Raw genomic sequence first — 57,671 nt, forward strand, 5'->3', positions numbered from 1 at the left:
CATTTTTATATCAAGCGGCTCGAAGTAATCCTCTTTGATGCTCTCCACCAAAAAGCCCCACATATTCTTCACCTTCTCCTTAATCTCCTGATTGCTTCCCTCAGCGATAAGAATCAGGCACTCCAACGTCGTGAGGACGACCGAGATATCCCGTTCTCCGTATATTCGAATCTGATAAAAACCCGTATATAATATTTCTTCAAAATTACGTTGTGGAATCGTCACTCTTTTTTCCTTATCTTCATCAAGGTAGGTGATGGCGTCTGCATCGACCTCTCCAAACTCCATCAACAACCTGCTCATGTACCGAATGCAGTTGTTGGCCGTATTGGGGTCATTGATACCAGGAGATATTGCACGCAGGGCCACTTCAGACATTTTCTGCAAGGCAAATTCGCCATCCTGAAGCGGCGTCCGCTCCTCCCCCACCTCGATAAATGCGGTCAGATCCATGTCTTCCGGTTTTTCTTTTGTAAAATAGACGAAGGCGATCACGCTGCGTTCTGTCACAAAGTCACCGATTCGTTTATTGAAAACTATATGAAAACCGTGCTCTTTCGCCTTGGCAGCCAACCCTTCCGTATCGATTACTTGGACATAGCCTGTCGCCTTGGGAGTGAGCTCCACTTTTTCCTGAGTGGACGCTTGAATATCCATTTTTTCAAAAATGATTTTTTCGGCTTTATAGAGTAATTTTTTCTTTTTCACCGTAGCAAGCCCTTCCTTCATGAGCCTCTCTATAAGCTTGCTGACCTGGATTGAGCGTGCGACATGGTGAATGAAAAAGACAAAGTAACCCACACAAATGACCGCGAGAATGACACCGACACCTGACGCCAACACCCGCTGCTCATCTAGCCAATCTTTCATGAACAGCAAGGACAACACCGTATAAATAAAGGAACCGACAAACACACCAAGTACACGCAAGGTGGTCTTTTCCGTCATGAAATCCTGAAGCGTCCGAGGAGAAAACTGACTAGAATAAGTGGTCAAGACGACCATGATCGTGGAAAAAGAAATGGTGGTCATCGTGAGAATGGCGGTGGCAATCGAGCTCAAAATGGTGGTGCTCAAATCTACATTCGTAAAAAACATCTTTGGAAGGTAATTCTGAACAGAATCGGCAAAAACGGTATCTATTGATATAACAATTGCTGTAAGAATGATGCTTGCCAACGCGTATAGGCTCGGCACAAACCATATTTCCTTTCTTGCTCGTAGCGTCCACTTTTCCATTGTATATTGCTCCTCTTTTTGTCGGCTTTTTATAGGTAGCATTCCCTTTTTTGGGGGAGGGTAAGCCTATTTTCCTGTCACGAAGTGTACCATTCAGGTTATTGTGACTTTTTGAGCTGTTATTGTAACTTTCTTGAGGGGGATTGTGACTTTTAAGATGATGATTGTAACTTTTTCAGAAGTTATTGTAACTTTTTCCATTTTTCCGTATAGAAAAAACCCAACAGGATCCAACCATCCTCTTGGGCTCTTCAAAATCTATTGTTTGATGCATTCGCGAAGGCTTTCGATATAGTCGTAAGCCTCGTTTACTTCTTCCTCTGTGTATCGCTGCTTGCTTTTCAGCGTAAAGACTTTTTCCTGGACCTCTTCTTTCGGCAGGTTCTCGAAGAAAAGCACGGTGGAAACAAGCTCTAAAAAGCGGGAGCTCTGTTCGTTCATCTTGGTCATGCACTCATTCAGGTGAGGCATTTCCAGGTCGTAGTGCGTCAAGAATTCCTCTCCGTTTTCCGTCAGCGCATAGCGATATTGCGAGTAGCCACCCTTGTTCTCTTTTAGCTCGCTCAAAAAGCCGAGATTGCAGAGCTCTTCTACTCTTAATGTCACCTCTTCAGAATATGGTCCGTAAAAATGGAAATTGTACTTTTCGTAAAATGGGTAGTTTAGCTTTTTGGCTATATACACCATTTTCTGCAGCTTCTTTCTCCCGATGACTTCACCTGCAGATGCAAACACCTTCATTAATTTTGCGTGATCTGTCAACAAACCCTTTCATCTCCTAACCTTAGCCGTTGCCTATATTCCTAGTATCTCTCTGATTTTTTTCTTTGCCGTTTTTTTCGTCGATAGATCTTCTAGCAAGTCCTGTGGAAAATAAAGCTTGTGGTCGGTTCTTCTTTTGCCGGAAATGGCATCCACGATTTCAGATTCCCTTGAAAGCTCACGCACATCCCCGTTTGGCATAAGCAGGTGAATCGGAAGGCGCTCCTCTTCTTCTCCCGGACGGTAAAAGTCGTACGGCAGGTCGGACGAGGAGTCCACCACTAGATAGTATGCAGGGTCGATGCCCGCTTTCTTAAAGAGACTTGTCAGTTCCATCAAGTCCATCATTTGCTTATTAGGATTAAATTCGACGTATTTAAACAAATTCCTGTTCATAAATCGTCGACATAAGTCACTTAATATCGAATCTTCTTCTTCCTGCCAGGATTGGAAATAATACATAACCACTGCTTCATCAAGCTTTATGTAATCCTCTACTGAAATTTCTTCCTCAAAAAGGGAGTAAAAATGAACAGGATGATATTTAAATGTGTAATATTCTTGGTGTAATTGTTTGGCGCGGTGCAAAATTTTTGTCAAAATTACTTCTGCACTTCGCGTTACAGGGTGAAAATAAACCTGCCAGTACATCTGGTAGCGGCTCATGATATAATCTTCCACCGCATGCATCCCGCTCGATTTAATGACCACCTGATCTTCTCTCGGGCGCATGACGCGAAGAATCCGCTCCATATCGAAATGCCCGTAACTAACTCCGGTAAAATATGCGTCACGCTGCAGGTAGTCCATTCGGTCAGCATCTATCTGACTAGAAATCATGCTAACCACTAATTTATTTTTATACGTTTTCGCGATGACCTCGGCCACATCTTTTGGAAAATCCTTATGGACTTTTTTAAGGACGACGTTTACTTCCGTATCCCCGAGAATGATGGCCTGGGTAAAATCTTCGTGATCTAAGTGGAACACCTTTTCAAAGGAATGAGAAAAAGGTCCGTGTCCCAGGTCATGCAGCAAGGCAGCACACAGACATAACAGGCGGTCATCCGGATTCCAGTCCTGTCTTCCCTCGAACCCATCATCAATGATGCGGCGGACAATCTCGTATACTCCCAATGAATGGTTAAGTCTGCTATGCTCTGCACCGTGGAACGTCAAATAGGTGGTGCCAAGCTGGCGGATCCGGCGCAAACGCTGAAATTCCCTAGTCCCGATTAAATCCCAAACAACCCTGTCGCGCACATGGACGTAACGGTGCACAGGATCCTTAAATACCTTTTCTTCACTCAGTTTTTCGGTTGCATAACTCATTTCGTTACCCTCTTTATTTTCGGCATAATATTTATCTATCTCTATTATATCGTAAATATTTTACAAGAAAAGGATGGATTGTTGGGGTAACTCCCTTTTTAGGTTTACCCTACCTTTTTACCTCTTAGTCTTGTTTTTTCTAGAAAAGGCGAATAAAAAATCACCTATGCAGGATACAGAGGCGATTTTTATTTCTTTAACTTTTTCTCTATTTTTTCGATTAGTTCATCTTCTGTTGGTGCGGAGACAGGACGGTTGTTTACGAATGCAAACGACTTCTTCCTTCCCGGCCCGCAATAGGATTGACAGCCCACTTCCACACGTGCACCCTCGTCCACTTTTTTCAGCTTCGGAATCAGGGTTTTCACGTTGGTTGCGTCGCAGTCATCACAAATGCGAAACTCATTTGCCATGGTTCTACACAGCCCTTTCTTATTAACAAGTGATGGGAGTCACTTTATCGTTCGTTAACTAAAAGGTATTTTACAGGGAATTCATGGACAATGCAAGTTCGTTTCTAGGAGATTTGAGGCGAAATACTGACAGATAACAATCTAGTAATTTTTTCTATGAATATGTATAAATATTTTTTTCTCCGTCAAAAATATAGACAGAACGATGATTAAATAAGGGAGTTGGATTATATATGAAAGATCGTCAAGATGCTTGGTCCGAAGAGAATGATTTATTGCTAGCAGAAACCGTTCTGCGCCATGTCCGTGAAGGAAGTACACAGTTGAATGCTTTTGAAGAGGTCGGCGACAAGCTGAACCGCACGTCCGCTGCATGTGGATTCCGCTGGAACGCGGTAGTCCGACATGACTATGAAAAGGCGCTGCAGCTTGCGAAAAAGCAGAGAAAGCAACGGCAGCGTGCGCTCGGGCAGCCTACGAAAAAACTATTGTACACGCCGCCTGAGACGGTGGTGAATGAGGAGTTGCCGTTTGTGTTGGAGCAGATGGAGGAAAGACCGCTTGATGCAGCAGATACACAGCAGTCTTTTGCCGCTCCTCAGACAAGAGTGGAGCGACGAGCTGCAGAGCTGAAAGCACAACCTTCTTTTGCAGGCTACGGCAGTGGCAAAATGGGATTGGGAACGGGTTCCTCTTTATCCATGGAGCAAGTGATAAGTTTCTTACAAACCATGAAACACTCAAACGTCCATACTAGCGCTCTACAACAAGAAAATGAGAGATTAGTAAAAGAAAATGCAGAACTTGCGCGTGCCAACAGCGAACTGGAAAAACGCGTCCAAAAACTACAAGACGAGCAAGTCACCGTCCAAGAAGACTACGAAACACTCATGAAAATCATGAACCGTGCCCGCAAACTAGTCCTCTTCGACGAAGAAGAACACGTCCCATCCAAATTCATGATGGACCGCAACGGCAACCTGGAGAAACTGGCGGAATAGAGATAAAAAGAAAAAAGGGGTCTGACCCCAATCGCTTTAAAGCATTGAAGATGGGTCTGACCCCACTTACGTTAATGCATTAAAGAGTGGGCAGGCCCTCTTTTTATTTTTCTCCGAGAACTTTTTCGTTTCGTTCTACGATTCTTGCGTAGTATTGTTCGTACAAGTCCAGTTCATGGCCTTGCAGGGTGTTGGCGAAGATGGTGCCGCTTATTTCTTTCAGTGAGGTCAAAAGGCGCAGCATCACATCTTGCACTGTTAGGTTCTGACCAGTGAGCTCTGTAAGGGACGCCATCACGTTTGGCACAATGGTCGGAAAAGCGAACTTGGTCGTTTCATCTCGAAGGGAGCGTTTGTAGAACTCTCCAATCATCTCTGCCCGCTCAGATCCACTTCCGTCGATGCATAAGTAAATTTGGACAGCCACTCCTCCGCGGATACGGCGCTGAGAGATGCCAGCAAACTTTTTATCTTCAATGCTGAGGTCATAACTGCCAGGGCAATAGGAACCGACAATTTCCTTCGCCTCCATGTGGTAAGGCATATCGCGGAACATATGCTTTGTGAGCTCCCACATTGCATCATACCCACGATTGATATCGATTGCCTTCTCCCCTTCCGGAAAAACAAGGGAAATGTTCAGGACACCTTGGTCCAGGACGACTGCAAGTCCACCCGAGTTCCTGACGATTACTTCATAACCTTGACTGTTCAAATAATCAATTCCTGCTTGTAAGTGCGGAAGACGGGTATCCTGAATGCCCAACACGACCGTGTTATGGTGCACCCACGTCCGACATGTCGCCCCGCTCTCTCCTTTGCCAATAGCGGTGCATAACGTATCATCCATCGCAAATGATTGCAACGCATGAAAATTCGGACCTAAAGAAGACTGATCTATAATACGCCAACTCGGCTGCTTCAACAACCGCAACGCAGACGTGTCAATTGATGTTGGTTCTGTTGGTTCTGCCATAATCATTAATGCTCCTCTTAACTACCGTACTTATAGGTTCCTTTGCATTATACTACATGGTTTTAGAGAAAAAAATACCCTTTGGGGGTCAGACCCCCAAAGGGTTTTCCCTCTCTCCGTCGAATACTTAAAAGAGGTATGTGCTTTTAATTTGCACATACCTCTTCTTATCTAACTTTTTATTTTTAGTTATCTGCTTGGCCTGCTGTGATGAGCGCTAGTTTGTAGACGTCTTCTACGCTGCAGCCGCGGGATAGGTCGTTTACTGGCTTGTTGAGGCCTTGTAGGATTGGGCCTACTGCTTCGAAGTTTCCTAGGCGTTGGGCAATTTTGTAGCCGATGTTTCCAGCTTCTAGGCTAGGGAATACAAATACGTTTGCGTCCCCTTGAATTTTTGAACCTGGTGCTTTCTTTTCCGCAACAGATGGTACGAATGCAGCATCAAATTGGAACTCTCCATCCACTACAAGATCTGGAGCACGTTCTGAAGCAATGCGCGCCGCTTCTACCACACGCTCTGTTTCTGGTGATTTTGCAGATCCTTTTGTAGAAAAGCTTAGCATTGCCACTTTCGGTTCGATTCCGAACATGTTCGCTGTTGCTGCACTTTCCACTGCGATTTCTGCAAGGTCGTTGCTGTCTGGTGAAATGTTGATTGCGCAGTCCGCGAACACATACTTCTCATCGTTACGTACCATGATGAAGACACCAGAAGTTTTACGTACACCTTCTTTGGTTTTAATGATTTGCAGTGCCGGACGCACAGTGTCAGCCGTGGAATGTGCCGCTCCACTTACAAGCCCTTGCGCACGGTCCACGTGTACAAGCATCGTGCCAAAGTAGTTCGGGTTCAACAAAATCTTGCGCGCATCCTCTTCTGTCGCTTTACCTTTACGACGTTCCACGAAAGAAGCGACAAGCTCGTCCATGTTTTCGTATGACTTCGGATCGTAAATTTCTACGCCGTCCAATGTTAATTTCAACTCGGAAGCAAGTCCGTTGATCTCGTCCAAATCTCCAACCACAATTGGCTTCACCATATTTTCTGCAGCCAAACGTGCAACGGCCGTTAACACACGCTCGTCATTGCCTTCTGGAAATACAATTTTAATATCTTTTCCTGCTACTTTGTCTTTTAATGTTTGAAATAAATCGCTCACAAAGGTCACTCCTTAATCCGCTTTATTTTCGCTTCTATTGTTTAGGATACTCCTTCAATATGGAAAAGCAACCGATACCTTTTATTGTTATCGCTTACAGAAAAAAGTCTTTATTTTCTAAAAAAAGCCCTCCATCTATGCCCTACTATTGTATCTGTGCTGCCCTTTCCTATTCATGAAGCTTTCACAATTTCACAGTTTTACTTACAGGAAGTCATGGCAAAACTGTGATATAGTTAGGAAGGATACATACTCAATCTTTTTAAGGAGTGATTGTAATGAGTGAAGCAGCTCAAACATTGGACGGCTGGTATTGCCTCCATGATTTTCGTACGGTAGATTGGGCCCTTTGGAAGACGCTTTCTAGCGAAGAACGCCAAACGGCTATTAATGAATTTCTTGGACTTGTGGAGAAATGGAACACGGTTCAGTTAGAAAAGAACGGAAGTCACGCATTGTACTCCATCGTGGGGCAAAAAGCGGACTTCATGATGATGCTTCTTCGTCCGACGTTAGAAGAATTAAATGAAATCGAAAACGAATTTAATAAAACAACACTGGCTCAATACACAGTCCCAGTACATTCTTACGTGTCGATTGTAGAGCTTAGCAACTACTTACCAGAAGGCGAAGATCCGTATCAAAATCCGCAAATCCTTGCTAGACTATACCCAGAATTGCCAAAAGCAAAGCATGTCTGCTTCTACCCGATGGACAAGCGCCGTAACGGGGAAGACAACTGGTACATGCTGCCGATGGAAGACCGTCGCCGCATGATGCGCAGCCACGGCATGATTGGCCGTCAGTATGCGGGAAAAGTAAAACAGGTCATCACTGGTTCTGTCGGTTTCGACGATTACGAGTGGGGCGTAACATTGTTTGCGGACGAAGCACTTCAGTTCAAGAAGCTTGTATATGAAATGCGCTTTGACGAAGTAAGTGCACGTTTTGGTGAGTTCGGTGCGTTCTATGTAGGAAACCTGTTAAAAGAAGATCGTGTTTATTCTTTCTTGCACGTGTAAAATAAAGATTGGGTTGTTGACGTCAAGTCGCCCGGCTGGTTTTCCAGTTTGGTGGCTTGGCGTTTTTTATTGTGTTTCGGATTTGAAACGACTTGCCCTCTTCTCTGTTACCGAACACCATTGTTTTTCGGGGCTTCGGGCCTTGAGACGCCTTCTCTGTTACCGAACACCATTGTTTTTCGGGGCTTCGGGCTTTGAGACGCCTTCTCTGTTACCGAACACCATTGTTTTTCGGGGCTTCGGGCCTTGAGACGCCTTCTCTGTTACCGAACGCCATTGTTTTCGGGGGTTCAGGCCTTAAGACGCCTTCTCTGTTACCGAACGCCATTGTTTTTCGGGGCTTCGGGCTTTGAGACGCCCTCTCTGTTACCGAACGCCATTGTTTTTCGGGGCTTCGGGCTTTGAGACGTTCTCTCTGTTACCGAACGCCATTGTTTTTCGGGGCTTCGGGCCTTGAGACGCCTTCTCTGTTACCGAACGCCATTGTTTTTCGGGGCTTCGGGCTTTGAGACGCCTTCCTTGTTACCTTCGAATGCAACTATTTCGGACTTTAACTTCCTTATCCAGTCTCCCCTTCCACCCTGTCATATTCCCTCTTCAATTTTCATACAATCAAGTAGTGCGACTTAATCATTTTAATCATTTGAACTTTAGCACCCCTTTTCAGCCTAAGCGAAGTGGGTTTGAGGCATGAAGATGGGAGTTATTTCTCACAACGAAGCAGATAAAAGTTTTTTGAGGAGGGAATGACAGATGAATCAACAGTTTTCTCAGGCAGCAGGTGCCCCTTTTTCTGCGGGGTATGGAGCAGATCCTTACTCATCCTATTACAGAAACTACGGGCAGCAGTGGTATGGCGGCGGTGGAGGTGGAGGTTTCCCGATGCAGCAAATGCAACAGCAACAACCTCAGCAACAGCAAGTTGCAGGGCAGCAATCAGGCATACCATCTTATCCAACTCAATTCCAATCTGGCGGCCAGCAAGGTGGGCAGGATGTTCCAGGCATGCTTCCGCTAGAGCAATCCTATATTGAAAATATTCTTCGCTTAAATCGCGGTAAACTGGCAACTGTGTACATGACATTTGAGAACAACCGGGAATGGAATGCTAAAATATTTAAAGGGATCATCGAAGCAGCAGGACGCGATCACATCATCCTGAGTGACCCGCAAACCGGCAAGCGCTATCTGCTCCTGATGGTTTACCTGGACTACATCACATTCGACGAAGAACTCGACTACGAATACCCATTCAACAGCGGCGGCCAAGGCCTCAGCCAATTCCAACCAAGATAAAAAGCACCATAAGGAAAAAGCTTTAGAACAAATAAAAAAGAGGGGCTGACGATGTTGTGTGTTAACGCATTAACGCACAGCGGGTCAGACCCCTCTTTATCTCTTTATAACTTCACCGCAACGACCTAGTTCTTCTTACCCTTTCACCGCCGCCACAATGATGAGCACCCAGCCGATAAGGAAGGCTACGCCGCCTAGTGGGGTGATGGCTCCGAGTACTTTGATGCCGGAGAGGGTCAGGATGTACAGGCTTCCGGAGAATAGGATGATTCCGATGAGGAAGGACCAGCCTGCTCCGTTCAATAAGCCTGTGCTGCCAAAGCGTTCCATAAGCAACGCGACTACAAAAAGTCCACCTGCATGGAACATTTGATAAGTAACACCGGTTTTCCAAATTTCAATCATTCTCTCGGATACTTTTCCTTCAAGTCCGTGGGCTCCAAATGCCCCGAGAGCCACTGCTAAAAATGCGTTTATTGCTGCAAGGATGATAAATAAATTCATGTCAGTTTTCCGCCTTTCAAAAGATCTGTTATAGTTCTTCAATATAATGAATTATATAGTATTAGCTTCCCCGGACCAAGTGGGATACCTAAGCGCTCACGTTAAATACCTATAAGAACTCTTGCAAGTACACATAATGTTCACTTACTCCCTCCAATCATAAAAATAAAAAACGCTCCCACCGCTTCATCAACCAAAGCAGTAAGAGCATTTCCTCTAAATTATCTAGAATGAAGATAAATTTGGAGAGCCTGTTTGAGCTCCCGTTCTTTCTTTTCCGTTTGTATATGATAATGATCACCATCTATGTTAGACAAAAAGTCATTATATCCATGTGAATGCAAGAATTCATTGACACTTGTGACGTCTTCTCTAGTGGAGAGCAGATTTTTCTGCCCAACAAAGTCACCATTTACATACACTTCGTAACGATCGTGGGAAAGTTTTGTCGACGTGTCGTAATTAGTGCTTACGTACGCCGCCATTAAACCATACATCGATCCGTCTGTACCACCAGGCATGTAAAACACCTCCATTACTTACTGGGGTGTTTATAGTTTTAAGTTACATCGCCGTTTTTAGTATGGTAAGTTGTGGGGAGAAACCCTAAAAGGACAACAAAAACCCCTCTTTAACCCTTTAAATAGTTAAAGAGGGGTCTGACCCCTATTCTTAAAAATCAAACAAAGAGTCCCCATTCGCGTCTTCTTCTTTGATTGGTTTGGATGGTACATTTGTGATGGTTGGTGGTTGGGTTGGCGGCGTGTAGATGGGTGCCGCTTGTTCGAATGATACGGGCGCCCTTTGGATGCTGCGGGCCGTTGAAGCCGCAGCTGGTTGGGAGGATGCCGCCCTCGGCACAGTAAACCCATCCCCTTCCGAATCCGTCTCCAATGCCAGCTCACAGAGTGATTTTATCGCTGCAAGGTGCTCTCGCTTTTTTTGCACATTTCCGGTGTCTATGGCACGCTCCAATTCCGACTCTAAGCGCGCAAGAACCTTATCGATTGTGATGCTCATCCTTCTTCCCTCCTTAAGAAATCAATAGATCCTAGTAATACGGCGAAATCATCAAGTACACGATAACACCCGTCAGGCTGACATATAACCATAACGGCATCGTCCAGCGCGCAATTTTCCTGTGACGTTCCTTATGCATGCTTAAGCCCGTTGCCAAGGAATACAAGGCCAAAGGCACAATCACGACGGCCAACACAATGTGTGTGAGTAAAATAAAGAAATAGATGGACCGGATGATTCCTTCTCCCCCAAATGGAGTCGATTCTGTTAAGGAATGATAGGTCACATATGTAACCAAAAACAAGGTGGTGGATGAAAAGGCAGCCAGAATGAAGCGGCGATGGACCGTTATATTTTTCTTCTTAATGGCAATTAAGGCACACACTAAAAAGACAAATGTAAAACTGTTGAAAATTGCGTTCATCATCGGTAAAAACGTTAAGTCGACATGCGCCAAACCTTCATACTGAGGAAGGAAAAACAGCACCACAACCAGTGCATTTACCGCAATTGAAATCCCGATGATCCATGGAAGATAATTTATTTTTTTCATTGTTGAGCTCCTTTTACACATAATACCCGTTCTGACCCGGTTTTATTGGTGAATCTTTTGCTTCGAACTTTAAACAAGGACTTCCGGAAGAGCGCAGCACGGCAACAGAGGGCAACTGATTCGTTTTAAACCCGAAAGCCCGGCATCCTTTTGGGAACTTGGCATCCCAAGTGACATAGTAATGCTTGCATTTTAAGCAATTAATCCGTTTGGCCATGCTCCCCACCCTTTTCCTTCGAATCCTTCTTGTCCATCCTTCATTCTACCATCTTCCAACTTCCCATCAAATATAAAACCTGCGGAGAAATACCTCCACAGGCTTCATGTTCACGATTTATTCATGTTTATGGATGCAATGTTGGATGCTAAATCTTCGGCGGTCTCTTTTACTGTATCAACGGTGCGCCTCATGTTATTGGAAAGGTCCACTTGGTGATCTGCAGCCTTGACGACTTCTCCCATCTCCTCCGTCAATTCCGATGAAGATGCAACCAAGTCGTTTACAGAATGGACAATCTCATTTACTCCCTGACTGATTTCTTCCATCGTCACCGTGATATGAGTTCCCTGTTCAAGCAATGCCCCGCTATTCGTGGCGATTTCCTGGAACAACTTCGCGGAAGCTTCATTTTTTTCATTAGTTTGCTCGATCGTTTCTTTGAAAAGTTGGAATTCTTTCAGTACTTCGTTAGTATCTTCCTGAATGCGGCCCGTGATGCCGTTAATTTGTTTGGAAAAGAGATCTGTCTGGCCGGATAATTTTCTGATTTCATCTGCCACAACCGCAAATCCTTTGCCAGCCTCCCCTGCCCGTGCCGCTTCAATTGAGGCATTAAGGGCAAGCAAGTTCGTCTGGGTGGTAATTTCCGTGATGCCTTTGAGGAAACTGTTCGCCTCATCAATATCTACTTTTATTTTGGTAAATCGATCTACAATAGTTTCCGTCTCCTTGGAAGATTGGTGCATGTCAGCCACCAATTGCTGCAACGATTGCGCCCCTTTTTTCGAAAGCTTCTCCATTCCTTCGAGGTTTCGTTTCATTTCATCGACAATGCTGTATATCTCTTGCGTGCTGGCAGAAGCCTGCTCGGTAACTGCAGAAATGGCAGCCGTCCCTTCATATTGCATGGACACTTTTTCGGTTACTTGTTCCGACCGCTGTTTGATTCCGGCAGATTCCGCTAAATTTTGTTCTGCTGCCACCAAGAGCTCTTTCATAACAAGCTGCAGGCGTTGATTTGCCCCGAGGCTTCCTTGCATAAGTTGCTCAATATTTTGTCCCATGGTGGTGAGAGACGCCTCGATCTGTCCAAACTCATCTTTTCTAAAAGAAGCATGCTCTGCTTCATATAAGAAGTTCCCTTCCCGGTAAGCATTCACGCGACCAAGAACCTGGTTGACTCCTTTGTTGAATGCCTTTCTGAACGAGAGAAGGGTTAGAATTGGAACCAATACAAGAATCGCCAATGTCACCAAGGTCCAGCTTTCCGTGGATACTACTTTGTCCTGAATGACCTGTCTGTTTTCATCATTAAATGCCTGTAAAAACTGCATGCCACTATCATTTGCACGTTCTATTTGATTTCGTGCTTTCGCAAGGTCTTCAGATGTTGTAATACGAACACGATCCATGTTGGCAGCGTTCGAAACATCGCTAATGATGTCGAATTGTTTTGACAATGTTTCATGTGAAACAACAAAATACTGTTTTAGTTGACCAAATTCCTCATATTCCACAAAATAAGGCTCGAAATCTTGCAGCCTCTTTTCAGTTTTCGTTAAATTTTCTTCGATTTTTTGAACATGTGATTTGGAATACCCGCTTGATACGACGAAATACATATCTGCCAACGTACTTTGATAGGATTGAACCAGCTCAAAATAACTTTCATTGATCTTCGTAATCTCGTCTAACTCATTGACCCCTTTTTGCACCTGCATGCTGTTCACCCAAATAACAAGAGATGCTGCAAGGCCAATACTCCCTATTAATAAAATCAAAACTAAAAGTCTCTTTCTCATACTCCCCACTTTTCTTCTCCCCCCGCAATATACTCATCCATAAATATGAAACCGTTTGCACAAAATGCCATAATTGTTTTCTCTCTTTTATATATTTTCGGCAGATAGCAGCTGGGTCTTTAGCATCATTTCGAAATAATTTTCTCTTTTTATAAAAGGTGAATGATATTTCCTTGTTGATTGGAGTGGAAGGCGCGCAGACGCCCGCGGGAGGAAGGGACAGGTGAGACCCCTGAAGCGTTGTGAGGAGGCTCACGGACCGCCTGCAGGCAAGCGAAGCGCCTGGAACGGAAATCAACGGTAATATATACTTTCTCTTTTAAAAAAGGACGCCAAGAGAGTACTAACACTCCTGCGCGTCCTTCAACTTACATCTTTTCTTTGTTTAGTAAAAGTTGCTTCAGCTCTGCAATCTCATTCGTAATTTTCGCCAACTCTTTCTTGCTGACTTCTATTTTTTCTTCCTTCAATTCTTCTTCCTTTGCTTCCTGGATATTGTTCAAGATCTCCCCGACAATCAGGTTCAAGACGATAAACGTTCCAACCAAAATGAAGGAAACGAAATAGACCCAAGAAAGTGGGCTCTCTGCGAAAATGGGCCGGAAAACGCCGCTTGCCCACGACTCCAATGTGATGACTTGGAACAGTGTTACAAGTGCTAAATGCAGCGATCCAAAATATTCCGGTGAAATGTCTCCATAAAGCAGGACTCCCAATACCGCGTAAACGTAGAAGACAAGAGATAAAAGCAGCATGATGGTCCCAAGGGACGGGATTGTTTTTAGAAAAGCGGTCACAAGGCGGTTCAAGGACGGAACGACCGTAATGGCGCGCAGCACCCTTAGCACACGTAAGATCCGGATAGCCGATATAAAATAAGTACCGCTAAAGAAAAGGACCCCTGCGACAATCACAAAGTCAAAAACATTCCATCTGCTTTTAAAGAAATGGTGAAGTTTCTTCTCTGCGAGCATTCTTAAGATAATTTCAATTGTAAAAAACCATAAGAAAAACACTTCAAAACCATGAATAAGCCCTGCATATTCCGCTCTTAGATCAGGATATGTCTCCAACCCAATTAAGATCGCATTCAAAAGGATGACAAACATGACCGTATTCATAAAAAAGCGGTGTCCTACTATTTGTTGTATCGTTTTTTTAAAATTTTGCATTCGTGCACTTCCTCATTCTATTCTATTTTAAGGTGTTAACCGCCAATCGATCGCTTCTTCACCAATCTCCTCTAAGATGGCATTCACCTTTGTAAAAGGCCTGCTGCCAAAAAATCCTTTTCGCGCAGAAAAAGGGCTCGGGTGCGGGCTTTTCAGGATAAAATGTTGCTCATTCGTGATCAGTGCTTCCTTTTGTTCCGCATGTTTTCCCCAAAGGATGAAAATGACTGGTTTTTGTCGCTCGTTTAACGCTCTGATAACTTCATCGGTAAAAAGCTCCCAGCCCTTCCCTTTGTGAGAATTCGGATTGCTTTCTCTCACTGTTAAAACCGTATTTAATAATAACACACCTTGCTCTGCCCACTCCATTAAAAACCCATGGTTTACAGGCTCCAAACCTTGGTCCTCATAAAGTTCACGGTAAATATTTTTTAGTGAAGGGGGGACACGCACCCCTTTTTGGACAGAAAAACTCATGCCGTGCGCCTGTCCTTTTCCGTGGTAGGGGTCTTGCCCAAGAATGACAACTTTTACATCTTCAAATCTTGTTGCTTGAAATGCTGAGAAGACAGCTTTCTTCTCTGGGTAGACGGTTTTGTTGGCATATTCCTTTTCTAGAAAATCCATCAGATCCTTAAAATACTTTTGGGACGCCTCTTTTTCCAGCAAAGCTTTCCACGTTCCACTTACATTTTCCACTGCTTTACCTCCGTTCATTTCTGTCTTTCTTACTTTATCATATAGATGAATTTATTGGTCTCCGGAGTATTCCGTATGAATGGTTTTGCCCTTATTTTTTCATACTAAGACGAGGCCTATCATTCTGAGAAATCACTTCAGATGTGATATAGTGTTTGATAAGTAAATAAGGCTTAATAAACATTGAAATCCTTCCCAGTAACAGATAAAATAAAATACTTGGGTAGATTATTTTTTCAATGTTTCATACTTATTTTTGAAATTGTTACTTTTTTACATAATTAATCAGCCTAATTAACGGTAATGTTATAACACATATTTTGAAGAATAGTACATAAAGCGAGGTTCTTAAGGTGAGTAAAAAAGAAAATCCGACATCTTTAATTGTCATTTTTGGTGCAACGGGAGATCTAGCAAAACGAAAGCTGTATCCTTCCATCTATCGTCTTTATAAAAATGGTAGCATCTCTAAAAACTTTGCTGTTGTCGGCGTTGCAAGACGTCCGCTCACAAATGAGGAGTTCCGTTCTAATGTGTCTAAATCTGTCAGCAGCGTGGCAAATGGCGACGGAAATGTAGAGGAATTCAGCTCTCACTTTTACTACCATCCATTTGATGTGACAAGTAGCGAATCCTATCAACAACTAAAAGGTTTATTGGGTGACCTGGATTCTGACTATGAAACGAATGGTAATCGAATTTTCTATCTTGCCATGGCTCCTGAGTTCTTCGGCACGATTGCGACGAACCTGAAGTCAGAGGGATTGACAGAAACGGATGGCTGGAAACGTCTTGTTATTGAAAAACCGTTCGGACACAATCTTCCATCTGCAAAAGATTTGAATGCTGAAATTCGTCAAGCATTCGATGAATCTGAAATCTATCGTATTGATCATTATCTTGGAAAAGAAATGGTCCAAAATATTGAAGTAATCCGTTTTGCCAACGCTCTTTTCGAACCGCTCTGGAACAACCGCTACATCTCCAACATCCAAATCACCTCTAGTGAAGTGCTTGGAGTCGAGGACCGCGGGCGTTACTACGAGAACTCTGGTGCCTTGCGAGACATGGTGCAAAACCATATGCTTCAGATGGTCGCGCTTCTTGCGATGGAGCCGCCAATCAAGCTGAATCCAGAAGAGATTCGCAGTGAAAAAGTGAAAGTGCTTCGTGCGATGAGAAAGATTGAGCAAGATGATGTCGAGGACTATTTTGTACGCGGTCAATACGGCGCCGGCTTTGTCGACGGTGACCAGGTACAAGGCTATCGTGAGGGAAATTCGGTGGACCCTAACTCCAATACGGAAACATATGTGGCAGGGAAACTGTTGATTGATAATTTCCGCTGGGCAGGTGTTCCGATCTATATCCGAACCGGAAAAAGAATGAGTGAAAAGTCCACGAAGATTATCGTCCAATTCAAGGATATTCCGATGAATTTATATTATAATCGCGGGGAAAAGGTCGATCCTAACCTTCTTGTCATCAACATTCAACCGGAAGAAGGCATCACCTTGCATTTAAATGCGAAAAAATCGGGTAAGGATGTAACAACGACTCCTATCAAACTTGATTACACGAACAACTGCATCGATGGAATTAACACGCCTGAAGCTTATGAGCGTTTGATTTATGATGCGATGCGCGGCGATATGACGAACTTCACTCACTGGGATGAAGTGGCTCTTTCTTGGAGCTTTATCGATGAGATTTCCAAAGCGTGGGAAAACACGAGAGCATTCGACTTCCCTAACTACGAATCAGGTTCCATGGGTCCAAAGCAGGCAGACGGATTATTGGAAAAAGACGGCTTCCACTGGTGGCCATTGTAAGTACTTGAACACGGTGCTTGAAAATAGAAGGGAGACTTTAACACATGAAAGTTTACGATGTATCATCCCCGATTTACACGGGAATGCCAGTATATAAAAACAAACCGGAAAAGCAACCAACACAAACGACCAACACAAACGGTTATGTAACCGAAACCCGCCTGGAGCTGGACGTCCACACAGGAACACACGTGGATGCCCCGCTTCACATGGTGGTAGATGGAGAGACAATTGAAACCTTGCCATTGGACAAGCTTGTTGGTCCTTGTAAAGTGGTTGACTTGACTGGCGTTGAGGACCGCATTACGGTGAAGGATATTGAAGGACTCAACATTCAAAAGGACGATTTCCTGTTATTTAAAACGAAAAACTCTTTTGATGAAGAGTTCAACTTTGACTTTGTGTTTGTAGCGGAAGACGCTGCGGCATACTTGGCTGAAATCGGCGTAAGCGGCGTTGGTGTCGATGCACTAGGCATCGAGCGCAGCCAAGAAGGCCACCCGACACATAAAACGCTTTTCGCAAATGGTGTAATCATCATTGAAGGCTTACGTTTGAAGGATATCGCAGAAGGCGAGTACATCATGTGTGCAGCGCCATTGAAGCTAAGCGGTGTGGATGCATCACCAGCACGTATAGTATTGATGGATATGAAGTAAGATTTGAGTAGATTGGCCACTCTGTCCCGGGGAATTTGGGGGCAGGGTGGTTTTTTGTGTGGATTTGGGGGGATTTGGGGTGTGCATGCCATGTGAACAGGGGACTATTTTCGGGATATCAATAATTATGGGATTATATCGAGAAATTTCGGGATATATCAAGAATTTTTGAGATATATCAAGAAAAAACGGGTGGATATCGAGAAAAAAACAAATATATCAAGAATTGCTGGTTAAATTAGGAAACTACACTCCCACGACTCCCCCACCATACAAAAAAACCAACCCACAGCCCCCGCACTAAGCGACAACCATAGATTGGTCCAAATTTCATCTATATCTTACTTCATCCACTCCGTATGGAAGATCCCTTCCTTGTCCACACGTTGATACGTATGAGCACCGAAGTAGTCGCGCTGCGCTTGGATCAAGTTTGCAGGCAACGTCTCAGAACGGTAGCTGTCATAGTAAGCTAATGCGCTTGAGAATGATGGTACAGGTACGCCGTGCTGGATCGCAACGCCAAGGATTTCGCGAAGGCCGCCTTGGTAGCTTTCCACGATTTCTTTGAAGTATGGGTCAAGCAATAGGTTTGCAAGACCAGCTTCACGGTCGTATGCTTCTTTAATTTTTTGCAAGAATTGGGCACGGATGATGCAACCGCCGCGGAAAATCATGGCGATCTCGCCGTATTTCAGATCCCAACCGTACTCTTCAGATGCTGCACGCAATTGTGCAAATCCTTGAGCGTAAGAGCAGATTTTGCTCATATAAAGTGCTTTCCGCACGCTCTCGATGAATGCTTCTTTGTCTCCCGTAAAGCCAACCGCATCTGGTCCGCGAAGAATTCCGCTTGCTTTTACGCGCTCTTCTTTCATCGCAGAGATGAAACGTGCGAATACAGATTCTGTGATAATTGGAAGTGGAACGCCCAAGTCTAATGCGCTCTTGCTTGTCCATTTACCAGTACCTTTTTGTCCAGCTGTATCAAGGATAACATCTACAAGTGGCTTGCCTGTTTCGTCGTCCACTTTTGTGAAGATGTCTGCTGTGATTTCGATCAGGTAGCTGTCCAGCTCGCCTTTATTCCACTCAGAGAACACTTCGTGAAGCTCTTGAGCAGAAAGACCAAGTACATTCTTCAACAAGAAATACGCTTCACTAATAAGTTGCATGTCGCCGTACTCGATTCCGTTATGCACCATTTTCACATAGTGTCCGGCACCGTCTGGACCGATGTATGTGCAACAAGCGTCGCCTTCTACTTTTGCAGAAATGCTTTTCAAGATGTCTTCTACAAGTTCATAAGCTTCTCTCTGACCACCAGGCATGATGGAAGGTCCTTTTAGTGCTCCCTCTTCCCCACCTGAAACACCTGTCCCGATAAAGTTTAAGCCAAGTTCGCCAAGTTCCTTGTTACGACGGATTGTATCTGTGTAAAGCGTGTTTCCTCCGTCAATCAGGATGTCACCTTTATCAAGATAAGGTTTTAATGAGTCGATTGTTGCATCCGTAGGGTTGCCTGCTTTTACCATCAGTAAAATTTTGCGAGGGGATTCTAGTGATTGAACGAATTCTTCAATGCTGTATGTACCTTTGAAGTTTCTTCCTTCTGTTTCTTGAAGAAATTCTTCTGTTTTTTCCGGGGAACGGTTGAAAACGGAAACAGAATAACCTCTGCTCTCAATGTTCATTGCCAGGTTTTTTCCCATAACCGCTAAACCGATAACGCCGATTTGTTGCTTTGCCATAATATAAAAACTTCCCTTCTTCAAGGTAATTTATTTCGCGATAGTCCGCATTGAAAATACCATATTAAGCCCAGTCAAATCAAGCTTTAAACCTATTATAACCTAACTTCGACAAGTGAAGCGTTTACATGCAATAAACTTATTCTTTTCCGTTTTCCCCCATCACATACCGTTGTGCCCAAGCTTTCAAAAAATTAGTTCGAACTGCGAGCGTCGCCACCATCATGGCATCAAAAATTTTCCCTTTATCTTCTACAGAAAATCCATCTTCTGCTCTCAAAAATTGTTCGATTTCCTGCTTAATAATGCTTTCCGTCAATAGATCTGTCTTTTGCATCAATTGCTCATACAAACAAGCATATCCTTGATAAAATTTTAAAGGACTGATGATATCATCGGCCCGCTCCACAGGATTATTGAAAATAGAGCCAAGCACCTTCCTGATCGCTTCAAAATCAAGTAGAACTTTAAGGTCTTTGACAATAAAAAGCAAGGCGGCCTGCTGAACGGAATATTTCCGACCGACTTGAGGGGCACCTATGTATTCTTTTATTTCACGTTTGACCCAGTTTTTCAAAGCCGGCTCTGTATAATGGGCGCTTTCCAGCTGATTGCCGAGCCAAACGATATTGGACATCGTTAAACCGACTTCTTCTTTTTCTTTTTTAAAAGAAATATTTTGGAAACTTTTCGGCATGTCCTGCCTCTTTTCAACAGATAGCGTTCCTTGTTCCATCTTAGCAAGAAACTCCGCTAACTCCATCCGGGTCCACTCTTTTCCCATACCTAAACACACCCTCTTCTTCCGACATTCCTGCATTTATAGTAAAATGGTCAGCCGGTTTCGTCAAATAATGTCAGACACTTTCGTTGAAAAGTTAGACCATTCCATCTATAATAGAGACACGAGAGATAGAGGTTCAAAAGACCTCAAAACATTCAGGAGGAGAAACATGGCAAAACGTATATTCTTTTTTATCCTTACGAACGTACTTGTTTTAACAACGATTTCAATCATCTTTATGGTGACTGGTGCTGGAAACTATATTGAAGATGGCGGAATAAATTTCGGAGCACTTCTAGTATTTAGTGCCATTGTCGGTTTCACAGGTTCCTTCATTTCCTTATTGATGTCCCGTTGGATGGCGAAGAAAATGATGAATGTGAAGGTCATCGATCCAGATGGTCCGATGAATTCACAAGAGCGTCAAATTGTTGAAATGGTTCACCGCATGTCCCGTGCTGCTGGCATCACAAAAATGCCGGAAGTTGGAATTTACTACTCCCCAGAGGTTAACGCATTTGCTACAGGTCCTTCCAAGAACCGTTCTTTAGTAGCTGTTTCTTCTGGTCTATTAGATGAAATGGACGAAGCCGCTGTTGAAGGTGTTATCGCCCATGAGGTTGCCCATATCGCCAATGGTGACATGGTAACCATGACATTACTACAAGGTGTTGTGAATACATTCGTTGTATTCTTGGCTCGTATCGCAGCTTTCATCGCGTCCCGTTTTGTAAAAGAAGAAATGGCACCGATTGTACATTTCATTGCCATCATCGTATTCCAAATCGCATTCTCGATTCTTGGAAGCATCGTCGTATTTGCCTTCTCCCGTTACCGTGAGTTCCACGCTGACCGTGGAGGCGCAGACCTTGCAGGTAAAGACAAAATGGTGCATGCATTGCGTTCTCTTCAGGCTTACACAAACCGTGTGACAGAAGAGAAAGATACTGCGATTGCATCTCTTAAAATTAACGGGAAGAGAAAGAGTTCTTTATTCTCTACTCACCCTGATTTAAATGAGCGTATCCGTCGTTTAGAAGCGAAATAAGCAATAAAAAGAGGCAGCCGGTTGGTTGCCTCTTTTTATTGCTTCCGTAAAGCCGTTGATCTCCGTTCCAGACGCTTCGCTTTCCATGGGCGGTCCGGGAGCCTCCTCAGGCTACGCCTTCCGGGGTCTCCCCTGTCCCTTCCTCCCATAGGAGTCTTCGCGCCTTCCACTACGATCAACTGGGATTTTCTTTAACACTATTTATTATCCTACTATTATGTTGCGCTTCTTAGTCCTCTTGAAATCAATGTTAACAAGAATACGAAGATAGCGGCACCGATAATTGCTGGGATGATGGCAAAGTCAGCAATGACAGGTCCTACAGAACCGAATAATCCGTGACCAATCCAAGCTCCCACTAAGCCTGCAAGCATAGCTCCTAAGATTCCCCCAGGCATACCACCCGGTGCGATGGCACTTCCGATCATTCCAATAACGATTGCTATAATAAGAGTAATTAATAATCCTAACATAATGTTTTCCTCCTCTAACTTTTATTAGTTCAACTTGTTATTGTGTATATTTCCGTCCAAAGAACTTTTTAAACTTCCCTATTCCAAATTCTCGCTAGTCCTTCCTTTTTCTGTGCTATTATTAAATCAGAATACATGGTTTACGAGAGGAGCAATCACCATGCCAGATATCCAGGATTCCATCATCATTTCCAAACCCGTGGAAGAGGTATTTTCTTATGCGGCCAATATGGACAACTCTTCTAAAATAATGCAAAATGTTGTGGCTATTGAGAAGTTAACAGATGGACCAGTCCAGGTTGGTACCAAGTTTAAAGAAACCCGTGAAATTCGCGGGCGTCAAGCATCTTCTATCATTGAATTTATTGAATTCTTACCGAATGAGCGTTATGTGGTACAGAGTGAAGCAAATGGGCTGAAGGTTATTTACCATTATGACTTCAAGCCAACAGTGGATGGCGGAACGAAGGTTCACTTTCAAGGGGACATCCATACTTCCGGCATCGTCATGAAGCTCACCAAGCCTATTATCCGAAAGATCTTGAAAAAAGAAGACGGCGATCACCTCTCCCAATTAAAGAGATTGTTAGAAGGAACCGCCGAAGAAGAAGAAACGGAAACAAAAGAGTAATCGGGCGGTATACGACCCGGTTTTTTCTTTGAGCGGAGGTAGCACTTTTTGAAGAAAATATTTATTCCCATCCTAATGAGCATCGTAATTTTCACCATCTTCTTTCCCATCACAACTACTCTCACTACCTACTTGCATCCTGTTGTGATGGTCGTGCTCTTTTTTTGCTTGCTAGTTGTGAACCTAGCCATCTATTTATTTGTAACGAAACAGCAAGTCTTGATTAGAAAATCTCTTCTAATTGTCGCCTTTATTCTTTACACCCTTTCCCTGCTGGTTCTCCTTTTCATGAGACCAAGCGAGCCTGCCTATGATAACAGTAATCTAGTTCCTTTAAAAACCATTTCCATGTACCTCTCGGGCAATGCGGATTGGTTTGTTTCTTTCTATAATTTGGCTGCTAATGTAGGGTTGTTTGTCCCATTTGGCGTTTTACTGGCATTTTTGACTAGTAATATATTAATTAGAGCTTTCCTTCCCTTTGCACTAATCTCTTGCATCGAAATTACTCAATTGCTTACCAATAGAGGCAGCCTGGATATTGACGATCTGATTCTAAATGTATTGGGGTTTTATATCGGGTATGCGTTGGTTCCTATAGTGAGGAAGATAGTAAAAATAAAGTGAATGAAGTAACCTTGTTGATTGAAGTGGAAGGCGCTCCGAGGAGGCTCACGGACCGCCCGCAGGCAAGCGAAGCGCCTGGAACGGAACAACGGTACTATATGCTTTCTTCTCTTTTAAATAAGCAGCTCCGTTAACGATAACGAGGCTGCTTTCTATTTTTATAAAATTACTTTTTCGCAAATCCCTGCTTTTCCACAAACCCCTTCATATGCATACGCTTCGGTTCTTTCAGCATACCTGCCATCTGACTCGTCCATGTGTCGGAACGCTTTCCTTGGGTACGCTCATGATAGTAGCCTGAAATCTCTCGATTGTAGTCTTCCAATTGCGCTTTAAAAACCTGTTCATCCTGTTGATATTCCTCTTCATGGTACACGTTCTCCATCGGCAAACGCGGTTTCACACCTGTATCTTGAGCGGGATAGCCTACCGTAAGGCCGAATAAAGGAATCGTATTGGCCGGCATCTTCAAGAGCTCTGCCACTTCTTCAATATTCGTACGAAGTCCCCCGATATAACAGATGCCAAGGCCCATAGACTCTGCAGCAACAGAAGCATTCTGTGCGGCAAGCGATGCATCAATGACTGCCACCATGAATTTTTCCGTACTCTCAATGGAAGATGTGACATCTGTTCCTTCCATTTCACCAATTAGTGCATGGCGGTGGAAATCCGCGCAGAACACGAAGAAATGCCCGTTATCCTCTACATAGGATTGATTTCCGGAAAGTTCAGCCAACCGTTTTTTCTTGGCCTTATCTTTTACACCTATAATGGAATAGGCTTGAATAAAGCTTGACGTGGAAGCTGCCTGAGCGCTTTTTACGATTGTTTTTATCTGTTCCTCTGATAAGCTTTTATCTTCAAATTTTCGTACGGAGCGATGCGAAAGTATGGTTTCAATAGTCTGATTCACGATGTTCCCTCCTGTGGTCTTTTTTTTATTGTACACATGGAGGTTATTCTTTTTCCACTTTGACCGCTCTGTTTATTTTTGACCGGGACTTAGCCCATCCATTAAGAAGGAAATAGCCTCTTCTAATTCTTGATTAAAATCCTGTTTTTGATCAAGAAATCGTTGAGTAAATATTGTTCCGGCAATAGTTGATATTGTAAAGCGGATAATTGTTTCAGGAGGAAGCTTTTTCAACTCTCCTTTATCTTGAAAATGCACCACTACTTTTGTAAAGTTTGGCAGGATAACGTCTTTGAAGAGGTTGAAATATGGCTTTTGAAACTCTTCATGGAACGCGACTTCCTGGATGAAAATTTTCAAAATCGGGAAATTCTGTTTAATAAATTCATAGCGATTGTATGCCAGTTTTCTTAGGAACTCCTCGTAGCTGTCATACTCACCCTCCAATACTTCCTTGGAGAAGGATTTCACGAAATGCGGTGCGACAAACTTCGCAACCGTTGGAGAAACGATGGAAAGGAGCAATTCCTTCTTCGTTTTGTAATGTCTGAATATGGTCCCCTCTGCCACTCCGGCCTTTTTTGCTATTTCATTGGTGGAAGTAGCCGCATACCCTTTCTCTGCAAAAGTATCAATGGCTGCCTCCAGTATTTTACGGTGTTTTTCGCTCATTTTTTTCTCTTCTTGATTGCCCATGCTTGCTCCTTTCCGTATGAAGCCTTAGGTCGGTCTGTATTTTTTCAAAGCTTTAATGTTTAATACGATAAATAAAAGAGAGAATCCAAATAGCAATAGAATATAGCTGAAAATCTCTTCTATTCCTTTCCCTCTAATCATGATATCCTTCATTGCTTCTCCTGCATAGGTTAAAGGCATCACTAAACTTACTTTTTGGAGCCAGGAAGGCATAGCTTCAATCGAAAACAAGCCAGAAAAGAACACTTGTGGAACGACAACCAGGGGAATGAATTGAATCATTTGTAACTCATTTCTTGCATATGCAGACAACAAGGTTCCTAGTGTCAACGCTGTGATCGCGACTGTAAAGGTAACAAATAGGATGGATAGGATATTTCCTGCCATTTGAATATCTAGAATGTAAATAGTAAAAAAGACAATGATGCTAGACTGGATGAGCGTAAATATTCCAAAACCCGCTACATACCCCATTACAAGCTCCCACCTTTTGATTGGTGTGGCCATCAGCCTTTCTAAAGTTCCACTGGTCCGTTCGCGAAGAAAGGATACTCCCGCAATCAAAAAGACAAAAAAGAAAACGAAGAAGACGATAAGAAACGGACCGATATTATCAAACATCTCCATTGACTCTGATCCATATGCATACTCTACTTCATATGGTAGTTCCTTGTTTTCGACAGGCTGGCTAAACTTCTGCAGCTTGAGCAGGATCGCTTTATTCACAGACGGATCGCTTCCCTCTAACACTATTTTTTCCTGTGTAAGAAGCGCATGGATTTCCGACTGAGTTATTCTTTCCCAGCCCTCCTCTTCACTGTCGACTACTATTAATTGCATATTTTCATCTTCCATATGTTGCACGAGTGATTGAACCTCTTCCACCACTCCAATTTCAATATTTGGTTCCTGGTCTGTGAACACCACATTCATTAAAGCCAAAATGAGCATTGGTGCAATAATCATAAGGCCTAGTGTTCTTTTATCTCGGAAAAACTGACGTAAAATTCGTATGATCACAGCAGTTACTCTCATACGGTCGCACCCCCAAAAGTCAAAAATGCATCTTCCATGCTAGTTGTGCCTGTCTTTCTTTGCAGATCTTCTGTACTTCCTACCGCTAGCAGTTTCCCCTCTCTTATCATTGCTAGGCGATCACATTTTTCTGCTTCATCCATTACATGTGTAGTAACAATTACGGTGGTTCCTGATTGACTGAGTGCCTTAAGTTCCTGCCAAATAGATTTCCTAAGGAGAGGATCAATACCTACAGTGGGTTCATCTAAAATAAGAATCTCCGGGTTGTGAATTAGTGATATGGCAAGTGAAAGTCTACGTTTCATCCCCCCTGAGAATTGCTGCACAGGTTTATGGAGATGCTCACTGAGGTTCACAAGCTCCATCACTTCATGGATTCGCTTCTTCCTATCGATTCTATTTAATTTATAAAGAGATGAAAAAAATTGGAGGTTCTCCAGGGCAGTCAAATCTTGGTACAGAGCATCTGACTGCGCCATATACCCAATTTTCTCAGAGAGTGATAAAGTAGGCATCTTACGTGTAAGCACCTCTACCTCCCCATTATTAATAGGCTGAAGGCCAGCGATTGCTTTCACAAGCGTTGTTTTCCCTGCTCCTGATGGACCTAAAAAACCAAAGACTTCTCCTTTATTAATAGATAAATTGATATCTTTCAACACTTCTTGCTTTCCAAAAGAAATAGATAGATTAGATACTTTGCAAACTTCATTGTTCATGGATTTACCCCTCCCTAAAAGTGAGTGATTACTCACTTTTTATTACAACATACTGGAAGTACAAACTTTCTGTCAAGGAAAATCGGAAAAAGGACTACCCCAAAAAAAGAAGGAATATATCTATAAGTAGAGAAATGTAAAGGAGGGATGGGATTAAATTTCGACAAAAAACTTATTGGGGGGATATGCGTGATTTCATTTTTTAATCGTTTAATGCAACGTTATTTACCGGATCCATTCTTATTCGTTATTATCTTAACGCTTGTGGTATTCGGGCTTGGACTTATTTTTACTGACAGCAGTCCTGCCGATATGGTACAGCATTGGGGCGGCGGCTTCTGGGGATTGCTAGCCTTCTCTATGCAAATGGTACTTGTTTTGGTAACAGGACATGTATTGGCAAGTAGCCCCATTTTCAAAAGGTTTCTTGGTGCGTTGGCTTCCACAGCTAAAACTCCTGGAAGTGCCATCATTATAGTTACTGTTGTCTCCATTATCGCTAGCTGGATCAACTGGGGCTTCGGATTGGTTATTGGGGCTTTGTTTGCAAAAGAGCTTGCAAAAAGGGTTGAAAATGTGGATTATAGGCTTTTAATTGCAAGCGCTTACAGCGGATTCATTGTTTGGCATGGTGGGTTCTCTGGTTCCATTCCACTTACCATTGCGACAGAAGGTCATTTTGCCGAAGATATGATTGGCGTCATTTCCACCGATCAGACCATCTTTGCACCATTTAACCTTATCATTCTTGCTGCACTTTTTGTGACTTTACCAATATTAAACCGTTTGATGATGCCTTCAAAGGATGAAACGATTACAGTCGATCCTGCGGTATTGGAAGATGCATCAAGTCTGCAGGCAGCCACGGTAGAAACGTCAGCTATGACACCTGCTGAGCGTCTTGAAAATAGCTGGGTTCTCTCACTGATAGTATCTGTTCTCGGACTAGTATTCTTGTTTTACTATTTTGCTGGAAACGGATTTAAATTGAATTTGGATATTGTCAATTTCCTATTCCTGTTCTTAGGAATTCTGTTCCACTGGCGTCCGAAATACTTTCTTGAGGCGGTTACCAATGCTGTCAAGGGAGCAAGCGGCATTATCATCCAATTCCCTTTCTACGCGGGAATTATGGGAATGATGACCTTGTCCGGTCTTGCTGCAGTCATGTCAGAAGCATTCGTTAACATATCGAATGAACATACCTTTCATTTCTTCGCTTTCCTTAGTGCCGGAATTGTGAACTTCTTTGTTCCATCTGGTGGCGGACAATGGGCGGTTCAAGCCCCTGTCATGTTAGATGCAGCGCAAACTATGGATGTTTCCGTCGCAAGAACCGCCCTTGCAGTCGCTTGGGGAGATGCATGGACGAATCTGATCCAACCGTTCTGGGCATTGCCGGCTCTTGCAATCGCTGGCTTAAAGGCGAAAGACATCATGGGCTTTTGTGTGATTGTTCTGTTCGTCAGCGGAACCATTATTTCGTTGGCTTTCCTGCTTCTTTAAAAGACCGGGTACGTGCCGGGCATCAAAATACCCTCTACACCTAGCTTACTGGTGCGGAGGGTATTTTTCTGGGAGTTTTGTGATTTTCATGATGTAAAGATATAGGACGAGTGTGATCGTTTGTATATAAAAATAGAATGGAAAAGAAAAGATGAACACATACCCCTTTTTATAGTGAAACACACCAAGATATGCCGCGATCCCTTCTGTGAACATAGCAATGATGGACCACATAACGATATATAACATATTAAAATAGCCTTTGATTTTGAGGTAGCTGTGCAAGTAGAAAAACAGGTAACCATATGGGCCATACTGGATATAAGAAAGAAAATCAAACAGCTCAAAATAAGAACTGTCGTTAACATCGTAAAAATCAAACGGCGGAATGCTGATGGTGTGATCAAAAACGATGCCGCTGTTGACCCCAATTATGATAAAAAGCATAGATAACGGTAAGGGAAATCTTTTTGGCAAAAAGAAAATAAGTGCATAGCCGGCAAGCAAGGATGCAATGATAAACCATTCATTGGAGTTAAAATAAAAATCATAATTAATAGTCGGTGTAGGTTCCATTTTTACGTGTTCACCATCCCTTCTTTCACTAGTAAACGACGGTAAATTGCGGAAACACCTAAAGCGAGCAGGAGGTAACATGCAGCTACAACAAACGATATAAGAAATGACCACATATGGTAGTTAATAATAGAAAAATGGATGGCAAGCGCCTCGCTTAACAAAATAACGATAGTCGTAAACAAGCCCCCGATTAGTTTTACTCCTTTTGACTTCATAAACACACCATTTACAAAAATAAGCAATATCAAGGGGAAAATTATATTCCGCTGCAGCCAAAAAGAGAGAAACAAATGCGGTTCCTTGCTATACATAATGAGACTTAAATTCATACTGATCATCGTCAGTACGCATTTATTGATAAAAAGGAAAAACAGGAAGAGCATAAGGTTCTCTATAAAAAGTAGACGCTTCTTTTGGAAGAAAAAATAGGTCCCAATAAACCAGGTGAGGATGAGGTAGATCACTAATTCCATTGTTGGCGCCTCCTTTATTATATTCAGGACCTTTTGCCTAGTGGAAAAGCAAAAAAGAGAAGCCGTACTTTACACTTCGGCTTCTCTTTAGCATTCCTTATTGTAGTTTGTTTCATTCAGGTTCGATTTTCCAAACCTCCATCTCTCCAACCGTTCCATCACCGGACACCGTTACCATTCCCGCGGCATGTCCATCAGGGAAAATCCGTGCAGTAAATACCTCTTCCCCACTGTTCAAAAACACCTCTACAGAAGAAGTATCCACATACGCTCGTAGCTCAGACAATTCCTGCAAACTACAGCTTCTACTTTCCCATTCTCCTGTAACAAAGCTCTTACGACGAAGGGAGAAAACCCTCTCAGAAGCATCAAAAATCAGCTGGATAGTATCACTCAGATCCATCTCAAATGATGCTACATCATCTTTAAAAGAAAGGCTCATCTCAAATGCTTTACTCTCCCTAATCTCCAATTCAATTCCGTCCCCAGAAAGCTGTAAATCAATTTTTTTAACAAGCTGATCTTTTCTCATAAGAGCCAGCTCTTCCACCGGCACCTGCAACAACTTCCCATCAACCCACTTCAATTCACGTGGCAAGGTTAAGGCATGCACCCACTTGTGGGCAATAGTCGGATGCTTGTCCTCGTCTTGTTCAGGTACGCCCATCCAGCCGACCATCAAACGGCGACCCTTTCCATCCAAGGTGGTTTGGGGTGCGTAGAATTCAAAGCCTCTATCCAGTTCGACAAAATCACCATGATCAAATGTAGCGCTCGCGTAATCAAGCTCCCCAACAAAATAGCCCGATTGGTACACGTTTTGATATTTCATACCTTCCGCTTCCATGCCTTGAGGAGAAGCGACCAAGACGTCGACACCATCAAGTTCGAACAAATCAGGGCATTCCCACATATAGCCGAAGTCCCCCAAACCATTCATTCCAGATCCTGCGATAGCACCAAGATGTTGCCACTCCTTTAAATCAGATGACTTCAAAAGTGCCACTTTCCCTGTCAGGCTCTCACTTTGTGCACCAACAACCATGTACCAGTCTGCACCTTTTTTCCACACTTTCGGATCGCGGAAATGAGCAGTATATCCTTCAGGCAACTCCACTACTGGACCTTTTTTATCAAATGTCACGCCATCTTCTGAAACGGCCATGCATTGGTAGGTTTCACGGTTTCCATCGGCATCTTTCACATTTCCTGTGTAAAAGAGGACCATCTTCCCGTGATGCTCGACGGCACTTCCAGAGTAGCATCCATTCTTCTCAAACCATTCGCTTGGAGCCAAGGCAATCGGCTCATGCTTCCATGTCACAAGATCTTCAGAGGAATAATGCCCCCAAAATTTAGCTCCATGGCCTGTTTTGAACGGCATCCATTGATAGAAAAGATGGTAAGTACCGTTCCACTGGATAAAGCCGTTCGGATCATTCAATAAGCCGACAGGTGGTATGAGGTGGTAGCGTAATCGGTACGGATCGCTCTCGACAACCTCTATATTTTTTTCCACTTCTTCTTCTGCAAGTCTAATAAGCTCTTGCTCTCTTTCTGTCATAAAAGAAAAACTCCTTTATTTTGCTAAGATTGATTGAACCTGCTCTAATGAAGGAAGTGCTGTCATTGCACCTTTTTCAGAGGCAGCAAGCGATCCGGAAACACTAGCGAAAGTTGCCATTTCCACTGCTTTTTCAAGAGTAATAGCGGAAATATTCCCATCCCACTCGTTTGCCATGTAGAGAATTCCGGAGACAAAGGCATCTCCTGCTCCTGTTGTGTCCACTGTTGTCACTTTGCGTGCCGGCACATGTTGATGGCCTTCATGAGTAAAGACGTAACTGCCTTCTGAACCAAGTGTCACAAGTAAAAGAGGAATGTCGTACTTCGCAAGCTTGTCCGCGCCTTTTTCGATATTCTTCTCACCAGTGATGAACTCCAGCTCTTCCTCGGATATTTTTAAAATATCGGCATATGGAAGCATGGAAATAATCTGTTCTTTTGCCGCTACTTCACTGTCCCAAAGGCCTAGGCGTAAGTTTGGATCATAGGAGACTGTCAGGCCTTTTTCTTTAGCAAGCTTCACCGCTTTGATGGTGGCACTTCTTGTTGGTTCGCTGATTAGAGAGATGGAACCGAAATGCAGGATTTTATTTTCATCAAAAAGCTTTTCGTCTATTTCTTCTTCTGTTAGAAAGCGGTCGGCACTTGGGTTGATGTAGAAATCAAAGCTGCGTTCTCCATTTTCTAATGTGACGAAAACGACACCTGTGCGGATATCATCGGTTAACAGCATGGAGCTTGTGTTAACTCCGTAGTCCTCCAAGGTATTTTTCAGAAATCTTCCGAGCACGTCGTTTCCTACTTTTCCGATAAAAGTGGATTTTGCTTCTAGGCGCGCCACACCGACCGCTACGTTTGCCGGTGCTCCCCCTGGACTTTTTTGAAAGCTGATATTGTCCGGGTCAAGCGGGATGAAATCTATTAACGCTTCTCCTAGTGAGATGATTCCTTCTTTCATGGGATGGCCCCTCCTTTTGTTTAAGATGGTATTACTATCATCGGGATATATAGCTGTTGCTTGGAGCAAAAGGTGAAGACTCCGGCGGGAGGTAGCGGTAGGTTGAGACCCCGCAACGAAGTGAGGAGGCTCAAGCACACGCCCCGCGGAAAGCGAAGCCATTTGCGGAAAGCAACAGCGGTGTTAAAAAGAATCTTACTTTACGTCTTCTTCCTTAATGCCCATGAACCAGGTTGCGACAAAGGCACCTACGACCGCGATGGCGAATCCGATCAGGTAGTTCACGACATTGACCGTTCCAAACTCCACCAGGATGGCAATCATCGGAATCCCTGTCAGGCCGTATGCGTTCGCGACAACATTCGTAAACACAACATAAGCTCCACCTAACGCGCCACCAATGGCAGCTCCGATAAACGGCTTACGGTATCTCAAGTTAACCCCGAAGATTACTGGTTCTGTAATTCCTAAAAAGGCAGAAAGCGCTGCAGGCAATGCCAGTTCTTTCGTTTTCGCACGTTTTGCCAGGAAATAAACAGCAAGCCCTGCTCCACCTTGTGCCACATTGGCCATAGACCAGATCGGCAAGAGATAGTTGAAACCGAGTTCTGCAAGAAGTCCTGCTTCAATAGCATGGAAACTGTGGTGAACACCTGTGATAACGATCAGAGAGTACAATCCGCCAAAAATTAGTCCGGCAAAGACACTACCATAGTCGTAAACAAAGTTCAGTACAACCGTGATGCCGGAACCGATGGCATTTCCAAGCGGCCCGATGGCAAGTAGCGTGATAAATCCAGTCAAGATGACGGTCACAAATGGTGTGACGAGTAAATCTACTGCGCTCGGTACGATTTTACGCAGATTCTTTTCAATAAAGCTCATCACAAATACGGCAAGAAGTACCGGTACAACGGTTCCTTGGTATCCAATTAACGCGATATCAAGCCCCATGAAATCCATGTATTCAGGGTTTGCTTCTGCAAGTCCCCAAGGATTCAGGAGGTCAGGGTGTGTCATGATTCCCCCGATAACTGCTCCAAGGAACGGATTTCCACCAAATTCTTTTGCAGCACTATAGCCTAGCAAAATCGGGAGAATAATGAAGGCTGCGCTGGAGAACATATTCAGCATTTTTACAAGGGAGCTATCATCAGCGACCCAGCCAAATGTTGTCACCATTCCGAGTAGCCCCATTAACAGACCACTTGCCACGATGGCAGGGATGATTGGTACGAAAATGTTAGATAATGTTCTTGCGAAACGCGCGAACGGGTTCATTTTCTTTTTCGCCGCTTCTGCATGGTCTTGCGTGTCTTTTTCCTTGAGGCCCACTTCTTCTGCAAATTCCGCGTACACTTTGTTCACGATTCCTGTGCCGAAAATTACTTGGAATTGACCGGAGCTTGCAAATGCCCCTTTCACTCCGTCCAGCTCTTCTATTTTGTCGCGGTTTGCTGTTGCTTTTTCATCATCTTTTAACACAAGTCTTAGACGAGTCGCGCAATGTGTGGCACTGATGACATTGTCTGCTCCACCAAGGAGCGGGATCAAGTCTTTCGCTATCTTGTTATAATTCATTATGAGCACCTCTTTTTCCTATTAGTTTTATATAAAAAACAAAAGACCTAAAACCTGCAAGAAGATAGAGTGGTCCCTACGTCCTTGCCTGTTTTAGGTCTTGCCTGCATTACCAGTCACAATCCTGTATATACATGTTAGCGAATACGTTTTCATTTTAAACAGTTTAACAATTTCCGTCAACAGTCAAACACACCTTATTTTCCTGTTAATCTTTGGATATGGAGCGTGATGTACCCTACCTCTGATAAAGGAAAATGGATGCTATATTCTGCCTCTAAAAAATCCGCAATCTTTTGCGCCGTGCCAAATGCCTTTGCAAATTTCATCTGAAATAATTCGAGCATTTCGGGATCCATGGAATGAAAAGGCTCTCCCTCTTCCACACGATTAATCGCGAACCGAAGATGTGTCAGCAACCGTTGATAATTGATGGAGGTTTCTTCTATCACGACATTGAATTCCTTCTCGATTATCTCGATCGCATCGCGGATGATGGAAGCGAGCTGCATCGTGTTTTCCATGCTTTTGGAGCCCATTTTCGCCGTGTGAAGATGCAACGCAATATGTCCCACTTCATCATCTGGAATGCTGACGCCTAATCGTTCCTTGATCAACCCTTGCGCCCATTGTCCGATTTCGAATTCCGGCTTATAAAGAACCCTTATTTCATTCAGCAATTTATTCTGGATGGTATATCCTTTTTCCAAGCGTTCAATTGCAAAAGAAAGATGGTCTGTCAAAGAGATATGGATGTGGTTGCTCAACGGAACCATCAGCTGTCCTTCTGCATAGCTGATAATTTCCTCTGCCACATCTATATGCTCGACAGGAAGGGTGGAAAGTAACTCCTGGAACTTGTCGCTTTCCTCTTTCATCACAAAGATCTTTTCAATTTTACTGCGATCGATCAAATCGTTCTTCCGCTTTTGGAAACCGACACCAAGACCCATCACGATCTTTTCCTGGTCATCCTCTTTGACGACAACTGAGTTGTTGTTTAACACTTTACTTATTCTCAATCTTGTCTCTCCCCATTTACAAAACGCCCTATTTTACCTCTTATTATAACCAATCATTGGGGCTATACAAAGCAGTTACATGCTTCATGAAAAGAAAACAAGGCGGCAATGGGTAAAATTACGCTTTTATATTCCAATCTATCAATGCTGTTTCCCCTTTTGTTGTTGTTTTGACAGCATGCTTGGTCACTGTATCAATGATATCCCCATTTGTCAGGATAACAGGTGTGATGATGCTTTTTGCTTTTTCATTAATAAGGTCGATATTAAAAGTTAAAAGTGGAGTACCGACTTTTACTTTGTCGCCTACTTCTACAAGTCCTTCAAAGCCCTCCCCTTTCATGCCAACTGTTTCAAGACCTACGTGGATCAGTACTTCCACACCTGTTTCTGACTTGATTCCGATCGCATGTTTTGTGGGGAAAAATTGAACGATTTCTCCGTTCACAGGGGAAACAACCGTTCCTTCTGTCGGCTCGATTGCGATGCCGTCGCCCATCATTTTTTGCGCAAATACAGGGTCTGGAACTTCTTCAAGTGGAACAATTTTCCCTGTAATAGGTGCTACCAGGATCTCTTCTGTTTTGGTTTCTTCTTTACCACCGAATAGTTTTTTGAAAAATGACATGTATATTTCCTCCTATTGTCGGAATTGTGCGTAAATAGAAAAAGACCCAATACGCTTCTCTTTTTGGGAGTAAACGTATTAGGTCTTGCCTGCATTACCAGTCACAATCCTATATGTTGTGTGTATTTTATTATGTTATTAAGGTAAGACAGATCTGTCCGTTTGTCAATTAATACGTGAGGGTGCCTTTGACTAGCTTTTCCCAGTCCGGATACAGGTCGTTGCGGCGGTCTCTCCAGGTGGTAACAGATCCCGCTTCCCTTACTTTGTGTAAAAGGGTCAGGTCTAGGTCACCTGTTACGATCATATCTGTGTTCAGCTCCCCTTCCGCCACAATGCCTCGTGGAGGGAATGGAACATCGTTTGGTGAGATGATGGCAGCCTGTCCAAAGTTGCCACGCATAAAGTCAACAGTTGGCAAGGAACCAATTGTCCCTGTTGTCACCACATAAATTTGGTTTTCAATCGTGCGCGCATGACAAGAATATCTCACGCGGTGGAATCCGTGACGGTCATCTGTGCAGGAAGGACAAAACACCACATCCGCCCCCATCGCCTTCACAAGCCTTACCGCTTCCGGAAACTCAATGTCGTAACATGTGAGCATTGAAATGGTGCCAAAATCAGTATGGAAGATCTGCAAATCCTCACCAGGGGTCAGACCCCATTCATACACTTCCGTTGGTGTTAAATGCAGCTTTGCTTGTGTGGCGATGCGGCCATCAGGGTAAAAGAGGTGGGCTGCGTTGTAAAGTTTGCCTTCTTTTTCAATGATATGTGTTCCACCGATGATATGCATTCCGGTTTGTATGGCAATACCGCTGAAAAGTTGCTGGTAGTGTTCCGTGTATTTAGGCAAATCATGAATCGTCTGCTCTCTCCCATCCACAGGGAAAGAAATTAGTTGGGTTGTCAAAAACTCCGGGAACAGGACAAAATCCGCATCAAATTCAGCGGCAGTTTTCACATAATGAATGACTTGATTCGCAAACTCATCAAAGCTTGAGATCGTGTGCAATGGATATTGCACGGCAGAAGCACGAAACTTCATGACAGCAGGCCCCCTTATATATGTAAATCTATTAGTTTGAAAGTCGAAATTCTTTTGTTGCAACTAGTCTATTATAAGGGATTGGAAGAGAAAGTCTCAATGGTGAGTTTGTGGGATATTATGGCAGAAAGCCCCCAACACATCGGTAGTCATTATTACCTAGTAAAAGGAAATAATTTACTCTACAATATAAAAGTAAGCATTTTTTTGCAGAGGGGCTTGGTACATGCTAAACAGTACAATGAGTTTTAACGCGAGTACACAAATACTAGAAGAAAAATCCGTTTTATCCGCACTTGAAAGAAATCTAGCAATGATTGAGTTAAATTTAAATAAAGAGGTTATTTGGGTCAACGAAAATTTTGCAAAGGCCATGGGCTATTCCGCGTATGAAATGAAGAATATGTCTCATAAACAGTTTTGTACGACGGAGTATAAAAATAGTAGAGAATACGAAGAACTATGGGAGAATTTGAGTAAAGGGGTCAAATTCCAAGAAAAGATTGAGAGAGTGGATAGACGCGGAAACATCCTTTGGTTAGAAGCAACGTATATCCCTGTTGTTAATGACGAAGGACAAGTAGAGGCTGTGCTGAAAATAGCGACCGACATCACAGAGCGGGAGAGCAACTCCCTGAAAATATTGTCTGAGCTAAAAGAAATGCCGGTCGAATTAGTAACGATAGTGGTCGATAACTCCAAAGAAAAACTCGAAGCATTGCAAGCGTTGAATAAACAAACAGACTTAATCAGTGACGTTTCCAAACTCATTAAAAATATATCCTCCCAAACAAACATCCTTGCCCTAAATGCGGCGATTGAAGCAGCTCGTGCAGGAGAACACGGTAGAGGCTTCAGTGTGGTGGCAGAAGAAGTTCGCAAACTTGCCGCGAATGTCGCAAAATCCATCAATCAAGTAAACGAAAATGTAGAAAACATCCGAGAAGAAGCCCAAAGAGTCAACCACATTACCGACGACCTACAAAAACTAATCCGTGAAACAGAAACAAAGTTCCAAAAAGTCGTCACAGAACTGGAGAATTTGAATAAGTAGAAAAGATTTTTGAGATCTGATTTAAAGCCGCTGTTCCTTTCCGCAAATGGCTTCGCTTTCCTAGGGGCGCTGCTGGAGCCTCCTCGGCAAGCCTGCGGGGTCTCCACCTAGCGCTATCTCCCTCAGGAGTCTTCGCCTTTTGCTCCAAGTCACAGCTAGAAACTACTTTAAAGAATGATTTTCCTATTACCTAAGGTGAATGGGTTTTCATTAACCTTAGTTGAATGAAGCCATCTTGTTGATTGGAGTGGAAGGCGTGTAGACGCCCGCGGGAGGAAGGGACAGGTGAGACCCCGCAACGCAGTGAGGAGGCTCACGGACCGCCCGCAGGCAAGCGAAGCGCCTGGAACGGAAAGCAACAGTTTTAGAAAAAACCGGGTAGCCTCAAAGCCGCCCGGTTCCATTCGTTCACTTATCCAACCTCACTCTTCGCCATCGCCTCAACAATCGCCTTCGCAACACCACTATTTACATTCGTATCCGTAACCATATGCGCCTTCGCCTTCACGCCATCCGGTGCATTCCCCATCGCAACAGCACGACCAACACGCTCCAACATCGACACGTCATTGTAATTGTCTCCAATCGCCATTGTGTCTTCCATAGAAATCCCTCGCTCTTGTGTGAACGTAGTCAATGCAATTCCCTTCTGAGCATCCACACTTGTAATCTCCAAGTTGTCCTTACCAGAAGAACTCACAGCAACCGTTCCAAGTTCCAGCAATTCAGCACGTGCCGCTTCCAAGTTTTCTTTATCCATGGAGAATGCAAGAAGCTTGTAGATAACTTTTGACTCATCCTGCAAAATAGGTTCAAAGCTGTCTACCATTTTCACATTTCCGTCTTCCATTCTTTCTTGTGCTGCCTTTAAGACTTTATCGTAGTCGTTATCATTACTCGCTGACATGAAAACATCCATAATGGTGGCAATTGCCTTATCGTAATCCTTTGAGAATGTTCCGTTCTGCGTATAGATTTCAAAATAGATCTCATGTTTGTCCAATATTCGCGCAAGCTCTCTACCTAGGTCCATGTTAATCGGATTAGTAGCGACGATTTCCCCTTCCGGCGTACGTGCCTCCGCTCCGTTTACACAGATAATCGGCGTATGGATGCCCGCTTCTGCCAATACGTCCTTGGCCTCCGAGTAGGATCTTCCGGTGGCGATGACCACTTCCACCCCATTGTTCCTTGCAAGCTTAATCGCATCCGCGTTCTCTTCACTAACTACATGGTTATTATTTAATAATGTTCCGTCCATATCTATGGCAATACATTTTACCAAGTGAATTCACCTTCTTATATGTATGATTTTTTGTATATACCCTATCCTAGTTAATCTTTCTTCGTATTTCAAACATTATACTGAAAAAGCATTTTGCTAAAAATTTTGAAAAGTATAATTAGTTCTGTTTTATATGCGCCAAATCCCTTATAATAAAGGTATTAAACGGATCAGGCGAGGTTGAACTTTATGAAAATTTCCTCCAATCATATTGGTAAAATTCTAAAAAATGATATTTACTCTTTGTCGGGGAATCTTTTATTAAAAAAAGGGACGGTCCTGAATGCAAAACATGTGGAAAGCTTGCAAAAGCATGCTTACTACTTTGACCAGGCCTTTATATTGGATGAGCCCCACCATTTGTCCAAAGAGTATTTTCAGCATGTTAAAAATATGTATGAATCGAGCATCCATACGTTCCAATCCATATTCGCCAATCTTGAAGGGGAACAGCTGCCTCCACTTGAGGATATCCTAGGGATGTTGACTCCACTAATTGATAAGCTTGTGGACGATCCGGTTTTCACCCGATACATAGAACAAGTGAAATGCTATGACAATTACACCTATACCCATAGTTTGAATGTCGGAATCTACTCTTCTTTAATCGGGAAGCTGCAAGGACTTGATAAAAGCAGCATCAGCTTGCTCGGTCAAATGGGGATGTTTCACGATGTTGGAAAATTACTAATCGACAAAGGTATTTTACAAAAGCCAGGCCGCTTGACGGAAAAAGAGTGGATGGAAATACAAAAACATACCACCTACGGATATGATTTGCTTAAAAGGAACCGAACCATCGATCCCCATATATTGCAAGGGGCGTTGCTACATCATGAACGCTTGGATGGAAGTGGTTATCCAACAGGAATCAAGCATTCGAAGATTCCATACTTTGTTCAGATTCTATCAGTTGCGGATATGTATGATGCACTCTCATCAGAAAGAAGCTATCGACCTAAGCAAAATATTTTTACCACTACTAAAATTCTTATCCAAGAGGCAAATTACAATAGATTGAATCCAGCCATCGTCTATCCGTTTGTCCGATATGTTCTTTCCAATCATCTTCGCGAAGAAGTGGTTCTGAATAACGGGAAACTTGCAGAAATTATTTTCATCCATTCTGATGAACCACATCTGCCGATTATCAAGGTCGATGATCACTTTATTGACCTTAGAAAAAATAAAGAGTTGGAGATTCTCGACTTTGCGAATTGATTCGCTAATGTAGGTTTGCCACCACTTGTTTCGGGGTATCCAAGTGAAAGATAATACATAATTCCAGTAACTACCTTTGAAAAGTTTGAGAAATGTATTAAAATAACTAACGTTGCATATTTACGCATAAGGAGATTATTATATTGAAAAACCATTCATCTTTTAGAACAGCAGATAAATTAAAATTCATTATTCCTTCTATCATAGGAATTTTATTATTTATGTTTCCTGTCATGTACAATGACGAATTAACCATTCCAATCGCCATCCTAGCTGGGTTGTTGGGAGACCTTTTAGGCAATAGCATCCCCTACATTATGACTTTGGTCATCACTATCACTGCCATCGCAACGGTAGTGACCAAGCTAATGAAGCCCTCTTTTACAAAAGAGCCGGGATTCTTTAACACGTTACTGAACGTATCTATCTTCTGGACGGTTGTAAGAGTTTTAGCGATGATCTTGGCCATTATGACGTTATTTGAACTTGGTCCAGAGGTTGTCTGGAGTGAGGTTACAGGTTCTGTTATTTTGTACGATTTGCTACCAGTTCTTTTTACGGTATTCCTTTTTGCCGGATTATTTTTGCCGTTATTATTAAACTTTGGATTGCTGGAATTGTTTGGCGCACTATTGACGAAAATCATGCGTCCTTTATTTAAACTCCCAGGACGATCTTCCATCGATGCCTTAGCTTCATGGCTTGGAGATGGAACAATCGGGGTCCTGTTAACTAGTAAACAGTACGAAGACGGTTATTATACAAAACGAGAAGCAGCGGTAATTGCCACAACTTTCTCTATCGTTTCGATTACATTTAGCCTTGTTGTTATTACACAAGTAAAGCTTGGGTCCATGTTCATCCCATTTTATATAACAATTGGCGTGGCTGGGCTTGTAGCAGCCATCATCATGCCGCGTATCCCTCCATTGTCCAGAAAGTCGGATACGTATTATAACGGGGAAGAGCAAGATGAGAAGGAACTGATCCCTGCCGGCTATTCACCGTTAAAATGGGGATACACCCAAGCGGTAGAGCGCGCTTCTAAAAATAAGAGCGCCGGTAAGTTCTTCCGTGACGGCGGAAAGAATGTTCTTGATATGTGGATGGGTGTCGCACCGATTGTTATGGCATTCGGTACTATTGCCTTGATCCTAGCTGAAAACACAGACCTTTTCGTTTACCTTGGAATGCCATTCATTCCGTTACTAGAGTTACTGCAAATTCCTGAAGCGGCTAAAGCGTCTGAATCTCTTATTGTTGGTTTTGCGGACATGTTCCTGCCAGCACTTTTAGCTTCTGATATTCAAAGCGAGTTAACACGTTTTGTAGTCGCGGCAGTATCTGTTACACAGCTAATTTATCTTTCTGAGGTTGGGGGCGTTATCTTAGGTTCTAAAGTTCCTGTATCGCTTTGGGAGATGTTCGTGATTTACGTTTTACGTACGTTGATTACGTTACCGGTTATTGCGCTGATGGCGCATGTGTTTTTCTTTTAATAGTGGAATGTAAAAAAGCTATCCTTAGGGTCCTTTTGGGACTTTTGGATAGCTTTTTTTGGTTAATGCATTTACTAATGCCGTTCCTTTTCGCTGCAGGCACTCGCTTTCCGCGGGACGGTGCTTGAGCCTCCTCACAACGCTTCAGGGGTCTCAACCTACCGTTACTCCCCCGCTGGAGTCGAGTGCCTTTCGCTTCAACCCACTCATTTAATTAACAAACTCGCCTTAGTAAACTTTTTGTTCTTTAATTCCATGCTCCAGCTCTTTGCCTAATAGCTTTGCAAGTTCCAGCATGCCGTATTTCCCGGCTGCTTTTTCCGCGTCTGCATTGTAATTAGTGTTGGTGTTGACATCATAAGTGAAGATTTCACCTTGACTGTTGCGGATAAACTCAATACCAGCTACCTGAATCTCGTTTTCTTGCAGGAAGTTTTCATATTTTTCGATGATCGGGTCGGCAAAGCCTTCCACGATGCGAAATTTTGGCTTCTCCTCCACTTCTTCGCCTACAGGGCAGAACAGGTCCCCGATCTGGCAGGCATCGGCCGGGCACAGCTCAAACCCTTCTGATGTATCGACCTGAACGGCATACATGAACTTCCCGCCAATAAACTCACAACGGGTAATAAAAGGTTCTGGCGCCTGAATGTATTCTTGGATCAACGTGATTCCATCTACAGGCTCTTCAAAATCAGGTCCATACAGGTATTCTTCAAGGGAGGCCGTTGAATGGAATAGCTGTACCCCAAGCCCTTTTCCAGCGCGGTTATGTTTAGTAATGAAGGAGGCAGAACCTATTCGCTTTGCTGCTTGAAGAATATGTTCCTTTCCTACTGCGGCAATAGTTCTCGGTGTTCTCACCCCAGCCTTTTCAAGTGCTGTGTATTGATTAACTTTGCTTAATTCCAACTGAAGAGCACGACTGCCATTGAGCACTTTTCGTCCATGGTGCTCGAGCCACGCCAATACCGCTCCTGTTAACTCAGGTGCAAAGCGGTGGTCTCTTGTATGGGAGGAAGCGCTCATTCTGTTGTAAAATACGCCTTCAGGTGGTTCTTCCGTCAAAGGAACTATTCCTTCGTCTAAATGCCATTCTTCATATGGCAATCCCAACTCTTCCAATCTAGTAGTTAAATGTGTTGTCCACTCTTTATTTTCATGGATAATGTATATTTTTTTCACGATGTTTTCCTCCATTTTATGCATATATGCTAGTGTATTCTCTGCTTGGTTTTTATGATTGGGCAAGCTCTCCTGTCCTCGATTTTACAAGTGGCATCACCTTTTTGGCGAAGCGATCCATTTCTTCAAGCTGTGGGGAGAACTGTAATAGCAATAAGTCCACGCCAGCTTTCTCGAATTCTTGTATTCTTGTAGCAATCTGCTCTGGCGTGCCTATTAAATTTGGACGCAATCCCCTATTTGATACAGAGTAGTCCTGCAATTGTATTTGTTGTTCAAGCTGTGATTTGCTTGTAAAGTCCTTAAATCCAGCATACGCATCGGATTCTTTGACAGCTGTGATCCGCGCAAGTTCCGCCTGCGCTTCCTCTTCTGTATCTCTGCAAATGATATAGGCAGCCATCCCAAAGGATTGAAAAGGAGGATTGGTTGTGTTAGCTCTCTTTTCTTTCATATCATTAATCTTTGCTGCCACTTCCTCCACCGTGCCCCCGTGCATGACATAGGCATCACAGTGTGAGGAGATAACTTCCTTGCCTTTTGGACTCTCGCCACCTGCATAAAGGATTGGATTAGGTCGTTGTACAGGTTTAGGGTGGAGTTTTGTATCTTTTAGCTGATAGTACTTACCGTCATAGCTAAAAGAGTCCTCTGTCCATAAGCCTTTAAGGACATCAATAAACTCTTTCGTGCGGTCATAACGCTCATCATGCTCAGTGAATATCCCGCCATACTGACGAGCCTCCTCTTCCCACCAAGCTGAGACGACATTAAGGGTAAATCGGCCTTTGCTGATATGATCGATATTCGTCGTTGCTTTTGCCGCAATTGCCGGGTTATGAAAACCAGGCCGGATCGCCGTCATGATTTCAATTTTTTCTGTAACAGCTGCTAAGGCTGCGGCAGTCGACCATGCCTCGAGGGTATCTTCTTTCGGTCCTTTAATATCATTTAGGAAAAGCTCGGCAATTAAAGTGGTGTCAAAACCAAGCTGTTCTGCCTGTTGGATCACTTTTTTGCATAATCAAAAGTCGGGGGCATCTGTTCGTCCTCCACATTTCGCAACCAACCGCCGAATATCGGCAACCAAAATCCAAACTTCATTTTACGCTTCCCCCTTAAATGTTTGTGTAGGTAGACAAACAAAAAACTCCTTCGATAAGAAGAAGTCTGAGTACAAGCCCGTAACATCCACTTATCTTCCAAGAACGTTTGTCTTGCTGGAATTGGCACCTATACGGTTGTTTATACCATACGGTTGCCGGGCTTCGCAGGGCCAGTCCCTCCACCTCTCTTGATAAGAAAACTTACTATTCAATTATTATTATCTAGACTAATCCTATCACGAAACTTGGGAATGGACAAGTCTTTCGGATAGCTAAATAAAGTTGGTGTTTTTTATAGCTTATTAGCTTGTTGGGGAATTGATGAAGGGGAATTTGGGGAGGATGAGCGGGGACAGGCAGCGATGAAGACATTTTTGAGCCGGAAACGGTCCCACTAAGGTCTTCATACACCTTATGAAGACACTTTTGAGCCTGAATTCTTGCCACTGAGGTCTTCATACACCTTATGAAGACACTTTCAAGCCTGAAACCCTCCCACTGAGGTCTTCATACACCTTATGAAGACACTTTCAAGCCTGAAACCCTCCCACTGAGGTCTTCATTCACCTTATGAAGACACTTCTAACCCTGAAACCCTTCCACTAAGGTCTTCATACACCCTATGAAGACACTTTCAAGCCTGAAACCCTCCCACTAAGGTCTTCATACACCTTATGAAGACACTTTTGAGCCTGAATTCTTGCCACTGAGGTCTTCATTCACCCTATGAAGACACTTTCAAGCCTGAAACCCTTCCACTAAGGTCTTCATTCACCCTATGAAGACACTTTTGAGCCTGAAACCCTTCCACTGAGGTCTTCATTCACCTTATGAAGACACTTTTGAGCCTGAATTCTTGCCACTAAGGTCTTCATACACCCTATGAAGACACTTTCAAGCCTGAAACCCTCCCACTAAGGTCTTCATACACCTTATGAAGACACGCTCAAGACTGAATTCCTTCCACTGAGGTCTTCATCCCGACCATTACCTTAATTCCGCACCAAAAAACGCCCCCAAAACCAGGAAGGCGTTTCGCATAAAACTATTAATAGATATCCTTTTCGAAGTTAGGGGCATGCAAACCTACCTCTTCAAAGGCTTCTCCTATTTTCTGGTGGAAAGTATCCAATGCAGCTGTCACTTCTTCACCATCTGAGCCTTCTGACATGGCTGCAGCACGTTCTTCAAAATATAGAGCTAACAACTCGATGGAATCCTTCATATCCGCGCTAAGATCATCATCCAAGTTCTCAGGGATCTCAATTCCACGAAGTTCGTTGGCAATACGATTACTAGCCTCAACGGCTGCTTCAAGATCTCCTTCACCTGCTGACATTTCATAAGATGTTACAGGCTCGAGATGCTTGCGGATGGTCTGAATCATTTCCATTTGTATATTCATAAGGACGGTTACCGTTTCCCCGCTTTGATCAGCAGGAACCTGTTCTGAATCGGCAGTGTCCACATTGTTCGCTTCCTCTGTGCAGGCTGATAGCACAATTACTAAAACAAGTATCATAGAGAAAATCCACTTTTTCATATCAAGTCTCCTTTTCTTCATACATTACGGAAACAGTGTACTCGTTTTCACGGAACCTGTATATACTTCCAACAAATGTTGTATTCTTCTATTTTTTCTTACATCTTGATATAGTTTGTTAAAAATTTATTAAAATAATATTTTCTGCTTGCATTGTTCACCCACATCCCATACAATAGGGAAATGCAAACGGTTGCACCAGATTTGTACTGTTTTACATTAAAATGAATTCGTTTTCAACAAAAAATAGATCTTTTATAGAAAGAAGGCTGTTAATAATGAAGAACTTTTTGTCTTTTGATTTCTGGCAGAAATTCGGTAAAGCTTTACTGGTAGTGGTTGCGGTTATGCCTGCTGCTGGTATTATGATTTCCCTTGGTAAGTTGGTTGGAATGACCGGCGGAGACTTGGCTCTTGTGCAAACGATTGCAAGAGTGATGGAAGATATCGGTTGGGGAATCATCACCAACCTGCATGTATTATTTGCGGTTGCCATTGGTGGATCGTGGGCAAAAGAACGTGCAGGAGGAGCTTTCGCTGCACTGATTGCATTCGTTCTTATCAACCGTATCACTGGTGCAATCTTTGGGGTTAACAACGATATGGTGGCAGACCCTGAAGCAACGTTCACCACTCTTTTTGGACAAGAACTAGTTGTTGGTGACTACTTTACTACTGTATTAGGTGCACCAGCGTTAAACATGGGAGTATTCGTTGGTATCATTGCTGGTTTCCTTGGTGCTAACCTTTTCAATAAATTTTATAACTATAGTAAATTACCAGATTCCTTATCATTCTTTAACGGTAAACGTTTCGTGCCATTCGTTGTAATTGGTGGATCTGTTATCGCTGGTATCGTATTGAGTGTTGTTTGGCCGTTCATTCAAGGATTGTTAAACGATTTCGGTGTTTGGATCGCTTCTTCTAGAGACAGCGCGCCAATCGTTGCACCATTCATTTTCGGTGCGTTAGAGCGTCTATTATTGCCTTTCGGATTGCATCATATGTTAACGGTGCCAATGAACTACACGTCACTTGGCGGGACTTATACAATTCTGACTGGGGGCAGCGCTGGTTCTGTTGTAGCAGGACAAGATCCATTATGGTTAGCTTGGATTGCCGACCTAAACAACTTCCTTGCAGCTGGTGACACAGAGTCTTATGAAGCATTATTACGTGAAGTGGTACCTGCTCGATTCAAAGTAGGACAAATGATTCTTTCTTGTGCAGCATTGATTGGTATTGCTTATGCGATGTACCGCAATGTGGACAAAGATAAGCGTAAAAAGTACAAGTCTATGTTCTTATCTGCAGGTCTTGCAGTATTCTTGACTGGTGTTACAGAGCCAATTGAATTTATGTTTATGTTTGCTGCTCCTGTGTTATATGTAATCTATGCGATTATGACCGGACTAGCTTTCGCTATTGTTGATATTATTGACATCCGTGTTCATGCATTCGGTGTAATTGAGTTGCTGACTCGTACACCGATGATTGTAAAAGCCGGCTTATGGTTAGATCTAGTGAACTTTGTGATTGCATGTCTAGTATTCTTCGGATTGAACTTTGCGGTGGCGAACTTCATGATTAAGAAATTCAACTTCCCTACTCCGGGACGTAACGGAAACTATATCGAGCAAGAAGAAGGCGCTGGCAACGGTGCAGCTGCAAGTGTACAAGCAGATTCCTTGGCACCTGCAATCATCGGCTTGCTTGGTGGAGCGGAAAATATTGAAGATGTGGATGCATGTATGACTCGTCTGCGTGTTACAGTAAAAGATAGAGAGAAAGTTGCAAATGAAGCGGCATGGAAAGAAAAAGGTGCGCTTGGACTGATTGTGAAAGACCGTGGTGTACAAGCGATCTACGGACCAAAAGCTGATGTAATCAAATCTGATATTCAAGACTTGTTAGGAGCGTAATAAACGATGAAACTACTAACCTTAAACTGCCACTCTTGGCAGGAAGAGAACCAAATGGAAAAGATACAGCATATCGCGAGAGCCATTAAGGAACAAGCATACGATGTCATCGCTCTTCAAGAGGTTAGTCAAAGCATCGATGCAGATGTTGTCGAAGGGATTATTAAGCAAAAGAACTTCGGCCTTGTTTTACAGCAAGAGCTTGAGAATCTTGGAGTGTCAGACTACGAGTTAGTCTGGGACTTCGCCCATATGGGGTATGATACGTACGAGGAAGGCCTTGCGATCTTGACACGCCATCCTATTAAAAAGACACATTCCTTTTTTGTATCTAAAAGTACGGACACTGACTTTTGGAAAACACGTAAAATAGTTGGTGTGACGGTTGAAGTGCAGGGTGAGGAGATGTCCTTTTATACATGTCACCTAGGTTGGTGGGATGATAAAGAGGAGCCGGGTAAGTATCAAATGGAGCAACTGCTCGAACAGGTTAAAGGAACGGAACCTTACTTCCTGATGGGAGACTTTAATAATAGTGCCCATATTGAAGGAGAAGGCTATGACTATTTGACTTTGGCCGCTAGGCTGCATGATACGTACCTCCTTGCATCTGAAAAGGATTCAGGTGTGACGGTGGAAGGCAGTATAGCCGGCTGGGATGAAAACAAACAAGACTTGCGAATTGATTTGATTTTGGCAAGCTCCCCTGTTAAGGTCGCTTCTTCTAATGTTGTTTTCAACGAAAAAAACAGAGAAGTTGTCTCAGACCATTATGGAGTAGAAGTAACGGTGGAAATATAGTCGATTTATGACGTATTTCCTGGGAAAATGTAAAAAGGTGAACGGCATTTAGGTGCTGTTCACCTTTTTTAGTGTGGTTATTTTCTAGCAGCAATGGCTTCTATTTCTGCTTGGATCTTCTTTGCCCACTCATCCACTACTCCGTAATCCATTGCCTTAACATAGATTTCTTCTAGGCTACCATGCCAGCTTTTTGCTTCTGCCAATTTCCCAATGGCCTCTTGCATCGCTTCCGTATAGCGTTCTTTTACAAGAGCAATTTCTTTTTCATATCGCTCGTCTGTCCCTGTTCGAATGGTGATATCGTACATATCCACAATGGAATCCCCTTCGCGCTCTGGGAAATATTCATGTGGAGCCGTGCTGTCAAAAATGGCGAACCCAAGTTCGCGGCAAATAATCATATCAAGACTGTATGGATCAAATCCGCAATGATATACTTCCACGTCAAAGCCTTTTTCTTCAGAAGCTTTGGCGAGCTTTTTCAGCATGGTGGATTTACCCGAGCCGGGACGACCTTTAATAAAATAACGATGCGTCAGGTCTTCTGTCAGGTTTGGCACAAAATCTTTTGCTCCGGCAGGCGTTGCCGCACCGAGGAAGCGATGCCTGACATCTGCTTTTTTATCTAAAGTCTTACCTTGGAACAATTGCTCTACGAGATCCTGTGTCAGCTTATTTGCAGCTTCAAAGTTCATGTTATGAATATAATATCTTTCCCAATCGTCATGTATTTTCAGGGCTCTGGCGAAGGTTTGGTATGCAGTCTGGAAAGCTTCCTTCTTTTTGGTTGCTAAGTGTTGTATTTCCGTTTTTTGTTCTGCCAGCAGTTTGGAGTCCCATGCCTCGCCTAGGTTCACGTATTCCTCTACAGCCCCCGGAGCTTTCGGTTCAATGACATGCGGGGCAGTTCCATCTACAATTCCGATGCCGAGCGCACGGATGACCACTCCGTCCACCGATTTCGTATCAGATGAACAGTGCAGCAGTTCAATGTCATACCCTTTTTCGTTCCAAACTTTTCCGATTTTTTTGATAAGCGATGATTTTCCTGTCCCCGGTCCACCTTTTAAAATAAAGATGCGGTCCAATCCTTCTATGTTCGATTCATAAAGACTATAAAATCCGCGCGCTGTATTTCCACCAGCATAATAGTTTAAAATTTTCCCTGCCAAGATCTAACACCCTTTCAATGGTAGGTTATCTTACAATTGCGATTCCTTTTAGCCTATGCGGGAGGGTTTGTTTGGGTGAAAGCCTAGCTGTGGTCGGCTGAGGAAGGGGCTGTTTCTGGATATATTTCCATTTTTCTTGATAAAACTTAAAATTTATTGATATCCTAGAATTTTTCTTGATATATTACAAATTTTCTCGATATCTTGCAATTTTTCTTGATATATCGGGTCAGCGGAGCTTTTAAACTTAAAAAAACCGCACTCCCAGCAAAAGAGTGCGGCCCAAAACCATTATTTCAGCTTCAATTTCGCCAATGCATCCGCAAGTGCGGTATTTACCGGCTCATCATTATTCTGCTTTTTCAAGTACTGATTCACATCTCGCTTGGATGCTTTCTGGTTAGAATTGTTCTTGCGGCGTTCTTGGAAGGTGCTTAGCTTCTCGCGGTGTCCGCATACGCAGGCGAACATCTGGCCTTCCCCTTCCCCACGTAACTCCAGCTTCTTACGGCATTTCGGACAACGCGCATTGGTCACTTTGGAGACATTTTTACGATGACCGCACTCTCTGTCCTGACAAACAAGCATCTTTCCTTTTTTCCCGTTCACTTCAAGCATCGGCTTGTCGCAGTCCGGGCAGCGTTTGCCTGTGATATTGTCATGCTTGAACTTTTGATCGGTATTTTTAATTTCATGGACGATTTGTTTCGCATATGCCTTCATTTCGTTAATGAATGTAGCTTTTTTCAGCTGGCCTTTTGCAATCAACCCAAGCTTCTGCTCCCATTCTCCGGTCAAGGCTGGGGATTTGAGGTCCTCTGGTGCAAGATTCAGCAGCTGTTTCCCTTTAGAGGTGATGTGCAATCCTTTGCCACGCTTCTCCATCAGGAAGCTGTTGAATAGTTTCTCGATGATATCCGCTCTTGTGGCAACCGTGCCAATCCCGCCTGTTTCCCCAAGTGTCTTCACAAGCTTCTGGTCGGTTTGCTCCATGTATTTTGCCGGGTTCTCCATCGCAGAAAGCAAAGTACCCTCGTTAAATGGTTCAGGCGGCTTCGTTTTACCGGAAGTCAGTTCGACTTTTCTAATCGATAGCGTGTCGCCTTTATTCAAGCTCGGCAACAGCTGATCGGTGAATCCGTCACTCCCATCTTCCTGTTCCTCCATGGAACTGAGAACTTCCTTCCAGCCTTGAGAAATGACCGTTTTTCCTTTTGCCACAAACTGTTCTGTTCCAATCGAAGCAGTGATGTTTGTCTGTTCATATAGGAAAGGTGGTAAAAGTACAGCAAGGAATCGCTTCACAATCAAGTCGTATATCTTGTATTCCTTGTCGGATAGCTTGCTTAACAACACTGCTTCCTCTGTCGGGATAATCGCATGGTGATCCGTCACTTTTTCATTGTTCACAAAGGACTTGTTCGCTTTGATTGGTTTGGTGAGCAGTTTGGATGCAATCGGCTTGTAGGAGTGCGCACGAATCGCCTCCACACGCTCTTTTAACGTATCCACCATGTCAGTGGAAATGTATCTGGAGTCCGTTCTTGGATACGTAACGATTTTATGTTGTTCGTAAAGGCGCTGCAAGATAGATAATGTCTCTTTTGCAGAATAGCCAAAAATGCGGTTGGCATCGCGCTGTAATTCAGTCAGATCGTAAAGCGCAGGAGCGTAGCTTTTCTTCTCTGTTTTATTTATGTCGGTTACCTTTGCATCCTGATTCTTCACTTTGCTGTGCAAGCTTTCTAAGGCCTGCTTGTTGAAGTTTCTTCGTTCTTTCGTCTTAGCGTCCTGCCACACCAGTTGGAATCCTTTTTCTGTGATGGCTTTCATTCCGAAAAACTCTTTTGGGACAAAGCTTCTGATTTCCTCTTCCCGTTTGGCAATCATGGCAAGTGTAGGAGTCTGAACTCTTCCACAGGAAAGCTGGGCATTATGTTTGGTGGTTAAGGCTCTTGTGGCATTCATCCCAACTACCCAGTCCGCTTCAGCACGGGCAACGGCAGAGTAAAAGAGATTTTCGTACTCTTTTCCGTCACGAAGCTTTGCAAAACCTTCTTTAATAGCGCGGTCTGTTACTGAGGAAATCCATAAACGTTTTACAGGTTTTTGGATACGGGCTTTTTCCAAAATCCATCTGGCCACAAGCTCCCCTTCACGGCCGGCATCTGTAGCAATGACAATTTCATTTACGTCCTTGCGGGTAAGTTGTGCTTTTACTGCACTGTATTGCTTGCTTGTATTCTTTATGACAACAAGCTTCGTTTCGTTCGGAAGCATCGGCAAGTCCTCAAGCTTCCACGCTTTAAACTTTGCGTCGTATGCTTCCGGATCGGCAAGGGTGACGAGATGACCAAGCGCCCATGTGACGATGTACTTGTCCCCTTCAAAAAATCCGTTTCCTTTTTTCGTACATTTCAATACTCTTGCTATATCTCTACCTACAGAGGGTTTCTCTGCAAGGACGACAGTTTTTGGCATAATAACAATCCTTTCAAGCTTCTTGTCTTCTAATCTTTACATATTGTGTTGGGGTAGTCAAAAAGAGAAGACTGTGATCAGGTAAGGCGTTACTTGTTCCAATCGTTCTTTAGTAGTGAAAACGAATAATGGTCATAGTATTTGCCTTTATAGAAATGTTTGTCTCGATATATCCCTTCATTTACGAAACCTAAACTTTCTAATGTATTGGAAGACTTTTTGTTTTCCAACGCGACATATGCATTTATTCTATTTAGTTTCATGTTACTAAAGCCACTTTCTATTGCTGCAGTCAAAGCCTCTTTCATATAACCGCTTCCCCAAAATTCATACCACAAATCATAACCTATTTCTGCTATATTATTGGTTCTGTCCCATAAATGAAATCCACAGGTACCCATCTTTTCATTACTGTCTTTTCGTTCAATAATCCACCTATTATATCCTTTTCCTTCAGGATCGTTATACCACTCTATTAATTCGATAGCATCTTCTTTTTTCGTAAATAATTCTTCATCATATAAAAATTCACAAATCTTTTCGTTACTGAAAAGTTTAAAGATAAAATCAGCATCCGTGTCGTTTACATTTCTCAATTTTAATCTATCAGTCTCTAATTCAGGGAAAATCCATTGTTCGCCCATAATAAACATCCTTTCCATTGATTTCGTTTACCTGCCCCATTCATAAATAGGGTTAGACTATTCACTTCTTCTCCGGAAGCTTCTCTAATGCATTCACGGCATCCTCTATTGTCCCTACGGGTATAAGTTCGATATCTAGACCTTCTTCGCTTATGGTCTTTCTCGCAATGGATTCATTTTTGTCCCACTCACCATCCAGTGGAACGATGAAGTAATCAAAGCCTGCATTGGCAGCCCCGATCACCTTTTGTTTCACGCCTCCGATTGGACCCACTTCCCCGTCAATCGTAATGGTTCCCGTACCTGCTACGGCATTTCCTTTGAGGAGGGATTCTTCCATCATTTTATCCAGGAGCGTGAGCGTAATCATGAGACCGGCACTTGGACCTCCCAGGTTCTCTATGTTTTGCCACTCAATGTTAGCGTCCTTTGACGTCTCATACACTTCCTCGAAAAATACTCCAAGCACCGTGTTTCCGTAGTAATCCTTATACGGATATGTCCTAACATCCACCTCTATTTCCTGACCTTCTCGTATCAGCGAAAACGTGAGCATTTCTCCCGGTTCTTTTTCTACAATTAGTTGATCTAATTGGTCATAGGATTCCAGCTTTTCTCCGTTAATCCCTACCAGAATGTCTGTTACTTTCACCGCATCTTTGTCATTCCAATCGGGCAAATAATACACGGGATAGAATCCTTGCAGCTCAAGCTTGGGTTCCTCTCCCAATATGCCGCGTGCTATGTATTCTGCCTTGATTTTCGACTGTTCCATCATTAGTTTATTTTGATAGTCGAGGTCTTCTATGGACATATCGAGTTCTTCTGATACAGAGGGAACAATTTCAACTCCCTCTTCCACGAGCTTCGTTATTATCATAAATGGCCAAATGGTATTTTCTAGGCTTGACACATAGGTCATGCCCAAGTCCCCATCAAGCTCCGATCCGCCTTCATATTGGACAAATTCATCTAAATTGATTGGGTCCCCGGCCAGGAGGATATCATACCCGGTCGGTATAAAGCCGCTACCTATAACCATTAGTAAAACTACTAGAACAATCCACGGTGCCCGTCTCTTCATCCGATTCCCCCACCATCCCTTGTATCTACTTTTTATTTTATTTTATAGTAGATTGGTAGAATTTAGTATAGATATTCCAGGCTAAGAGGAAGAAACTTCTTTCATTTCCCACATAGCCATTCCTAGGAAATTTTAGTATGATGAAAAGTAGATATTTTTTTAGATAGGATGGATACAAACATGAGTTTATTGAGCATAGATGGGTTAAGCCACAGCTTTGGCGACCGCACGTTATTTAGAGATGTTTCCCTTCGCCTATTGGCAGGCGAACATGTTGGCCTTGTAGGGGCAAATGGCGTCGGTAAATCGACTTTGATGAATATTATCACAGGAGAGATTGTATACGACACAGGACGCGTTGAGTGGACTCCTGGTGTGCATTACGGATATTTGGACCAGCATACGGTCCTAACGCCAGGAAGAACGATCAGAGACGTCCTGCGCGATGCGTTCTTGCCTTTATATGAAAAAGAAAAAGAACTGAATGCCATCACCGATAAAATGGGAACGGCCACTCCAGAAGAGTTGGAAGAGCTTTTGGAACAAATGGGAGAAATTCAAGATCATTTGGATGCAGGCGGTTTCTACAACTTGGATATTAAGGTCGAGGAAGCTGCGCGCGGTCTTGGACTGGATGCCATTGGTTTAGAGCGTGACGTTGCTGCGCTAAGTGGCGGACAGCGTACTAAGGTTCTTTTAGCGAAGCTGTTGCTTGAGCAGCCACAAGTGTTGTTGCTGGATGAGCCGACGAACTACTTGGATGTGGAACATATCCGCTGGTTAAGCTCGTATTTGAAAGAATACCCGCATGCATTCCTATTGATCTCGCATGATACCGAGTTCATGAACGGTGTGGTGGATGTTATTTTCCACTTAGAGTTCTCCAAATTGACTCGCTACACAGCATCTTATGAAAAATTCTTGGAGCTTGCGGAAATTAATAAAAACCAGCATATCAATGCATATGAAAAGCAAAAAGAATTTATTAAGAAGCAAGAAGACTTTATTGCGAAAAATAAAGCACGTTACTCCACAACTGGCCGAGCGAAAAGCCGTCAGAAGCAGTTAGACCGCATGGATCGTATTGACCGTCCAGAAACTTCAGCCAAGCCGACTTTTGAATTTAAAGAGTCTCGCGCAAGCAGCCGTTATGTGGTGGAAGCGAAAGACCTTGAGATTGGGTATGCGGAACCATTATTGCCAAAGCTATCAATGGAAATTGAGCGCGGAGATAAGATTGCGATTGTCGGGTGCAATGGTGTCGGTAAGTCGACCTTATTGAAAACAATTCTGGGTAAAATAGATCCTCTTGGCGGTTCGGTGATTCGCGGTGATTTCTTGTTCCCTTCTTACTTTGAACAGGAAGTTAAAGCGAAGGATATCACGCCAATTGATGATGTTTGGAACGAGTTCCCTTCCCTTGATCAGCATCAGGTTCGTGCAATCTTGGCGCGTTGCGGGTTGAAGAACGAACATATCTCCCGTCCGTTGAGCCAGCTGAGCGGTGGAGAGCAAGCTAAAGTTCGTTTATGTAAGTTAATGATGCATGAAAGCAACTGGCTGCTGTTTGACGAGCCGACGAACCACTTGGATGTGGTAGCGAAAGAAGAATTGAAGCGTGCTATCAAAGCTTATAAAGGTACCATTCTCCTTGTTTGCCACGAACCTAGCTTTTATGAGGACTGGGTGACGAAGGTTTGGAATGTGGAAGAGTGGGCGGAGCAGAAGTAATAAATAAGTTTAAACTCAAGTAGCATGGGGTAACTCCCATGCTACCTTTTTTGATTAATGATTCATCGGTGTACCGTGAATATATCCTGGGGCCGGGTTTAATGTAGGGTTCTGTCCATGAGGAACAGGGTTTTCAATAAATGAAAATTCACCCTTGCCGTCAATGGAAGGTCCACTTGCCCAACGTCCTGACTTACTTTCTATTCCTTGTGAACAATTTAGGAATTGATGTGAAACTTCTTGTTTTTCGAATTCCTGATTGAATGTTGAAGGAACCACAAACCCTTCTTTTTGCTGTAATTCTTCAATCGCTGCCGCCCATTGATTCTGGTGCATCGTATCCCTTGCGATTAAGAAAGAAAGCATATCTCGTACCCCTGCATCATCCGTCATTTCATAAAGTCTAACTACTTGAAGTCTTCCTTGCGTTTCTGCATTTAAGTTTGCCCTGAAATCTGCAAGCAAATTACCACTCGAAATAGTGTATCGAGCGGACCAAGGATACCCTACACTATCATTAGGACTAGCACCTAAACCATTTACGATGGCATGCTGAGGATTCATGCCACCCATAATATCCTTAATAATAGGATCTTTAGCCGCTTGTTCTTGTTCTTCTACTGGTGCTTTATCCAAGAGTTGAGCAATCATTGTTGCCAACATTTCTACATGTGCTATTTCTTCTGTTCCAATATCTAAAAGCATATCTCTATACTTTTGCTCGCCTCTACAGTTCCAACCTTGAAACAAATATTGCATCATTACAGAAATCTCCCCATATTGCCCGCCTAAAACCTCTTGAAGTTTCTTAGCGTAAACAGGGTCTGGTCTATCCGGTACAGCGCGATATTGAAGGTCCTTTACATGAAAAAACAAGCTAACACATCCTTATTTTTTATTTACGAGCTTATCTTAACCCGATAAATTATTGCTATTCATCCTGTAAATATAGAGGGGGTTTGTAAATTTGGGATAAAAAAAGACCGCCCCAAAAGGCAGCAACCACACACGCCCTTCAGAACAGTCCCCAAATCCCCTATTACAACGGCTTCGGATCGTAACTTGAACCCGTCCAGTCTGTCAATTCACAAATCGCTTCCCAAAGCTGAGGATAAAACTCGAACTTAGCTCCTCGCTCCAATGCCTGTGCAGGTATTCCCTTCAAACTCTTCGTATTCAAGCCTATCATCCTGCGTACAAGCTGAATATGGTGCTTACGGAACGTTTGAAAATTTTCATCAAAAGCAATCAATTCTTGCATCAGTAAGTAAAGCTCATAATTGTCACCTGCCGCTTTGTGCAGCATGAACGGTGTCAGTTGCTTGTCGTTCAGCAGTTGTTCAAACGGCCCCCACAACGTCGGGCCAAGTCTTAGAATTTCATTGAATCCAGGTGAATCCTGCCCGCTTCCACGTCCAAGTGCAAGTCTGATAGTATGGTAATCTCTTGGACTAATCACTTTTACCATATCGAACACTGGTGGCAAATGCTTTAAGTGCATGTTCACCCTTTGAAGTTGTTGTGTAGCCCCCAAGACTTCCCCATGATTCATGTTGGCGTCCGCTAAGTGGATGTACTGAATGATCAGCTTGAAATGCAGTTCTGCAATTTGATGAATCATTTGAAACGTGAGTTCGTCATCACAAGAGAGTTCTCCGTCCCTCTTTTGCAAGCCTAACAGTTCTTCCGTACGAATATACTTTTCATAATCTGTCACTTTTCTCTCTTCCATTTCTTCTCCTCCAAATACCGGATAAATGGAATGTCGCTAGCAACTAATGTCTTCTATCTTCCATTCACACGTTTATGTAAACCCTTACATTAATGTTACGCACTCGGACAAATAACTGTCAAGCACCAAGTCAACTTTCCAGCAAGCTTTTATGAATCCAGATGGCCGCTTGTATGCCGTCCCCCATCGCAATGGCCGCTTGTTCGGAATGGACGGTAATGTCACCCGCAGCCCATACATTCTCGACAGAGGTCATTTTTGTCCGGGGGTCCACAAGGATATGTTTATTGGCTTCCAATTCCACTCTCAATTGCAAAGCTAGGTCGGTATTCGGCCTATTGCCACCGAGTGCTAAAAACGCAAAACTACATTCAATGCCTTTTCCGTTAGCAAGCGTTACTCCTTTAAAGTCTGAGCAATCTGTATGTATTTGAGAAATCTCATTAGATACAATTGTGATTCCTTTTCCCGCTAACTTTTCCACCAAGTCAGCGTCAATCTCCCCTTTTCCATGGTTGATAAAAGTAAGCTCATCTGTCCAATATGTCAAAGTCAGCGCCATCGAAGCACCTGCATTCCCCGAACCAATCACCAGGGCTGGCTTATTTAAAATTTCATATCCATCACAATCCGGACAAACAAATATACTCTTTCCAAGACACGGCAACAAACCTTCAAAAGATGGAATATTGTCCTTGATACCCGTGGCTAGCAAAAGCTTTCTACCAAAAAATTCATGAGATTTAATTGTGGTTACGCAAAACCGCCCGTCTAACTCCCGAACCATCTCCACACGCTCTCCCTTAAACTCCACACCCAATCTCAGCGCATGCTCCTTCCCAAGACCCCGTAGCTTTTCCCCACTCACTCCATCCGGCCACCCCAGAAGGTTATGATAGCAATGACACATACTTGAACGACCTTTTCCCTCATCCAACACAAGCACCTTATGTTGATACCTTCCAAGCTGGATGGCAGCCTGAAGACCTGCAATGCCTCCCCCAACAATAATACAATCATAAACCACAGAAAACTCCCCATTCTTTTCATCAGATGCTTACTAGTATTTGAAGTTTTCCGCGTATTATCAAACAAGTTATGTAGGCAAAATAAAAAAATTTTCAAGAGCATGTTTCATTTTCAGTCAGCCGGGTATTTTTATTACATAACCAAGGAGGCGATACAAAATGAAACCCACTTATAAAGAGTTTCAAAATGACGAACAAGTAGTAGGAGCAGTACAAGAGCTAAAAACAAGAGGTGTTCATGACGATGACATCTATGTCATTACTCACGACGATGACCGTACGAAACGTGTAGCTGATAACGCTGATGCTAATACTGTTGGCGCCGGTGAAGTTGGTATGGATACTTACGTGAAAAACATCTTCCGTAGCAAAGGTGACGAGCTTCGCGCTCAATTCCAGGAGTTAGGATTCACAGCTCCAGAAGCGGAACAGTTAGAAGAAAAGCTTGATCACGGTAAAGTGATCCTAGTG

At 43.3% G+C, this 57,671-nt stretch carries 55 protein-coding genes, 1 pseudogene and 1 riboswitch (2 of these 57 cut by a window edge); of the genes and pseudogenes, 17 read left to right on the forward strand and 39 right to left on the reverse strand.

All coding sequences use genetic code 11. From position 1 onward, the window contains the following. The 4 genes from B4U37_RS20660 to B4U37_RS20675 form a co-directional block, all read right to left on the reverse strand. Window positions 1-1,239 carry the 5' portion of a DUF2254 domain-containing protein gene (locus tag B4U37_RS20660; RefSeq protein ID WP_157663866.1) on the reverse strand. It extends 42 nt beyond the left edge of the window, so the window shows 1,239 of its 1,281 coding nt (coding positions 1-1,239); its start codon is at window positions 1,237-1,239; the stop codon falls past the left edge of the window. Window positions 1,240-1,497: 258 nt separating this feature from the next. Beyond that, window positions 1,498-2,004 (reverse strand): YwgA family protein, encoded by a 507-nt coding sequence (locus B4U37_RS20665; protein WP_010197508.1) that lies wholly within the window; start codon window positions 2,002-2,004, stop codon window positions 1,498-1,500. A 30-nt stretch (window positions 2,005-2,034) separates the two neighbouring features. Beyond that, the gene (locus tag B4U37_RS20670; protein ID WP_010197510.1) at window positions 2,035-3,333 is read right to left on the reverse strand and encodes an HD domain-containing protein; all 1,299 of its coding nucleotides are present in this window, start codon (window positions 3,331-3,333) and stop codon (window positions 2,035-2,037) included. A 188-nt stretch (window positions 3,334-3,521) separates the two neighbouring features. Continuing rightward, on the reverse strand, window positions 3,522-3,746 hold the full coding sequence (locus B4U37_RS20675; RefSeq protein ID WP_088019798.1) for a YuzB family protein: 225 nt from the start codon (window positions 3,744-3,746) through the stop codon (window positions 3,522-3,524). Between the two features lie 233 nt (window positions 3,747-3,979). Between B4U37_RS20675 and B4U37_RS20680 the strand changes: the two genes are divergently transcribed. Next, window positions 3,980-4,747: an RsfA family transcriptional regulator gene (locus B4U37_RS20680; RefSeq protein ID WP_088019801.1), complete on the forward strand. Its 768-nt coding sequence runs from the start codon at window positions 3,980-3,982 to the stop codon at window positions 4,745-4,747. Window positions 4,748-4,850: 103 nt separating this feature from the next. Here B4U37_RS20680 and lipL read toward each other — a convergent pair whose 3' ends face one another. Beyond that, window positions 4,851-5,729 (reverse strand): octanoyl-[GcvH]:protein N-octanoyltransferase, encoded by an 879-nt coding sequence (lipL, locus tag B4U37_RS20685; protein WP_088019803.1) that lies wholly within the window; start codon window positions 5,727-5,729, stop codon window positions 4,851-4,853. 179 nt (window positions 5,730-5,908) lie between these two features. Then, window positions 5,909-6,883, reverse strand: a complete 975-nt coding sequence (pta, locus tag B4U37_RS20690) for a phosphate acetyltransferase (RefSeq protein ID WP_088019804.1) — start codon at window positions 6,881-6,883, stop codon at window positions 5,909-5,911. 278 nt (window positions 6,884-7,161) lie between these two features. Between pta and hemQ the strand changes: the two genes are divergently transcribed. Together hemQ and gerQ are read left to right on the forward strand one after the other, a co-directional pair. Next, the gene (gene hemQ / locus B4U37_RS20695) at window positions 7,162-7,905 is read left to right on the forward strand and encodes a hydrogen peroxide-dependent heme synthase (protein ID WP_088019805.1); all 744 of its coding nucleotides are present in this window, start codon (window positions 7,162-7,164) and stop codon (window positions 7,903-7,905) included. A 753-nt stretch (window positions 7,906-8,658) separates the two neighbouring features. Continuing rightward, the gene (gerQ, locus tag B4U37_RS20700) at window positions 8,659-9,201 is read left to right on the forward strand and encodes a spore coat protein GerQ (protein WP_088019806.1); all 543 of its coding nucleotides are present in this window, start codon (window positions 8,659-8,661) and stop codon (window positions 9,199-9,201) included. Window positions 9,202-9,336: 135 nt separating this feature from the next. On the opposite strand, the gene B4U37_RS20705 is transcribed toward gerQ, so the two are convergent. From B4U37_RS20705 to B4U37_RS20740, 7 genes are all read right to left on the reverse strand, one after another. Next, window positions 9,337-9,705, reverse strand: coding sequence for a DUF423 domain-containing protein (locus tag B4U37_RS20705; RefSeq protein ID WP_088019808.1), 369 nt, complete (start codon window positions 9,703-9,705; stop codon window positions 9,337-9,339). A gap of 221 nt (window positions 9,706-9,926) precedes the next feature. Then, window positions 9,927-10,226: a hypothetical protein gene (locus tag B4U37_RS20710; RefSeq protein ID WP_088019810.1), complete on the reverse strand. Its 300-nt coding sequence runs from the start codon at window positions 10,224-10,226 to the stop codon at window positions 9,927-9,929. A gap of 151 nt (window positions 10,227-10,377) precedes the next feature. Continuing rightward, window positions 10,378-10,725: a YwdI family protein gene (locus B4U37_RS20715; protein ID WP_088019812.1), complete on the reverse strand. Its 348-nt coding sequence runs from the start codon at window positions 10,723-10,725 to the stop codon at window positions 10,378-10,380. 31 nt (window positions 10,726-10,756) lie between these two features. Beyond that, window positions 10,757-11,278: a DUF420 domain-containing protein gene (locus B4U37_RS20720; protein WP_088019814.1), complete on the reverse strand. Its 522-nt coding sequence runs from the start codon at window positions 11,276-11,278 to the stop codon at window positions 10,757-10,759. A gap of 327 nt (window positions 11,279-11,605) precedes the next feature. Further along, a complete protein-coding gene (locus tag B4U37_RS20730) occupies window positions 11,606-13,300 on the reverse strand; it encodes a methyl-accepting chemotaxis protein (RefSeq protein ID WP_157663867.1) in 1,695 nt (564 codons plus the stop codon). A 368-nt stretch (window positions 13,301-13,668) separates the two neighbouring features. Beyond that, complete coding sequence (locus B4U37_RS20735; protein ID WP_088019819.1) at window positions 13,669-14,472, reverse strand: ion transporter; 804 nt, start codon at window positions 14,470-14,472, stop codon at window positions 13,669-13,671. A gap of 27 nt (window positions 14,473-14,499) precedes the next feature. Next, on the reverse strand, window positions 14,500-15,171 hold the full coding sequence (locus tag B4U37_RS20740) for a uracil-DNA glycosylase (protein ID WP_425329166.1): 672 nt from the start codon (window positions 15,169-15,171) through the stop codon (window positions 14,500-14,502). A 353-nt stretch (window positions 15,172-15,524) separates the two neighbouring features. On the opposite strand from B4U37_RS20740, the gene zwf reads away from it, so the two are divergent. Together zwf and B4U37_RS20750 are read left to right on the forward strand one after the other, a co-directional pair. Then, window positions 15,525-17,003: a glucose-6-phosphate dehydrogenase gene (gene zwf / locus B4U37_RS20745; RefSeq protein WP_088019823.1), complete on the forward strand. Its 1,479-nt coding sequence runs from the start codon at window positions 15,525-15,527 to the stop codon at window positions 17,001-17,003. Between the two features lie 44 nt (window positions 17,004-17,047). Continuing rightward, a complete protein-coding gene (locus B4U37_RS20750; RefSeq protein WP_088019824.1) occupies window positions 17,048-17,662 on the forward strand; it encodes a cyclase family protein in 615 nt (204 codons plus the stop codon). A gap of 341 nt (window positions 17,663-18,003) precedes the next feature. Here B4U37_RS20750 and gndA read toward each other — a convergent pair whose 3' ends face one another. Both gndA and B4U37_RS20760 read right to left on the reverse strand, forming a co-directional pair. After that, complete coding sequence (gene gndA / locus B4U37_RS20755) at window positions 18,004-19,413, reverse strand: NADP-dependent phosphogluconate dehydrogenase (RefSeq protein WP_088019825.1); 1,410 nt, start codon at window positions 19,411-19,413, stop codon at window positions 18,004-18,006. Window positions 19,414-19,552: 139 nt separating this feature from the next. Beyond that, window positions 19,553-20,197: a DUF1836 domain-containing protein gene (locus B4U37_RS20760; RefSeq protein ID WP_148965267.1), complete on the reverse strand. Its 645-nt coding sequence runs from the start codon at window positions 20,195-20,197 to the stop codon at window positions 19,553-19,555. Window positions 20,198-20,366: 169 nt separating this feature from the next. Here B4U37_RS20760 and htpX point away from each other — a divergent pair, with 169 nt between their 5' ends. After that, on the forward strand, window positions 20,367-21,245 hold the full coding sequence (gene htpX / locus B4U37_RS20765; RefSeq protein WP_088019828.1) for a protease HtpX: 879 nt from the start codon (window positions 20,367-20,369) through the stop codon (window positions 21,243-21,245). Between the two features lie 215 nt (window positions 21,246-21,460). On the opposite strand, the gene B4U37_RS20770 is transcribed toward htpX, so the two are convergent. Further along, window positions 21,461-21,718, reverse strand: a complete 258-nt coding sequence (locus B4U37_RS20770; RefSeq protein WP_010197550.1) for a GlsB/YeaQ/YmgE family stress response membrane protein — start codon at window positions 21,716-21,718, stop codon at window positions 21,461-21,463. A gap of 160 nt (window positions 21,719-21,878) precedes the next feature. Here B4U37_RS20770 and B4U37_RS20775 point away from each other — a divergent pair, with 160 nt between their 5' ends. Genes B4U37_RS20775 through B4U37_RS22135 form a run of 3 tightly spaced genes read left to right on the forward strand, consistent with a single transcriptional unit; the run spans window position 21,879 to window position 23,110 of the window. Next, window positions 21,879-22,349 carry an SRPBCC family protein gene (locus B4U37_RS20775; RefSeq protein WP_088019830.1) on the forward strand — a complete coding sequence of 157 codons (471 nt, stop codon included), beginning with the start codon at window positions 21,879-21,881 and terminating at the stop codon, window positions 22,347-22,349. A 48-nt stretch (window positions 22,350-22,397) separates the two neighbouring features. Continuing rightward, window positions 22,398-22,976, forward strand: a complete 579-nt coding sequence (locus B4U37_RS20780) for a VanZ family protein (protein WP_088019831.1) — start codon at window positions 22,398-22,400, stop codon at window positions 22,974-22,976. Further along, the gene (locus B4U37_RS22135; RefSeq protein WP_157663868.1) at window positions 22,973-23,110 is read left to right on the forward strand and encodes a hypothetical protein; all 138 of its coding nucleotides are present in this window, start codon (window positions 22,973-22,975) and stop codon (window positions 23,108-23,110) included. The genes B4U37_RS20780 and B4U37_RS22135 overlap by 4 nt, the downstream gene beginning before the upstream one ends. A gap of 32 nt (window positions 23,111-23,142) precedes the next feature. Here B4U37_RS22135 and nfsA read toward each other — a convergent pair whose 3' ends face one another. The 4 genes from nfsA to ccmA all read right to left on the reverse strand — a co-directional run bounded on the left by nfsA (window position 23,143) and on the right by ccmA (window position 26,345). Continuing rightward, window positions 23,143-23,892 carry an oxygen-insensitive NADPH nitroreductase gene (gene nfsA / locus B4U37_RS20785; protein ID WP_088019833.1) on the reverse strand — a complete coding sequence of 250 codons (750 nt, stop codon included), beginning with the start codon at window positions 23,890-23,892 and terminating at the stop codon, window positions 23,143-23,145. A gap of 72 nt (window positions 23,893-23,964) precedes the next feature. Continuing rightward, entirely contained in the window at window positions 23,965-24,588 is a 624-nt protein-coding gene (locus B4U37_RS20790; protein WP_088019835.1) for a TetR/AcrR family transcriptional regulator, read from the reverse strand. Between the two features lie 24 nt (window positions 24,589-24,612). Further along, window positions 24,613-25,623, reverse strand: coding sequence for an ABC transporter permease (locus tag B4U37_RS20795; RefSeq protein WP_088019837.1), 1,011 nt, complete (start codon window positions 25,621-25,623; stop codon window positions 24,613-24,615). Beyond that, complete coding sequence (gene ccmA, locus B4U37_RS20800; RefSeq protein WP_088019838.1) at window positions 25,620-26,345, reverse strand: heme ABC exporter ATP-binding protein CcmA; 726 nt, start codon at window positions 26,343-26,345, stop codon at window positions 25,620-25,622. Before ccmA ends, B4U37_RS20795 begins: the two co-directional genes overlap by 4 nt. 213 nt (window positions 26,346-26,558) lie before the next feature. Between ccmA and B4U37_RS20805 the strand changes: the two genes are divergently transcribed. Then, the gene (locus tag B4U37_RS20805) at window positions 26,559-27,851 is read left to right on the forward strand and encodes a short-chain fatty acid transporter (protein ID WP_245840021.1); all 1,293 of its coding nucleotides are present in this window, start codon (window positions 26,559-26,561) and stop codon (window positions 27,849-27,851) included. 45 nt (window positions 27,852-27,896) lie between these two features. Here B4U37_RS20805 and B4U37_RS20810 read toward each other — a convergent pair whose 3' ends face one another. From B4U37_RS20810 to B4U37_RS20845, 8 genes are all read right to left on the reverse strand, one after another. Continuing rightward, window positions 27,897-28,427 carry a hypothetical protein gene (locus B4U37_RS20810; RefSeq protein ID WP_088019842.1) on the reverse strand — a complete coding sequence of 177 codons (531 nt, stop codon included), beginning with the start codon at window positions 28,425-28,427 and terminating at the stop codon, window positions 27,897-27,899. A gap of 2 nt (window positions 28,428-28,429) precedes the next feature. Further along, window positions 28,430-28,903, reverse strand: a complete 474-nt coding sequence (locus tag B4U37_RS20815; protein WP_088019844.1) for a hypothetical protein — start codon at window positions 28,901-28,903, stop codon at window positions 28,430-28,432. Between the two features lie 112 nt (window positions 28,904-29,015). Continuing rightward, a complete protein-coding gene (locus tag B4U37_RS20820) occupies window positions 29,016-30,467 on the reverse strand; it encodes a sucrose-6-phosphate hydrolase (protein ID WP_088019846.1) in 1,452 nt (483 codons plus the stop codon). Between the two features lie 15 nt (window positions 30,468-30,482). Next, window positions 30,483-31,427 (reverse strand): carbohydrate kinase family protein, encoded by a 945-nt coding sequence (locus tag B4U37_RS20825; RefSeq protein ID WP_088019848.1) that lies wholly within the window; start codon window positions 31,425-31,427, stop codon window positions 30,483-30,485. Window positions 31,428-31,622: 195 nt separating this feature from the next. Then, window positions 31,623-33,008, reverse strand: coding sequence for a sucrose-specific PTS transporter subunit IIBC (locus B4U37_RS20830; RefSeq protein WP_088019850.1), 1,386 nt, complete (start codon window positions 33,006-33,008; stop codon window positions 31,623-31,625). A gap of 197 nt (window positions 33,009-33,205) precedes the next feature. Beyond that, the gene (locus B4U37_RS20835; RefSeq protein ID WP_088019852.1) at window positions 33,206-34,030 is read right to left on the reverse strand and encodes a PRD domain-containing protein; all 825 of its coding nucleotides are present in this window, start codon (window positions 34,028-34,030) and stop codon (window positions 33,206-33,208) included. Window positions 34,031-34,148: 118 nt separating this feature from the next. Continuing rightward, the gene (locus B4U37_RS20840; protein ID WP_088019853.1) at window positions 34,149-34,658 is read right to left on the reverse strand and encodes a PTS sugar transporter subunit IIA; all 510 of its coding nucleotides are present in this window, start codon (window positions 34,656-34,658) and stop codon (window positions 34,149-34,151) included. Between the two features lie 169 nt (window positions 34,659-34,827). Then, window positions 34,828-35,709 (reverse strand): carbon-nitrogen hydrolase family protein, encoded by an 882-nt coding sequence (locus B4U37_RS20845; protein WP_088019855.1) that lies wholly within the window; start codon window positions 35,707-35,709, stop codon window positions 34,828-34,830. A 226-nt stretch (window positions 35,710-35,935) separates the two neighbouring features. On the opposite strand from B4U37_RS20845, the gene B4U37_RS20850 reads away from it, so the two are divergent. Then, on the forward strand, window positions 35,936-36,763 hold the full coding sequence (locus tag B4U37_RS20850) for a methyl-accepting chemotaxis protein (RefSeq protein WP_088019856.1): 828 nt from the start codon (window positions 35,936-35,938) through the stop codon (window positions 36,761-36,763). Window positions 36,764-37,175: 412 nt separating this feature from the next. Here the strand turns inward: B4U37_RS20850 and B4U37_RS20855 are convergent, their stop codons facing one another. Then, complete coding sequence (locus tag B4U37_RS20855; protein WP_088019858.1) at window positions 37,176-38,048, reverse strand: Cof-type HAD-IIB family hydrolase; 873 nt, start codon at window positions 38,046-38,048, stop codon at window positions 37,176-37,178. Window positions 38,049-38,237: 189 nt separating this feature from the next. Between B4U37_RS20855 and B4U37_RS20860 the strand changes: the two genes are divergently transcribed. Both B4U37_RS20860 and B4U37_RS20865 read left to right on the forward strand, forming a co-directional pair. Beyond that, window positions 38,238-39,269 (forward strand): HD-GYP domain-containing protein, encoded by a 1,032-nt coding sequence (locus B4U37_RS20860; RefSeq protein ID WP_088019860.1) that lies wholly within the window; start codon window positions 38,238-38,240, stop codon window positions 39,267-39,269. Between the two features lie 143 nt (window positions 39,270-39,412). Continuing rightward, window positions 39,413-40,768: a YjiH family protein gene (locus B4U37_RS20865; RefSeq protein ID WP_088019862.1), complete on the forward strand. Its 1,356-nt coding sequence runs from the start codon at window positions 39,413-39,415 to the stop codon at window positions 40,766-40,768. 228 nt (window positions 40,769-40,996) lie between these two features. On the opposite strand, the gene B4U37_RS20870 is transcribed toward B4U37_RS20865, so the two are convergent. From B4U37_RS20870 to B4U37_RS20880, 3 genes and pseudogenes are all read right to left on the reverse strand, one after another. Further along, on the reverse strand, window positions 40,997-41,953 hold the full coding sequence (locus B4U37_RS20870; protein WP_088020388.1) for an ATP-grasp domain-containing protein: 957 nt from the start codon (window positions 41,951-41,953) through the stop codon (window positions 40,997-40,999). A 52-nt stretch (window positions 41,954-42,005) separates the two neighbouring features. Continuing rightward, window positions 42,006-43,057 (reverse strand): annotated as a pseudogene (locus B4U37_RS20875) (LLM class flavin-dependent oxidoreductase). Between the two features lie 88 nt (window positions 43,058-43,145). Continuing rightward, a riboswitch (SAM riboswitch) is annotated at window positions 43,146-43,257 on the reverse strand. An 850-nt stretch (window positions 43,258-44,107) separates the two neighbouring features. Beyond that, entirely contained in the window at window positions 44,108-44,602 is a 495-nt protein-coding gene (locus B4U37_RS20880) for a hypothetical protein (protein WP_088019863.1), read from the reverse strand. A 278-nt stretch (window positions 44,603-44,880) separates the two neighbouring features. On the opposite strand from B4U37_RS20880, the gene B4U37_RS20885 reads away from it, so the two are divergent. Then, the gene (locus B4U37_RS20885; RefSeq protein WP_088019865.1) at window positions 44,881-46,524 is read left to right on the forward strand and encodes a PTS transporter subunit IIBC; all 1,644 of its coding nucleotides are present in this window, start codon (window positions 44,881-44,883) and stop codon (window positions 46,522-46,524) included. Window positions 46,525-46,530: 6 nt separating this feature from the next. Beyond that, window positions 46,531-47,325 (forward strand): endonuclease/exonuclease/phosphatase family protein, encoded by a 795-nt coding sequence (locus B4U37_RS20890; protein WP_088019867.1) that lies wholly within the window; start codon window positions 46,531-46,533, stop codon window positions 47,323-47,325. 77 nt (window positions 47,326-47,402) lie between these two features. Here the strand turns inward: B4U37_RS20890 and B4U37_RS20895 are convergent, their stop codons facing one another. The 4 genes from B4U37_RS20895 to B4U37_RS20910 all read right to left on the reverse strand — a co-directional run bounded on the left by B4U37_RS20895 (window position 47,403) and on the right by B4U37_RS20910 (window position 52,709). After that, a complete protein-coding gene (locus tag B4U37_RS20895) occupies window positions 47,403-48,500 on the reverse strand; it encodes a PRK06851 family protein (protein WP_088019868.1) in 1,098 nt (365 codons plus the stop codon). 291 nt (window positions 48,501-48,791) lie between these two features. Further along, complete coding sequence (locus B4U37_RS20900) at window positions 48,792-50,981, reverse strand: DNA topoisomerase III (RefSeq protein WP_088019870.1); 2,190 nt, start codon at window positions 50,979-50,981, stop codon at window positions 48,792-48,794. 89 nt (window positions 50,982-51,070) lie between these two features. Continuing rightward, entirely contained in the window at window positions 51,071-51,625 is a 555-nt protein-coding gene (locus B4U37_RS20905; protein WP_088019872.1) for a GNAT family N-acetyltransferase, read from the reverse strand. Window positions 51,626-51,686: 61 nt separating this feature from the next. After that, complete coding sequence (locus B4U37_RS20910) at window positions 51,687-52,709, reverse strand: S16 family serine protease (RefSeq protein WP_088019873.1); 1,023 nt, start codon at window positions 52,707-52,709, stop codon at window positions 51,687-51,689. A gap of 180 nt (window positions 52,710-52,889) precedes the next feature. Here B4U37_RS20910 and B4U37_RS20915 point away from each other — a divergent pair, with 180 nt between their 5' ends. Continuing rightward, complete coding sequence (locus B4U37_RS20915) at window positions 52,890-54,440, forward strand: ABC-F family ATP-binding cassette domain-containing protein (protein WP_088019874.1); 1,551 nt, start codon at window positions 52,890-52,892, stop codon at window positions 54,438-54,440. A 54-nt stretch (window positions 54,441-54,494) separates the two neighbouring features. On the opposite strand, the gene B4U37_RS20920 is transcribed toward B4U37_RS20915, so the two are convergent. From B4U37_RS20920 to B4U37_RS20930, 3 genes are all read right to left on the reverse strand, one after another. Continuing rightward, window positions 54,495-55,316, reverse strand: a complete 822-nt coding sequence (locus tag B4U37_RS20920; protein WP_088019876.1) for a manganese catalase — start codon at window positions 55,314-55,316, stop codon at window positions 54,495-54,497. Between the two features lie 163 nt (window positions 55,317-55,479). Then, entirely contained in the window at window positions 55,480-56,172 is a 693-nt protein-coding gene (locus B4U37_RS20925; RefSeq protein WP_088019878.1) for a tryptophan 2,3-dioxygenase family protein, read from the reverse strand. A 130-nt stretch (window positions 56,173-56,302) separates the two neighbouring features. Then, window positions 56,303-57,199 carry an NAD(P)/FAD-dependent oxidoreductase gene (locus B4U37_RS20930; protein WP_088019880.1) on the reverse strand — a complete coding sequence of 299 codons (897 nt, stop codon included), beginning with the start codon at window positions 57,197-57,199 and terminating at the stop codon, window positions 56,303-56,305. 160 nt (window positions 57,200-57,359) lie between these two features. Here B4U37_RS20930 and B4U37_RS20935 point away from each other — a divergent pair, with 160 nt between their 5' ends. After that, a protein-coding gene (locus B4U37_RS20935; protein ID WP_088019883.1) for a YflT domain-containing protein crosses the window boundary here: on the forward strand, window positions 57,360-57,671 show its 5' portion. It continues 33 nt past the right edge of the window; the window shows 312 of its 345 coding nt (coding positions 1-312); its start codon is at window positions 57,360-57,362; its stop codon lies off the right edge, out of view.

The sequence above is a fragment of the Sutcliffiella horikoshii genome (assembly GCF_002157855.1).
Taxonomy (GTDB): Bacteria; Bacillota; Bacilli; order Bacillales; family Bacillaceae_I; genus Sutcliffiella_A; species Sutcliffiella_A horikoshii_C.

Bases quoted from the DNA above. Each gene is read 5' to 3' on its own strand.
- B4U37_RS20845 (WP_088019855.1), bottom strand. From the start codon at position 35,709: ATGAAGTTTCGTGCTTCTGCCGTGCAATATCCATTGCACACGATCTCA.
- B4U37_RS20880 (WP_088019863.1), bottom strand. From the start codon at position 44,602: ATGAAAAAGTGGATTTTCTCTATGATACTTGTTTTAGTAATTGTGCTA.
- B4U37_RS20840 (WP_088019853.1), bottom strand. From the start codon at position 34,658: ATGTCATTTTTCAAAAAACTATTCGGTGGTAAAGAAGAAACCAAAACA.
- B4U37_RS20890 (WP_088019867.1), top strand. From the start codon at position 46,531: ATGAAACTACTAACCTTAAACTGCCACTCTTGGCAGGAAGAGAACCAA.
- B4U37_RS20825 (WP_088019848.1), bottom strand. From the start codon at position 31,427: ATGAAAGAAGGAATCATCTCACTAGGAGAAGCGTTAATAGATTTCATC.
- B4U37_RS20760 (WP_148965267.1), bottom strand. From the start codon at position 20,197: ATGGGAAAAGAGTGGACCCGGATGGAGTTAGCGGAGTTTCTTGCTAAG.
- gerQ (WP_088019806.1), top strand. From the start codon at position 8,659: ATGAATCAACAGTTTTCTCAGGCAGCAGGTGCCCCTTTTTCTGCGGGG.
- B4U37_RS20790 (WP_088019835.1), bottom strand. From the start codon at position 24,588: ATGGGCAATCAAGAAGAGAAAAAAATGAGCGAAAAACACCGTAAAATA.
- B4U37_RS20720 (WP_088019814.1), bottom strand. From the start codon at position 11,278: ATGAAAAAAATAAATTATCTTCCATGGATCATCGGGATTTCAATTGCG.
- htpX (WP_088019828.1), top strand. From the start codon at position 20,367: ATGGCAAAACGTATATTCTTTTTTATCCTTACGAACGTACTTGTTTTA.
- lipL (WP_088019803.1), bottom strand. From the start codon at position 5,729: ATGATTATGGCAGAACCAACAGAACCAACATCAATTGACACGTCTGCG.
- B4U37_RS20885 (WP_088019865.1), top strand. From the start codon at position 44,881: ATGAAGAACTTTTTGTCTTTTGATTTCTGGCAGAAATTCGGTAAAGCT.
- B4U37_RS20710 (WP_088019810.1), bottom strand. From the start codon at position 10,226: ATGCCTGGTGGTACAGACGGATCGATGTATGGTTTAATGGCGGCGTAC.
- B4U37_RS20675 (WP_088019798.1), bottom strand. From the start codon at position 3,746: ATGGCAAATGAGTTTCGCATTTGTGATGACTGCGACGCAACCAACGTG.
- B4U37_RS20905 (WP_088019872.1), bottom strand. From the start codon at position 51,625: ATGGGCGAACAATGGATTTTCCCTGAATTAGAGACTGATAGATTAAAA.
- B4U37_RS20750 (WP_088019824.1), top strand. From the start codon at position 17,048: ATGAAAGTTTACGATGTATCATCCCCGATTTACACGGGAATGCCAGTA.
- B4U37_RS20670 (WP_010197510.1), bottom strand. From the start codon at position 3,333: ATGAGTTATGCAACCGAAAAACTGAGTGAAGAAAAGGTATTTAAGGAT.
- B4U37_RS20820 (WP_088019846.1), bottom strand. From the start codon at position 30,467: ATGACAGAAAGAGAGCAAGAGCTTATTAGACTTGCAGAAGAAGAAGTG.
- B4U37_RS20900 (WP_088019870.1), bottom strand. From the start codon at position 50,981: ATGCCAAAAACTGTCGTCCTTGCAGAGAAACCCTCTGTAGGTAGAGAT.
- B4U37_RS20810 (WP_088019842.1), bottom strand. From the start codon at position 28,427: ATGGAACCTACACCGACTATTAATTATGATTTTTATTTTAACTCCAAT.
- B4U37_RS20910 (WP_088019873.1), bottom strand. From the start codon at position 52,709: ATGAAGAGACGGGCACCGTGGATTGTTCTAGTAGTTTTACTAATGGTT.
- B4U37_RS20715 (WP_088019812.1), bottom strand. From the start codon at position 10,725: ATGAGCATCACAATCGATAAGGTTCTTGCGCGCTTAGAGTCGGAATTG.
- B4U37_RS20680 (WP_088019801.1), top strand. From the start codon at position 3,980: ATGAAAGATCGTCAAGATGCTTGGTCCGAAGAGAATGATTTATTGCTA.
- B4U37_RS20805 (WP_245840021.1), top strand. From the start codon at position 26,559: ATGCAACGTTATTTACCGGATCCATTCTTATTCGTTATTATCTTAACG.
- B4U37_RS20795 (WP_088019837.1), bottom strand. From the start codon at position 25,623: ATGAGAGTAACTGCTGTGATCATACGAATTTTACGTCAGTTTTTCCGA.
- B4U37_RS20860 (WP_088019860.1), top strand. From the start codon at position 38,238: ATGAAAATTTCCTCCAATCATATTGGTAAAATTCTAAAAAATGATATT.
- B4U37_RS20915 (WP_088019874.1), top strand. From the start codon at position 52,890: ATGAGTTTATTGAGCATAGATGGGTTAAGCCACAGCTTTGGCGACCGC.
- ccmA (WP_088019838.1), bottom strand. From the start codon at position 26,345: ATGAACAATGAAGTTTGCAAAGTATCTAATCTATCTATTTCTTTTGGA.
- B4U37_RS20730 (WP_157663867.1), bottom strand. From the start codon at position 13,300: ATGAGAAAGAGACTTTTAGTTTTGATTTTATTAATAGGGAGTATTGGC.
- B4U37_RS20925 (WP_088019878.1), bottom strand. From the start codon at position 56,172: ATGGAAGAGAGAAAAGTGACAGATTATGAAAAGTATATTCGTACGGAA.
- B4U37_RS20830 (WP_088019850.1), bottom strand. From the start codon at position 33,008: ATGAATTATAACAAGATAGCGAAAGACTTGATCCCGCTCCTTGGTGGA.
- B4U37_RS20775 (WP_088019830.1), top strand. From the start codon at position 21,879: ATGCCAGATATCCAGGATTCCATCATCATTTCCAAACCCGTGGAAGAG.
- B4U37_RS20705 (WP_088019808.1), bottom strand. From the start codon at position 9,705: ATGAATTTATTTATCATCCTTGCAGCAATAAACGCATTTTTAGCAGTG.
- B4U37_RS20850 (WP_088019856.1), top strand. From the start codon at position 35,936: ATGCTAAACAGTACAATGAGTTTTAACGCGAGTACACAAATACTAGAA.
- gndA (WP_088019825.1), bottom strand. From the start codon at position 19,413: ATGGCAAAGCAACAAATCGGCGTTATCGGTTTAGCGGTTATGGGAAAA.
- B4U37_RS20815 (WP_088019844.1), bottom strand. From the start codon at position 28,903: ATGGAATTAGTGATCTACCTCATCCTCACCTGGTTTATTGGGACCTAT.
- hemQ (WP_088019805.1), top strand. From the start codon at position 7,162: ATGAGTGAAGCAGCTCAAACATTGGACGGCTGGTATTGCCTCCATGAT.
- B4U37_RS20770 (WP_010197550.1), bottom strand. From the start codon at position 21,718: ATGTTAGGATTATTAATTACTCTTATTATAGCAATCGTTATTGGAATG.
- B4U37_RS20735 (WP_088019819.1), bottom strand. From the start codon at position 14,472: ATGCAAAATTTTAAAAAAACGATACAACAAATAGTAGGACACCGCTTT.